The organism is Motiliproteus sp. SC1-56 (assembly GCF_017309075.1).
GTDB lineage: Bacteria > Pseudomonadota > Gammaproteobacteria > Pseudomonadales > Balneatricaceae > Motiliproteus.
The window spans coordinates 114,257-171,927 of the sequence record NZ_JAEMGS010000010.1; the positions used below are offsets into that span (position 1 = coordinate 114,257).

Below are 57,671 nucleotides of genomic sequence, written 5' to 3' on the forward strand. Positions count from 1 at the left end.
TTAAATCTCGGCCTGCTGATCCTCGCCATCTGGTTCGGCGTACTCTTTGTCGATGCGGCCGCCAGCGGCGGCGGCCTCGGCTGGCTGCTGTTGATGACCCTGCTGGCGCTGGCCTTCGGCGTCCACATGGTGGTGGCCATCGGCGGCGCCGACATGCCGGTGGTGGTCTCCATGCTCAACAGCTACTCGGGCTGGGCCGCCGCCGCCATGGGCTTTATGCTCGGCAACGACCTGCTGATCGTGGTCGGTGCCCTGGTGGGCAGCAGCGGTGCGATCCTCAGCTATATCATGTGCAAGGCGATGAACCGCAAATTCGTCAACGTGATACTGGGCGGTTTTGGCAGCAAGAGTGCTGCCGGCGACAGCGCGGGGCCGGCGGGGGATGCCGGCGACATCAAGCCGATCGAAGCCGAGGAGGCGGCTCACCTGCTGGCCGGCGCCAAAGAGGTGATGATCCTCCCCGGCTACGGCATGGCCGTCGCCCAGGCCCAGCACACGGTGTTTGAAATCTCCAAAAAACTGCGCGATCAAGGGGTCAATGTCCGCTTCGGCATCCACCCGGTGGCGGGACGCATGCCCGGCCACATGAACGTACTGCTGGCCGAGGCCAAGGTGCCCTACGACATCGTTTTCGAGATGGATGAAATCAACGAAGATTTTCCCAATGTCGACGTATCCATCGTCATCGGCGCCAACGACATCGTCAACCCTGCCGCCCAGGAGGTCCCCGACAGCCCCATCGCCGGCATGCCGGTACTCGAGCCCTGGCACGGTAAAACCACCATCGTCCTCAAGCGAGGCATGAGCACGGGCTATGCCGGCGTGGACAATCCGCTGTTCTACAAGGAGAACACCCGAATGCTGTTTGGTGACGCCAAAGACAGCGTCGACGCCCTGCTCAAGCATCTCAACGAGTAACTGACGAACGCAATTGTGATGTTGGCTTGGTGCTGCCTTCGTGTTGGCTTACTGTTCGCTTGAAAGCGCAGCCACAAGGGGCAACGCCCCACCCCAGTGAATGGCCAGGATGCGCCGGCTGACACCCGGCGCAGGCGCCAACAGGGTGTTGACATAAAGCAACACCCCCGCCCATCCTTGGATCACACTCACTACAGGAACAGCTAATGGATCAGGATACCCAAACTCGGCTGGAGGCGGCGGCGTTCCGCGGCCTCGTCGAGCACCTGCAAAAACGCACCGACGTGCAGAATATCGACCTGATGAACCTGGCCGGGTTCTGTCGCAACTGCCTTTCCAAGTGGTACCTTGCCGCAGCCAAGGACGCCGGAGTGGAGATGGATTACGAGCAGGCGCTGAGCTACGTCTACGGGATGAGTTACGCCGACTGGAAGGCGACTCATCAGGCCAAAGCCACGCCCGAACAGCTGCAACAGTTTGAAGCCACCAAACCGCTGCACGCGAAGATCAGTGGTCATAACTGATCCACTGATCTTCACCGGGCTGGTTCAAAGTGCGCCGGACAAGGCGCGCTTGCGCAACCGATGGGGGTTGCCCGTCGCGGCTGCTTTTCAGCCGCGACTCGCCAGGTAAACACCGGCGCCCGCCATGATGCTCCCCGCCCCGCGGTTGAGGGCCTGCATGGCGCGCTCGGAGCGAAACCAGCGCCGCGCGCTGGCGGCCAGCAGGGCAATCAACATCAGCCCCGCCATCAATGCGAACAGGGTCAGGCTCGAGGCCAGTGCGATATCCGCGGGCGCCAGCACAGATACGTCCATGAAGGTCGGCAAAAATGCGATATAGAACAGGATCACTTTCGGGTTCGACGCCGAGATCAGAAAACCCTGCACAAAGCTGAGCGCCATGCCGCTGCGGTCGGATGCCTGGGGCTGGCTAGCCACATCGATGGGCGTTTGCCACAGTTTCCAGCCCAGATAGATCAGGTAGCTCGCCCCAAGCCAGCGGATCAAAGTGAACAGCTCACCCCAATTGCCGGCGATAGCCGCAAGGCCCAGGCAGGCCATGATCAGGTAGATGATATCGCTGACGACCATGCCCAGGGCCAGCAGGGTGCAAGACGCGGCCCCCTGGGTCAGGGCGCGGGCGAGCACGGCGAAGACGCCGGGGCCGGGCGTAATGCCGAAGACAAAAATGGCGATAAAAAACGTCAGTGCGCTTTCAACGGTCATGGCGGCGACTCCCCGGACAAAGCAGCGATACTAGCAGTGGACGATTGTCGTTGAACAGCGGGGGCCATAATGCCCCCACCCTGCCGACCAAAGCCTCACCCGACCAGAACCCCAGCTGGCTATATCCCTAGCTGGCTATAGCCCCAACTGACCGTGGGTCCAGCGGACGATGTCGGCCGCTCCCATGGCCCCGGCGCTGCGGGCCAGTTCCTTGCCGCCCTGAAACAGGATCAGGGTGGGAATGCTGCGGATACCGTACTGCTGTGCCAGCGCCGGCACGGCCTCGGTGTCCACCTTGGCCAGGCGCACCCGGGGCTCGAGCTGGGCAGCCGCCTGCGCAAAAGCCGGGGCCATCGCTTTGCAGGGGCCGCACCAGGGGGCCCAAAAGTCCACCAGTACCGGTATATCCGACCCCTGGACCTGGGCCGCGAAGTTGGCGCTGTCAAGCGCCAGGGGACTGCCCCGGAACAGGGGCTGCTTGCAGCGCCCGCAGCGGGGTCCGTCGCTCAGGCGTGCGACCGGCACCCGGTTGCGGCCATTACACCCGGGACAGCCAATGTGAAGCGGATCGTTCATTGCCTTCCCCCCGCTTTACGTTTACCAGGTGCCGGTGTTGGGCAGGCTCTTCCAGGGCTCCTGTGGCGCCAGCGCCTCACCCTTTTGCAGCAGCTCGATGGAGATGCCGTCGGGGGAGCGGATAAAGGCCATGTGGCCATCCCGGGGGGGGCGGTTGATTGTGACCCCGGCGTCCATCAGCGACTGACAGAGGGCGTAGATATCGTCGACCCGGTAGGCCAGGTGGCCGAAGTTGCGCCCGCCGTCATAAGCCTCGGTGTTACCGTTTTCATCCGGCCAGTTATAAGTCAGCTCCACCGTCGGCGCGCGGTGTTCCCGGGCACGCTGCTCGTCACCGGGGGCGGCGAGAAAAATCAGGGTAAAGCGCCCCTGCTCGCTCTCCATGCGGTTGACCTCCTTGAGGCCCAGCTTGTTGCAATAAAAATCCAGCGACGCGTCGAGGTCTCGCACGCGAACCATGGTGTGGAGGTATTCCATCCGGGTTTCCTTCTGCATCAGGTTGAATTGGGTGCTACAGATTGTAGGCCAGCGGTCGCACGCTTCAACAGCCTCAGCTTTCACGCCCGGGGGCGGCGTTGGCACACCTCAGGCCAACGGCGATCCCGGGCGCCGGATGTCAGCTACTATTGCGGCGCCGCCTTGGGGTAGTCGGTGAGCCCCTTGGCGCCGCCCCCGAACAGGGTTTCTGGATCATGCTCGGCCCAGGCGAGGCCCTCACGAATTCGCGCCGGCAGGTCCGGGTTGGCGATAAACGGCCGCCCGAAGCCGATCATATCGGCCAGGTTCGCCTCGATCGCCTGGCTGGCCTTGGCGGCATCGTAGCGCCCTGCGTAGATCAGCACGCCCTCGAACGCTGCCCGGATCCCCTGCTTGAAGCTCAGGGGCGTGTCTGGGGCATCATCCCAGTCCACTTCGGCGATATGCAGGTAGGCGATCCCATGACCATTGAGCAACCGGGCCGCCGCGGTGTAGGTCTCGATGGGATCGGCGTCTTCGGTGCCGTTGAGGCTGGTGAAGGGGGCCAGTCGAACGCCTACCCGATCCGCGCCGATCTCATTTACTACCGCGGTGACGACTTCATCCAGAAAGCGCAGGCGGTTCTCCAGGGTTCCCCCGTAGGCGTCGGTGCGCCGGTTGGACTCCGAATCGATGAACTGGTTGATCAGGTAGCCGTTGGCCGCGTGCAGCTCGATGCCATCGAATCCGGCCCGGATCGCATTCCTCGCCGCCTGCCGGTACTCGCCGAGCACCTGCTTGATCTCTGCGACGGACATTTCCCGGGGCTCCACCACCTCGACAAAGCCCGGCGCCGCGGTGCCGTTGTCCACGAACACCTTCACGCCATCCGCCTTCATCGGTGAAGCCGAAATCGGCTGTTGCCCGCCGATATTATCGGGATGGGTCACCCGGCCGACGTGCCAGAGCTGGGCAAAAATCACCCCGCCTTGGGCGTGCACGGCGTCGGTGACCCGCTTCCAGCCCTCGACCTGGGCATCGCTGTAGATCCCCGGTGTCCAGGCGTAGCCCTTGCCCGTGGGGGATATCTGGGTGCCCTCGGCGATGATCAGGCCGGCCCCTGCCCGCTGGGCGTAATACTCCGCCATCAGCGCGTTGGCGACATCACCCGGCTGGGACGCGCGGGAGCGAGTCATGGGCGGCATTACGATGCGGTTATCGAGTTGCTTGCTACCCAGTTGAATGGATTCAAAAAGTACGTGATTCATCGTTAACCTGCTGAGCAATGTGGAGCCCTGTTGGACAGGAGAGAGTCGGACGACAACCCTAACCGACCCTCGAACGGCCTTTAAGCGCCGTCATCACAAAAGACTTTTGCGGGAAACGTAACAATCAACTGGCACTGGCACTGACCCAACCTCGTCGTTCGCTTCTTCACAGTAATCAAGCTCCCCAAGCCACCCGTGTCACCAGCACGCCAGAGAGGGGGCGTGGTGAAGCCCGGCTGGCGCAGGTGTCGCCGGTAGCGAATGGAGGGGGGCGGGAGTCCGGGCCGATTACCCGGCGCTCGGCGGCAGATTCAGGTGCGGTCTAAGGCGCCCCTGTCAGGCCGGCACAATCTGCGATCTCACGGGGTGAGCTCAGGCGGCTAGCGTAACGACTCCCAGACCGCATCCGCTTGGCGCTGCAACGCGCGCCAATCACCGTTGAGCCAACGCTGACGACCGCGCTCGGCGTAAAAAAGGTGCAGCCGGTCACCGAAAATCTCCCACACGCGGCCGTCGGTATCGATCAGCCCCTCGCCCAGGGTCAGCGCGTTGGAGCAGAAGCCGTTGTAGGCGGGTCGGTAGCGCTCGGGGTCGGCGGCAAAGCGCTCGGCACTGGCAGCGCTGGCGAACCACCAGTCGGCACCGTTCCAGTCCACTTTAAAGCGCTCCTCACCGACCAGGGCTCGGTGATCCCCCCGCGACCGGGCCTCGAAGTAGGCCACGCTGTCGTGACCACCGATAGCGCGGCTACCCAGCCAGCCGGTGCTGACCGGTTCGGCCGCCGCCAGGGGTGCGATCAGAACAAGCCACCCGGCCAGCATCATCCCGATGCGCTGCCGCCCTGTACCAGCGCGGGTCAGCACCTTCGTCTCCGTCGATCGTGATTTCATCGCTTGATTGCCTCCCCTGGCGGAGCCGGTGGCTCAGAAGGATCGTCATTTGCAGCATGCCCTCGCCTGATAGCCGCTGCAACCCGGTTAACAAGCACCAATCAGGATCTTGGCGGTGGGCATGAGCTATTCATCGGATGATCTTGGGGGCTATTCTGAGTAGATGAACGCCACCGGAACACCGCAGCGATAACCATTTACTGATACAGAAACCGTCATGATAAGCCGATCCGATGACCTGGAGCTGCTGCTGACCGTGGTGGACTGCGGCGGCTTTTCGGCGGCTGCGCAGCAACTGGACGTGCCGGCGGCCAAGGTATCACGGGCCATTCAACGCCTGGAACAGCAGCTCGCCACCACCCTACTGCAGCGAACCACGCGGCGCGTCTCCCTGACCGAAGAGGGACGGGTCTTCGTCGAGCGGGTCCGCAACGGACTGCAGCAACTGGAAGCGGCGGAAGAACAGGTACGGCTGATGAAAGAGCAGCCGGTGGGCCGCCTGCGGGTGGATGCCGCAACGCCCTTTATGCTGCACCAGCTGGTGCCCCTCATCGGCGAATTTCAACAGCGCCACCCTGGCATAAAACTGGAGCTGACCACCAGCGAGGGCATCATCGACCTGCTGGAAAAACGCACTGACGTGGCGATCCGCATCGGCAAGCTCGAAGACTCAAGCCTTCACGCCACGATGCTGGGGCGTTCGCGCCTGCACCTGGTGGCCAGCCCGGACTACCTCGCCGAAAACGGTACACCCGAAACCGCCTACGCCCTCCGCCAACACCGCCTGCTGGGGTTCATCTCACCGTCCACCTTGAATAGCTGGCCGGTTGGCGAGGGGCTTGAGATCACCCCTGACCTGGCTGCAACCAGCGGCGAGGTGTTAAGGCAGGCCTGCCTAGCCGGTGAGGGTATCTGCTGCCTGTCGAGCTTCATGGTGCGCCAGGACCTCGCGCAAGGACGCCTGAGGAGCCTTCTTAACAGCGACATGCAGTCACCCCACCCCCGCGAACAGGTGCAGGCGGTTTACTACCGCAATACGGCCCTCTCATCCCGCATCCATGCTTTTATCGGTTTCATCAAGCCGAGACTGACACTCGCCTAACGCCTGAATGCCCGCAACCGGATCCGCTATAAACCGCCCGTCCCCGGGGACCGGACCGGCGCAGGAATCACTCTGGCATTAAAAACAAATCTGTTGCATCATCAGCAACTTAGAAGACACACCCCCGATGGGAAAACGTTCCGCTCTGCGATTCACGCCGGCGCATTTTAGGCCGTGGAGAAAAAAGAGGGCGGAGGCTCCGAAGCTGCAAAACCACGCCTGCTTCCATCCGTATTTTCTAACAGCTCCACCAAAACCTCACCATGCCCCTTAAGGAAGAAAATGAATATCAAGGACATACTCAAGCCTACCAATGCGTTCAACGCGCTAAAACTGCTGCCCTTAATATTGCTGGTCATTGCCATCATCAATTCCTACTTCATTGTAATTGAGGGCCATGTCGGGGTGGTTAAACGCTTTGGCGAGGCCAAGCACCAGGAAAGCCCCGGGCTGCACTTCAAAATTCCTTTCATCGAAACCGTTGAAATGATCGAAGTTCGCACCCGCAAGAATGCTGAAAAAATGGCGTCCAGCACCAAAGAACAGATGCCGGTGACGGTAGAAGTTTCCGTCAACTGGACGGTCAACAAGGAGGCGGCGCTCGATTTGTTTAAGAAATACGGCGGCCTCAACCAGTTTGAGCAGCGGATTCTCGACCCCCGTTTTCGCTCGGCCACTAAAGACACGATCCCGCAGTTTGAGGCTGAGCAGCTGATTCAGGACAGGGCTTCTGCGATTCAAGGCATCGAGAGGCGATTATCTGATGAAATGGCAGGTTTTCCCGTCATTGTTGACAACATACAGATTGAAAACATCGTACTCCCCAAAAAATACATCAACTCCATTGAAATAAAGCAGACAGAAAAAAACCTCGCCGCAGCGGAGGAACATAAGTTGGAGAGACAGCGCCTCGAAGCGTTGCGCGCGGTGAACACTGCGGACGCCAAGGCAAAAGGCATATTGAAAGTCGCCGAGGCCGAGGCCCAGTCAATCTTACTAAAGGGTAAAGCCGAGGCCGAAGCAATCCAGGCAAAAGCAAAAGCACTCAAGGACAATCCCTTGATTGTAAAACTTACTGAAGCTCAGTCATGGAATGGACAATTGCCGTCCACCATCCTTGGACAAGGCACCATGCCGATTATGGATATTCGTTCCCTAGGCAAATAGGTTTCAACTCAGGCGGGCGCGTGCACCCGACGCCCCCCTTAATAACCAAAAAACAAGGAATCCGTAAAGATGATAAAAAATGTTGTGCTCCTAGTTGCGGCCCTGACCCTCGTTGGCTGTGCCGGCACCCAGAACATCGCGATGCAGCCCGATTCGTTTGCGGCGAACAAGCCAAAAACCATCACCACCGCGACGCGGGAAAAGCCCAGCTTCTCGGCGATGACCGCCAGTAAAGGTGCGTTTGCGCTCGTCGGGGCAATCGCATCGATCAGCGCCGGCAACGACCTGATCGAGCAAAACCAGGTCGAAGACCCGGCGGTTTATATCGGCGATGCCCTGGCGAGCATCCTCGAAAAGCACTTTGCCTTGCAGAGGGTCGACAACAACAGCGCGGTGCTTGAGGACGCTACGCCCGCCGCTATCGCTGCACGTTACCCGATGTCAGACCTGGTGGTCGACGTACAGACCCTCAACTGGAGCTTTATCTACTTTCCCACCGACTGGGACAATTACCGCGTGATCTATACCGCCAAATTGCGACTGGTCGATACCCGCGCGAATGAAATGGTGGCTGAGGGGTTCTGCAAACGGATTCCGGAGCAGGATGAAAACTCGCCGAGCTACGACGAGCTGGTAGCAAACGACGCCCAGAGGCTGAAAGACGAGCTCAAACTCGCCGCCGAGCACTGTATCCGCGAGTTCCAGACCAAGGTGCTGAAGATTTAATCTGCGCCCCGCGCCCTGCCCCTCCCGGTTGGGCAAACCCGGCCGGCACCGCCTCGCGCTGCCGGCCACATCTCAAAGCCCATTAAACACGGAATGTTATGAAGCTTTTTACCATCCCCATTTACATCAAGGTCTTCTCGAACCGATTTGTCCTTAACGCGCTGGACGAGACGGACAGAGAGCTCGTGAGCACGCCAGATTCGCCGTTTACAACCATGCGCCTGTTGGTCGGCAATTTTTGCGAAGCGGAGAAAACGCTGTCCCAGGGCATTAAACAACTGGTCGGCAAGCGCTTTATAAAAAAGTCCCCCGTAGCGTTGATTCATCCGCTTGAAAAAACCGAAGGCGGCCTGTCCGAGGTTGAGATCAGAATCTTCAACGAGTTGGCGCAGGGAGCCGGTGCTGTAAAGGCCGTTGTCTACGAGGGGCAGGAGCTCAGCAAAAGGGAAGCACTGGCGAAGTTGAACGACGCATAACCGGTGCAAGTGGTCTGGCGCCTGTCGCTCAAGCGGTCGCTTCAAGCGAATCACCCTCTCCGCTCGCATGGTTCATCGCCCGTATGCCGATCTCCGAGCTGGCAAGCAGAACTTCCCGCTGCTCCGCCACCTCGATACGGATATCGAAATCCCGCGGCCAGCCCTTGTTGCAATAATCAAACAGCTCCCGGGCCCGCCGCCCGCTTTCCATCGGTTTGTTAGTCATCGATTTGCTCCCCCTTCTCGTTGAATGGCTGCCCAACCCGAACAAGCCTCTTGGTACTGATGGCGCCGACAACGCCGGCCTAATCACCTTCAGTTGACATCTCCAGCTCCCCCCACACTCGCCACCTCCACTCGCCGGGCAGCGCTGGGGGGAATGGACTTGGCCCCGAGATACAGGGCCACCCGCTGGCACGCGACAGCGCCGGGGTCAGGCGTTGACCAGCACCGTCTGGTTGAGATCGACACAGAGGGAGACGTCCGCCCCCTCGCCCACGTGCTCAAGCCCGATGCGGTGCATCTCATCGACGGCCAGCAGGTGCCCCGCCACTTCAACGCCATAACGGATCAGACTGCCGAGAAACTCCCGGTAAACCACTTTGCCGGCAAACTCGAGGCAGTTGTCCGTGCTTGAATCCGAGCGGCGGATAAAAGTGTTCTGGGGACGGAACACCAGGCTGCCCGGCCCTTCCGCGTGGGGGCGAAAATCCAGCACCAGCCCCTTGTCACTGACGAACGCGGGGCCCTTGGCGTCCACCCGCACCTCGCCATCGATGATGTTGGCCGAGCCCAGGAAACCGGCCACGAAGCGGTTCTTGGGGTTATCGTAGAGTTCCATCGGCCTGCCGATCTGCTGGATAACACCGTCGCTGAGCACCGCCATTCGATCGGAAGTGGTGTTGGCCTCCTCCTGGTCATGGGTCACGAAGATGGTGGTCAAACCCAACTTGCGCTGGAGCTGCAGAATGTCGCGTCGCATCTGCACCCGCAGGTTGGCGTCCAGGTTCGACAGGGGCTCATCCAGCAGCAGCACCTGGGGCTCCACCACCACGGTGCGGGCCAGGGCGATCCGCTGCTGCTGGCCACCGGAGAGCTCCGATGGCCGCCGCTCGGCCAGATGAGACAAGCCCACTAGGTCCAGGGCCTCTTCCACCCGCCGCTCAACCTCTTTCTTGGGGACCTTGCGCTCCTCAAGACCGAAGGCAACGTTCTTGCGCACCGTCATATGGGGCCAGAGGGCATAGCTCTGAAACACCATGCCCACATTGCGCTGCCAGGGCGGCAGCCCGGTCACGTCCCGGTCACCGATCAGAATCCGCCCGGACGGGTTCGGGCCGAAGCCGGCGATGGCCCGCAGCAGGGTCGATTTGCCGGAGCCCGAGGGGCCGAGGAAGGCGAAGAACTCGCCCGGTTCGATATTGAGATTGACCCCTTTCAGGACCTCCGTTTCGCCAAAACGCAGACCGACATTCTCGATTTTGATTCCCTTGGAGTCACTGTGAATCGTCATTGTTATTGTTCTCCGGTTCAGGATTGTTGATCGACCGCGCGGTCACGCTTGGTTCGTTCGATGATTTTGTGAGAAGCGTAGGTGCCCAGCCCGACGATCAGCACCGCGATGATGCCCAGGGCCGCGCCCGGCCCGCGCCCGGCGGCGGACTGCATAAACAGGTAGATGCCATAGGCAAGCGGCGCATCGGACTCCGTCGACACCAGCATGATGGTGGCAGAGAGTTCCACCGCGGCGGTGGCGAAGCTGGTGACAAAGCCCGCCAGGATGCCGCCTGTCATCAGGGGTACCACGATCTTGCGGATGGTCCGGCTCTTATTCGCCCCCAGGCTTTCGGCCGCCTCCTCCAGCGATATCGACACCTGCGCCAGGGCCGCCACGCAGGCCCGCAGGGCATAGGGCAGGCGGCGCACGGCCAGAGCGATCACAATCACCCCCCAAACCGACGCCAGGGGCACTTCGCTGAAGGGCACCTCCACCTCGTAAAAGCTGCGCAGGTAGCCGATCCCCAGCACCACGCCGGGAATGGCCACCGCCCCCATGGCGAGGAAGTCCAGCGCCTTGCGGCCCCAGATTCCGGTCCGCCAGACGATATAGGCAATGGCGGTACCCAGGACGATGTCGATCAGCCCCGCCAGCCCCGCGTACAGCAAGGTATTGCTGATGTAGCCGCCGGCGCTCTGGAACACCTCGGCGTAGTGGTCGAGGGTGTAGCCGTCGGGCAGCGGGCTGAAGGACCAGACCGAAGCGATGGAGAGGATGAACAGCGCCAGGTGCGGGGCCATGACAAAACCGAGAATCAGCAGGATCACCCCGTAGCAGCCTATTCTCTCCCACTTCTTGAGGTCGCGCTTGAGCAGACCGCCGCCGCCCTTCTGGGTGGTCGCGTAATCTTTCCCCTTCAACGCCAGGAAAGAAACCCACAGGGAGAACAGCGAGAAGACCACCAGAATCACCGAGATCACGTAGCCGATCGGGTCGGAGATGCCCACCGAGCTGATACGCAGGTAAGCCTGGGGGGCCAGCATGTTGTTGATGTTGAGCAGCAGCGGTGTGCCCAGATCATCAAACACCTTGAGAAACACCAGGGAGGCGCCGGCCACGTAGCCCGGCATGCCCAGCGGGAAGACGATGCGCCGGAACAGGCGCATGCCGCTGGAGCCCAGGTTCAGCGCCGCCTCTTCCATGGAGCGGTCGATATTCTGGAGGCTGGCGGCGAGGTTGATCAGGATGAACGGAAAGAAGTGCACACTCTGCACCAGGATCACGCCGTTGAGCCCTTCCATGAAGGGAATGGTAAAACCGAACCAGTCGTAAAGCAGCAGGTTGATGCTGCCGTTCTCGCCGAAGAAGAGCTGCATCGCCACCGCCCCGACGAACGGCGGCATGATCAGCGGAATCACCCCCAGGGTCTGGATAATGGCGGCGCCGCCGAAGTTGAACCGGGTGGTGAAATAGGCCAACGGCAGGGCAATCAGAGTGGCGAACACCACCGACATGGCCGACACGTAAAACGAGTTGATAAACGACTCTCTGAACAGAGAGGCGTTGAAAAAGTCGACGAAATTCATGATCGTCAGGTCGCCCGTGGACGGGTCCTGAAACGCCACGTACACCACCTTGGCTACCGGCAGCACCAACACCACCAGCAGGAACATCCCGACCAGCGCGGCCACTAGGCCCGGCCCCCACTGGGTGGCCGAGAATGTGGGGAGCCGCAGCAAGCCTTTACGAGTCACCGTTGCACTCGTCATAAATCACCTCAAATACACGCAAAACAGGGAAATACCGGGCACAGCCCACGGGCCGGCCGTGCCCGGGTGGCCGGGAAAGGCGAACGCCCCTCCCGCCACGATGGCTTGCTTAGAGCAGTGCTTGCGCCTGTTCTGCTAGCGACTGGGCCTTGCGGTAATTGGCGACCACGAAGGCGTCCCAGCTGCTCTCGACCTCAGCCTGACGGCCGGTGACTTTGTCGGTGGCCTTCTTGCGCTTCTTGGTGAAGACCCCGGCAAACTCGGGATCGGCGGCCTCCGCCTCGGTGATGGGCAGCGCCGCGATCAGACCCTTGGCCTCCTGGATCAACTCTTCCGCCTTGACGTTGGACTTGCCTTCCAGCGCGGACTCGGCTTCGTAGATCGCCTCGGTGGCCGCGCGCAGGTCATCCATGCGGTAGGTCACCATCACGTCAAACAGCGAGTTGACCAGGTTGTAGCGATTCTTGGAGAGCTGTAGGTCAAACAGCAGCGTGTTGCTGAGCCGCTCGTCGGTGAAGGGGTTGGGGAACCCCGCCGGGGCCTGGGCGTAGGTCTTGGGGTTGACCGGCAGGCGACGGATCTTGGGGTCCAGCAGCAGCTGCTGACCCTTTTCGGAGAGGACGAACTCGATAAACTCGCCGGCCATTTCCGCGTTCGGCGCGTTGTTGACGATCGCGATGTTGGCGGGCACCAAGGTGGTGGCCGAGGGATAGCGGAAGTCCACCGGGAAGCCCGCGCCTTGGGACGAGAGGCCGAAGAAGTCGATCACCACCCCGATACCGAAGTTACCGCTGTTGACCCCGTCCGGCACCCCGAAGCTGCGCTCGGTGACCGACTTGAAGTTGCCCGCCATCCGCTTGAGGGTGGCCCAGCCGTCGTCCCAACCCTCGTTCTGGAGGATGGTTTCGACCGTCAGGTGCGTGGTCCCGGAGCGCGACGGGGCGGACATGCCCACGTGCTTGAAGTACACCGGCTTCTCCAGGTCCGCCCACTCGGCGGGCGCCGGCAGTTTCTTGGCCTTGAGGTAGCGCTCGTTCCACATGATGCCGTAACCGGCCGCGGCGAAGCCCTTGTAATAGCCCTCGGGGTCGTGGATCGGGAAGGAGCCGATTTTGGCGGGAATGCCGTTGACCTTGACCTCGTACTTCTGCAGCAGGCCATCGTCCTTGAGCACCTCGAACGCATCGGGTGCGGACGCCCAGAACAGGTCAGTCTTGTTGTTGCCGGCGGTTTCCTGGATGTACTTGATGCCGGCCGTGGTTTTCTTCGACAGGACCTCCAGCTCAAGGCCGGGGTGCTCTTTCTCGAACGCCTCCTTATAGACCTTGGTCAGGTCGGAAGGAAAGGAGGTCACCACCACCAGTTTGTCACCGGCGGCCAGGGCGACGCCGCTGACCGAACTGATGGCGACCGCCAGGGCGGAATAGCCGAGGGTTTTGCGGGCGTTACTGATCAGTTTTTTCATCAAACTTGCTCCTTATTATTATCGTTCATCAAACCTCTCGGCTTGACTGCACTTCTGTGGAGCAAGCGCCGTTCCAATTTGGAGCAAGGATGTTTTTTACCCGATTATCAGGTGAATAGGGTGTTTGCGAAGGCTGATGCAGGCACAAGCGAGTCACATGTGACTCATCGACGCCCCGGTTCACGGGTCACAACAGACTCACCCCGTCCGCATTGGCAAAAGAGACAACCATAATCGCCTGATATTGATGATGATTTTTAGTTATCGCCCGCTGGTTCGGTAATTGCTATGCCAGCGTAAAGGCCAGACCGCCGCTTCACCTGACCATCACAGGGAGCCGTACCATGACCACTATCCACCTTGTGCGCCACGGAGAAACCGAATGGAACCTGCAGGAGCGGCTGCAGGGCCACCGGGACTCGCCCCTCACCGGGCGGGGCATCGCGCAGGCACACCATCTAGCCGAGCGCCTGCGGGATTACCGATTCGATGCCGTGCTGTGCAGCAGCAGCGGCCGCGCCGGCCAGACAGCGGAGATCATCGTCAGCGGGCGGGACCTGCCCCCGGAGCCTCAGGACCGGCTGCGCGAACTCAACCTGGGCGTGTGGGAAGGCTGCAGCAAGCGGCAAATCCAAACCCGAGACCCGGATAACCTGTGGAATTTCTGGAACCGGCCGGATCGCTACCAGCCGCCTGCCAACGCCGAGAGCTTCGAGGCCTTTGGCCGGCGGGTCCGGCACGCGTTCAATGACATCGCCCGGCAGTACCGGGGCAGACAGGTACTGGTCGTGACCCACATGGTCTTTATCAAGACACTCTTGAGCCAGCTGGATCAGCGCCCCCTCAGTCAGCTGTGGGCGCCGCCCCAGCTGGAAAACTGCGCCCACCGAATCCTTCAGCCGCTGCCTTCAGGGGGGTGGCAAGTGACAGCCACCGACAACGAGCCCAATACCTTGATAAGGCAGACCTGCTGAGCCGGGCGATTTCTGGAAAGGAACGCGTTCTTTGATAGATACCGCTGGCACCTGAAGGTTGATAAGCGGTGGCGCTGGGTGGGGCCAGCGCGCTGCTGGTTCTGGCCCTATTTCGGGCTGCCAGCGATCACTGATTCGTAGCCAGGGGTTCGAGATAGAAAGCCAAACGCGGCCCCTTCAGCACTTTGAATCTCGTGACTCCTGCGGGCACTTAGTGATCATTACTGCCGGCACCGTCGACAGAGGGGGCAGCCGCTTAACAAGCGCCAGAGTCAGTGATGTCTGGTCAGTTAGGGGAGGCCCAGCGAGTTGCTGATGACTTTATCGCTTACTTACTCTAGCTTACTTACTGTCACTCTCGGAGTTAAACACCTCATCCCGCCAATCAGGCCCAAGTTTTTCTTCAATGTATTCGCGAATAAACCGACGAACCGTCTGAGAGGGCGTCGAGTCATCTGCTTGGCAAAGCTGCTCAAAGACCGCTTTCTTTTTGGGGTCGATTAGCAGAGTAAGTCTGGCCGTACGTTTCTCCATCATCTGCACCTCGGCATTCTATATGTTAATCATATTAACATTGAATCATATGTATGTGTGCATGTAATGTGATCTCTTTCTGTGCCAGCCTATCAGACTGATGGCTGCTTATCCGCCAGGTGCATTTCATGCCACATCGTGCTCGACTGAATAAAATGCGGCCATTCAGTGCGCTGATCGAGGTTTTGCGCGAAGGGTATCGCTTCAGCCACTTCAGTCGAGACCTGCTGGCTGGAATAACGGTGGGTATCATCGCTATTCCCCTGGCTATGGCGCTAGCCATTGCTAGTGGCGTGCCCCCTCAGTATGGGCTGTACACCGCAATCATCGCAGGCATCCTGGTCCCCCTCACTGGTGGCTCCCGATACAGCGTTTCAGGCCCGACTGCTGCGTTCGTCGTTATTTTGTACCCCGTCGCTCAGCAATATGGCCTCAGCGGCCTGCTCGTCGCATCAGTCATGGCTGGTGCCATGCTGATCCTCATGTCAATCGGGCGTTTTGGGCGCATAATCGAGTACATACCGGAATCTGTAACGCTGGGTTTTACTGCCGGCATCGCCGTGGTCATTGCTACGCTTCAGATAAACGATTTCTTCGGCCTCTCCATTGAGTCGTTTCCGGAAAGCTATTTCTCGAAACTAGATACCCTGTTTCAGCACCTGCCCGACTTCGCAGCGGGTGAGTTAACCGTTGCATGCGTAACCCTGGTAACGCTACTTGTCTGGCCCCGTTTCAAAACGCCTATACCTGCTTATCTACCCGCTGTGATCGCAGGTGTGGTGTGTTCGCTGCTGTTGGGAGCCGAACACATTGAAACCATCGGCTCTCGGTTTAGTTATGTACTTCTCTATGGCACCGAAGGCGCAGGGATACCCCCAGCATTACCGAGTTTTACTCTGCCGTGGTTGCAACCGGGCCCTGACGGACAGCCGTTGGCCTGGAGTCTTGAACTGGTTATCGACTTGCTGCCAGCGGCGTTCTCGATTGCCATGCTTGGCGCTATAGAGTCGCTGCTGTGCGCGGTGGTTCTAGATGGTATGAGCGGGAAACGGCATAACTCCAACGGCGAGCTTCTCGGTCAGGGTATTGGTAACCTTATCGCGCCGTGGTTTGGCGGCATTACCGCAACAGCCGCACTAGCCCGTTCGGCCGCCAATTTTCGCGCAGGTGCAGCATCGCCCGTCGCGGCAGTAATTCATGGTCTGGTTGTTTTGATCAGCATCCTGGTGCTTGCGCCCTGGCTGGCCTACATCCCGATGGCAACGATGGCGGCGATGCTGCTCATCGTTGCTTGGAACATGAGTGAAGCGCACAAGGGATTAGCGCTGATTCGCCAAGCCCCTCTGGGCGATATTATCGTATTCCTGACCTGCTTTAGCCTGACCGTCGTCGTCGACATGGTCGTAGCGATCAGCTTTGGTATTGTGCTGGCGGCGTTACTATTCATGCGCGACATTGCCAACATGACGCGCGTCAGTGACATCAGCGCTAACCGCAAACATGTGCCCCAGGCGCTGCCTGACGACTGGGGCGTTTACAAGATTAGTGGCCCTTTGTTCTTCGCAGCCGCTGACCGAATCTTTGATGAACTGCTGGTCGTTTCGAAAAACAAACAGCGACTCATACTCTACATGGATGCGGTACCCATCTTGGACGCAGGTGGCGTATCAGCACTGGGACGCTTTGTTGAAAAGAAACTGGCTGATGGTTGCCAGTTGTTTGTTGCAGACCTTCAGTTCCAACCTCTAAAAACGCTGGCACGGTCAGGACTCAAACCCGTCGCGGGTAAACTGATGTTCACCTCAACCTTAGCCGATGCCGTTTGGTCAGCGGGTTCTCTCACCGTGATAGAGGGCCATAGCAATATCGCGGGTCAATCGTACTGAGCGCTGGAGGCCTGCACAGGCAGGCCCAGCTCAACCGCCGACAAACCGCTCCTTGTCGATGCCAAACTTCTGCAGGCGCAAGTAGAGCTTCTTGCGGGGGATGCCCAGACGTTCGGCCGCTTCGGTCACCCGTCCCCGGGTCCGGGTCAGGGCCTCGGTGAGCAGGCGTTTTTCAAAAGATTCCATCTGCTCGGGCAGACTGCCGGGTTCCCTCTCCGGGGACTGCGTGGAGGCGTTTGGAGCGCCTGCGAGAAGCTGGGAGATGCCCAGCACGAAACGCTCCGCCTCGTGTTGCAGTTCACGCACGTTGCCCGGCCAGCGGTGGGCCAGCAACGCGGAGAGCTGCTCCGGCGCCAGGGCGGGCGCCTCCCGCTCGAGCCGTTGCGCCGACTGGCTGACGAACCAGGTAAACAGGAGGGGCACGTCGTCTAGCCTTTCCCGCAAGGACGGGACCTGGAGCAGGGCGACATTCAGCCGGTAGTAGAGGTCTTCGCGGAATTCGCCGCGGGCGGCGGCCTCGAACAGGTCGCTCTTGGTGGCGGCCACCACCCGCACGTTGACCGGAATGCTTTGATTGCCCCCCAGCCGCTCCAGGCTGCGCTCCTGCAGCACACGCAACAGTTTGATCTGCAGGTGCATGGGCATGCTTTCGAGCTCATCCAGGAACAGGGTGCCGCCGTCGGCGTATTCAATTTTGCCGATCCGCCGCTTGCTGGCGCCGGTGAAGGCGCCCGCCTCGTGGCCGAACAGCTCGCTCTCGATCACCGTTTCCGGCAGCGCACCGCAGTTCAGGGCGACAAAATGACCCTCCCGGCGTTTGCTGAAATCGTGCAGGGCCCGGGCGACCAGCTCCTTGCCGGTGCCCGTTTCGCCGTGGATCAGCACGTCGATATCGGCATCGGCGACGTTGCGGATCATCTCGCGCAGGCGGATGATGCCGGCGCTGTTGCCGATTACCCGGCTCTCCAGCGAGCTGCGCCCGGCCAGTTGGCGCTTCAGCCCCCGGTTTTCCAGCACCAGCCGTCGCGTGTTGAGGGCCCGTTTCACCTCCTCCACCAGCCGCTCGGGGGCGACCGGCTTCTCGATAAAATCGTAGGCGCCCTTGCGCACCGCCTGAATCGCCATGCTGATGTCGCCGTGGCCGGTGACCAGGATCACCGGCAATTCCCGGTCTTTCACGCACACCCGCTGCAGCAGCTCCAGGCCGTCCATGCCGGGCATCTTCACGTCGCTGATAACAACCCCGGGAAAGTCCGCGTCGATGGTCTCCAACGCGGGCTCTGCGCGGGAGAACGCTGCTACCCGAAACCCCTCCAGCTCCAGTGTCAGACGGGCGGCTTCGCGCACGTCGACCTCATCCTCGATCAATATCACTCGGTCAAAGGCCGGTGTCGTCATTCTCTGTCACTCGCTTCAAATTCAGATAGATCCGGGTACCCAGTCCCGGCTCGCTCTCCACCCTCAGCTCCCCGCCCAGGTCACGCACGATTTTGGCGGAGATGGAAAGCCCCAGCCCCAGCCCCTGACCGATCTCCTTGGTGGTGAAAAACGGATCGAACATCTTCTCCACCACCTCCGCCGGCATGCCGGTACCGCAATCGGCGATCACCAGGGATACCGTCTCTTCAGCGGGGGCCGCCTCCACCGACAGGGACGGTGAATCGCTGTTTTCCATGGCATCCAGCGCGTTGCCCACCAGGTTCACCACCACCTGCTCCAGGCGGATGGGGTCGCCCAGCACCGGGGGAATGGCTTCGCGCCCGCGCCAGCGCACCTCACACTCCATGCGCTTGAGGCGCTGCGCGAACAGGGAGAGCGCGTTGTCGACCACCTCGGCCAGAGCCACCGCCTCCAGCGCGTCCGGCGCGCGGCGGGAAAACACCTTCAGGTGGTTGATGGTGCCCGCCATTCTGTTGGCCAGGGTCTCGATTTTTCCGAGACACGCCTGCGCATCACCAATACGCTCCCGTGTGACCAGCTGGGCCGCGTTGTGGGCGCTGTAGCGAATCGCGCTCAGGGGCTGGTTCAGCTCGTGGGCGATGCCCGCGGAGAGCTCGCCGAGGGTTGCCAGCTTGTTGGTCTGGATCAGCTCCTGGTGGGCGGCCCGCAACTCGGCCTCGGTGCGCTTGCGCTCGCGCACCTCGGCCATCAGGTCCCGGGTGCGGTCGGCGATGCGCTGCTCCAGCAACTGCTGTGCCTGCTGACGCTCCGTGGCATCGACCAGGGTGAACAGGTACTTGCGCTTGCTACGCTGGTAGTAACACCGGGCCGACAGGTCCATCGGGAACAGGCTGCCGTCCTGGCGACAGCCGATGGTTTCCACGGTGGCAGCCGCTTCCGACTCGGCCAGCCGCACCGGGTCAAACGCGTTGCGGATGGCCGGTGCCAGGATCTGCCGAACGTGCCCGCTGATCAGGGCCGTCTCCTCGCTGTGCAGCAGTGAGCAGGCATTGGGGTTGATAAACTCAATCCGCCCCTCGGCATCGGCGCTGATCAGGCCGACCAGAGCGTTGTCGATAATCGCCTCCGCGTTGGCCTCCTCCACCTCCACCGCCGTGTTGCGGAATACCACCAGGGCTTCGGCCATCTGGGTGATTTCGTCGCTGCCTTTGGTGTCAATGGGGGTTTCCAGGTTGCCGGCGGCGATGGCGGCCATGCTATTGCGCAGGCTGTTGAGACGCCCTAACAGGCTGCGCCCGACGTAGAACCAGCCGACCCCGAGGGCGACGATGATCCCGAACACGACCATCATCACCAGCAGCGCCCGCCCCTGCCTGACCGATTGGTGGGCCTTGGCGGCGGCCTCCAGGGTGGCGCTCTCTGCCCGGGTGACCTGATCCGAGATGAGCGCCTTCAAACGTTGCAGCAGCGCCTTGTTCTCCTCCAGCAGTTGCTGGTTACGGTTGAGCAGCGCCAGCTCCTGCTCGCGCAGCCCCGGCAGGTTGCGGCCCGGCAGGGCGAAGGAGAGTATGTCCACCACCGCCTGGCGCAGCGACACGGTGCTGCTGATCGTCTCCAGGGCCTCCAGCCGTTGCCGGAGACGGTCCTCGACCTCGCCGAGAAACAGCAGGGTTTCCTCGATCTCGTCTTTGGACTGCTGGCTGGCCGCCCGCAGAATCAGCCCCACCGCCAGGTTGCTGTCCGCATTGAGCCCCATGAGGGTTTCCCGGGTCTTCATTTCCAGCTGAATTTCGTTGAGCGACTGCATCGGCCCGTTGAGCGAGCGGTCCACCAAATGATCAAGGGCAATACGGGTGTTGAAACGGCTGTCCTCCAGGATCGGTTCAATCTCGTCCAGAAAGGTCGCGTGGGACCAGCGCAGGGAAGCGGACAGGCGGCGGTTGCGCGCCTTGAGATCAAACCCCTCGCTGACGTTGTCGTTCAACGCCTCGAGGTTTGCCTTGATGCGCGGCAGCAGCAGTTCGACCGGCCGCCGCAACGCCGCCGGCATCTGGTTTGCGATCTGGTCCTGTTCGAACAGCGCCTGCAAGGCCAGCAGTTGCTCGTCGAGCTGGCTCCACACCTCCTCCTGCTCCCAGGGCGAACGGGCCGAGCGCAGGCGGGGGGCGGTAGAGGTAATCTGCCCGCCCACCTCCGCCAGCCTGGCCGAGGTGGTGAACAGTGGCACCTGCCGCTCACTGATGGTATCGATGCGCTCGCTGATCTCGACAAACGCCAGCCAGGCCGCGAGGGCGATAGCCAGGGTCGCCAGCAGAATGACGCCGATCACCCCGATCAGCTTCAGGCCAATCCGGCTCACCCCCCAGCCCGGGCCGCGGCCGACTGTCTGCTGCAACGGCATCAGCCCTGCTCCCGGATGGCTTTCAGCTCGGAGCGGATCCGCCCCAGGGTGCGGTTGACGTCGGCTTGCTGGATGGATGCCCAGCGCTGCCAGTGGCTCTGCTGATTGCGCTGTGCGGTCGATGTCCCGCCGCCGGGCAATGGCCGGTTGAACTTAGCCAGCAGGGCCGCGTTACTAAGCAACGACTCGTCAAAAGGCACCTCCGACAAGCGCTGTTTGACCGCCGCCAGCAGCGCTTGCAGCCGGGGCTGCCCGGCCAGCGCGGGGTCTGCCTCAAGCGCCGCCACCTCCCCCCAGGCCTGCTTGATAAACGGCAGGCGCAGAGTGATCAACTGATCGAAGAGAGCGTTGACCAGGTGGTAACGCCGCCGCGCTTCCTGCCGGTCGTACTGGAGCGTTTCCTCAAGCTGGCGCTGGTAGCTGTTCAACGGGTGTTCGGGTTGGGCTTCCAGCACGGCGGCGCGGATTGGAAAGCGGCTGATCTCAGGCTCCAGCAGCAGCGCCTGGCCCCGGTCAGAGCGCAGAAAGTCGATGTACTGACGGGCGACCCCAGGCTGCGCGCCCCCTTTCACAATCCCCGCGCTCACCGGCAGAAAGCTGGTGCCGACGGGGTAGGTCAGCTCAATTTCGGCATGTGCGGGCTGGGCTGAAAACGCGAAGAAATCGATCACTAGGCCGATACCGAAGCGCTGCTGAATAACCCCCTGCCGGACCCCGAAGCTGCGCGCCGTCACGGTCGCCAGGTTGCCCGCCAGCCGGTTCAGGTATCCCCAGCCCTGCTCCCAGCCGCGCTGCTGAAGGATGGTTTCCACCAGGACATGCGTCGTGCCTGAGCGGGTCGGGGAGCTCATGCCGATATGGTTGCGATAAACGGGATCCAGGAGCCCGTCCCAGTCAGCGGGAGCCGGCAGGTCCCGTTGCTCGAGGTAACGGCGGTTCCACATCAGGCCGTAACCCGAATAGCCGAAACTGCTGTAGGGCTGGGCCTCCCCGTTTGAAGCCGTGTAAGGCTGCAGCAACTGCTTCTCGCTGAGCAGGTCGAAGGCGTCGATGGCGCTGGCCATCACCAGGTCCGGGCGCGGCTTCAGCTGCTGCTCCAGGTGGGTCAGCACGGCGGCGGTTTTCTTGTTGATAAACCGAACCCGCACATCCGGGTGGGCCGCTTCAAAGGCCTCACCGAAGCGCTGTGAGACCGCTTCCGAAAAAGAGGTGAGGATAACCAGCGACTGGGGGGCGGCGTGGGAATGCAAGGAAACCATCAGGGTGCCGGCCAAGCCCAACCACCCTAACCATTTCGGTACTGCAGCATTAATCATTCATGTTTCCGTAAAGCTAACGCCGGTCACCCAAGGCCTTCGAAGAACGGTTCTCGAAGGCGCCTGGCGGAACCGGGCGCACGGTTTTTATTATGTAATGACCCACCCAGTCAAAGCCGGTCAACACGCCCGGTCCATACCTCGGCCACGGCTCGCAAACCCCTCGCTTTTTACAGGGTTAGGGTCCTGTGTGGGTCTAAGCCCACAATACAATCTAACGGCTGACCGTACCAAGCTTTGCGGGATTTTCCAGTGTTTTGCCGAAATCCCGCGCCCCATCAAGGCCCGAACCGTTTTCCGCACCGGCAACACTTCGAGGGCTCGGCTCCTGGCTCCTGGCTCCTGGCTCCTGGCACCTGACCAGCGCGGTGCCCGGCCATTCGAGACCCACGCATTCCACAGAGTGGAACGCCCTGCCCCGACGCACTGGCCCTGAGCGCTTGAGTCACGGCACAATGCGAGGCATGACGCCGCATCCAGGCGGCGCCAGCAAAACAATAAAAACAAGAAATTGCCATGAAAAACGAGCCTAAGGACAGTGCCCATATCCTGGTCGTCGAAGACGACTTCGCCTCCCGTTCCCTTCTGGTCGGCTACCTGGAAAACGCGGGTTACCAGGTCAGCGAAACCGACCAGGCCGACAACTTGCCGCAGCTGGTTGCGCAGCAGCAGATCGACCTGGTGTTGCTGGACATCAGTCTGCCGGGCAAGGACGGCCTCACCCTGACCCGGGAGCTGCGCGCCGGTGCCGACGTCGGCATTATCCTGGTGACCAGCAAGGGCGACGAGATCGACCGCATCGTCGGCCTGGAAATGGGCGCCGACGACTACGTCACCAAACCCTTCAATCCGCGCGAGCTGATGGTGCGCGCCAAAAACCTGCTGTGGCGCCTGCGCCGGCAGCCCGCCGCCAGCCAGCCCGCCAAGCGCACCCATGTGTGCCGCTTCGAGGGCTGGGAGCTGGATCCGCACAAGCGGCTGCTCACGTCGCCGGAACGGGTCAGCGAACGCCTGCGCGAGGGTGAGTTCAAATTGCTGCACGCCCTGATCAGCAAACCCGGCCAGGTGCTGAGCCGGGACCAGCTGATGGACGCGATCCGCGACCGCGAGTGGACCCCCACGGACCGGTCCGTGGATGTGCTGGTGGGGCGGCTCCGCCGCAAGTTACGGGACGATCCCGCGGACCCGCAGTTTATCCTTACCGCCCACGGCGCCGGCTACCTCTTTGCCGGCGAGCTGGTCCATTGATGGCGTGGCGGGCAGGCAGCCGTCCCGGGCCGGCCCCCTGACCCGCCCGGCCCATCCAGCCCGCTCAGGAGGCAACGCCGTGTTCGACCTCCCCGGCTACCGCTTTCTCAGCCAGCTGCACGCCGGGCGCAGCTTCATTATCGACCGGGGGTTGCGACTGATCGACGATCAGCCGGTCATCATCAAGCGACTTGCCCCGCACGCGCGCAGCGAAGAGAACCTCAACCGACTCCAGCACGAATACAACCTGCTGCGCGAGCTGGAAATCCCCGGGGTGGTTCAGCCCCTGGAGTATCGGGCCGAGGCGCTCGAGCCGGCGGTCGTTTTCGCCGACCCCGGCGGCGTACCCGCCAGCGAGCTGCTGCTGGCGCGACGCTGCAGCTGGCACCAGTGGTTGCCGATCGTTATCCACCTCAGCGAAACCCTCGGCCGCCTGCACCGAGCCGGTGTCATTCACCGGCAGCTCAACCCCTCCAACCTGCTCATCAACCCGGACACCCAGACCGCCACGCTGGTGAATTTCTGCCTTGCCACCGGCGCCGGCGATGAGCCCGTTACCGGCGACCTGGCCCCGTTGTCATCCAAGGGCCTGCCCTACATCGCGCCGGAACAGACCGGGCGCATCAACCGCAGTGTCGATTACCGAACCGACTTTTACAGCTTCGGCGCCACCCTCTACCAGATGCTGAGCCACGCCCCCCCCTTCAGCGCCGACGACGACCTGACCCTGCTGCACAGCCATATCGCCCGGCACCCGCTCCCCCCCCACCGGCTCAACCCGGCCCTGCCGGAGGTGCTGTCACGGATTACCCTGAAACTGCTGGCCAAGGACAACGCCCAGCGCTACCTCTCCAGTTTCGGCCTGACCCAGGACCTGCGCCACTGTTACCGCTGCTGGATGGAGACCGCCTCGATTCCGCTGTTTTCCATCGCCGCACAGGATATCTCCGAGCGCTTTGAGATTCCGCAGACCCTCTACGGGCGGGAGTCGACGATTGAACGGCTGCAGCAGCTCCTGCAACGCCGCGCACTCAGCGGACAGGGTGCCACAACCGGGCAAAGCCGGATTCTGACGGCCCAGGAGCTGGTGCTGATCAGCGGTTACGCCGGGGTCGGCAAAACCAGCCTGGTGCAGGAGATCCAGCAGAGCATTCAGCTGCACAACGGGCGCTTTGTCCGGGGCAAGTTCGACCCCTTCCCCAGCCCCTACTCCGGATTTCTGAAAGCCCTGCGCAGCCTGATTCGCCAGTTGCTCGCCGAGCCCGAAGCCCGGGTAGCCCAGTGGCGGCAAAAGCTGGACAGCACCCTGGGCACCCAGGCTCCGCTCATGGTGCAGATGCTTCCGGAGCTTGGCCTGTTGATGGGCGATGGGCAGGTGGGCGCAGGACCCAACCGCCCCGAAGACCGCCACCTGCCCGCACGCCTGTTCCGCACCCTTCTGCAGACCTTCGCCACGGCGGAGCAGCCGCTGGTCTTGCTGCTGGACGACCTGCACTGGGCCGACCAGGCTTCCCTGAACCTGATCCAGGCCCTGACCCAGGGGGGGCAACGCCCCTCGCTGCTGCTGATCGCCAGCTACCGGGACAACGAGGTGCCCGCCGACCACCCCCTGCGTTCGCTGCTGAACGCCCTGCAACGCGCCCCCGTGCAAATCACCGAGATCGAATTGCAGCCGCTGCCGCTGCCCCAGGTTACCCGCCTGGTGGCCGACACCCTATGCTGTGCGCCCTCGGCCTGCGCGGGCCTGGCGAAGATCTGCCTGGACAAGACCCAGGGTAACCCCTTTTTCCTGCGCCAGTTCCTGATTTCGCTGCATGACAGCGGCCTGATCCGCTTTACCGGCGAGCGCTGGCATTGGGACGAAGCCCAGATCCGGGAGCAGGCCATCACCGACAACGTCGTCGACCTGCTGCTGCAGAAGATGCAGCGCCTCACCCGGCAGACCCGGGACGCGCTGCAGCTGGCAGCGGGTATCGGCAGCCAGTTTGACCTGCATACCCTCGCGGTGGTCTCCGAACGCAGTCTTCAGCAGGCCGCCAAGGACCTGCTCCCGGCCCTGAAGGAAGGACTGGTGGCCCCCCTGGAAGAGCCACTTCACCTGGCTCGCGAACCGGGCTCCGGCCGCCAGGGCTATCGCTTCGCTCACGACCGGGTGCACCAGGCCGCCTACGCCCTGGTCGCCGCGGACCAGCGCCAGACCCTGCACCTGCAGATCGCCCGCATGATGCAACAGAACCTCAACCGGGCGGAAAGCGACAACCGTACCTTCGAAATCACCAACCACTTCAACCTGGCCCGGTCACTGCTCAGCACCCACGGCGAACGGCTGCAGCTGGCTCACCTCAACCTCAAGGCCGGACGCCGCGCCCGCGACGCGGCCGCTTTCGACGCGGCCTCCGATTACCTGCAACGGGGCCTCGACCAGCTTCCCCAGGGGGGCTGGCGCAGCCACTACGCTCTCACCCTCGAACTTCACCACGCGGCGATAGAAGTGGCCTACATTCGGGGAGACTATGCGGCCTTGGAGCCCCTCGCCGCCGAGGTGCTGAGCCAGGCCGTGGACCTGCTCGATCAGGTGCCGGTCTACGAAGTCCGCATTCAGTCCCAGGTGGCCCGCAACCAGTTCAGTGCCGCACTGGAGACGGCCCTCACCGTGCTGCGGCTGCTGGGAGTCGATCTTCCGGAGTCTCCCTCCAGACAGCGCACCGGGGCGGGCGTTATGAAAATCCGCTGGCTGCTCCGGCGTCACCCGCCAACGGCGATCCTGGGCGCGGCACGGATGAAAGACAGGCGCATGCTCGCCGCCACCTCCATCCTGGTGAGCATGTTCGGGGCCATCAAGTTCTCCAGCTCGGCCCTCAGAACCCTGGTCATGGCCAAACAGGTGGAGTTATGCCTGCGTCATGGCCTCACCCCGGTCTCGGCCCAGGTCTTCGCGGGTTACGCCGGCGTACTCTGCGGCCGGGTCAAGACCGTCGAGCAGGGTTACGCCCTGGGACAGCTGGCGTTGCAGCTCGACCAGCGCGAGCCGTCGCCCTCCCGCCACCAACGCACCCTGTACCTGTTCGACACCTACGTCCGCCACTGGAAGGAGCCGCTGCGTGCCAGCTGCGAGTCGCTCCTGCGTGGATACCGGCTCGCGGCAGACAACGGAGACATGGAGTGGGGCGCCTACTGCCTGGCCGCCCACATCCAGTTTGCCTTCCTGCAGGGGGGGGACCTGTCCGGGCTCCAGCAGCGCTTCGACGAACACGTAAAGTGGCTGCGACGCTCGGGACAGAAGCAATCGGTCCAGTACTCCCTGTTTACCCTGCAGGTGATCGATAACCTGCGTTACCCACGCCCTCACCCCACCTGGCTGGACGGCAAGTACTACCAGGAAGACTTCATGATGGCCGAGCACCGGGCAGGAAACCACAGGACCGCCATCTGCCTGCACCACTTCTACAAGGCACTGCTGGGCTACCTATTCGGGGAAATTGACGCGGCGGTCGCCCACTGTGACGCGGCGCGCCCCTACCTGCCCTACATTGGCGGCACCTACACCTTCGCCTTTCACCCGTTTCTCGACGGCCTGTGCCGCCTCGCGCAGCTGCCCGGGTTGCCTCCCCGGCAGCGCGGACCCGCCCTGCGCCGAGTACGCAAAGGCATTCGCCAACTGAACAACTGGGCGCGCCACTGCCCCCACAACCACCGCCACCACCTGGTGCTGCTGCAGGCCGAGCTTGACGCCGCCCGCGGACGGGGAGCGGCCGCCATCGACCGCTATGACGAGGCCATCGCCCTGGCAAGAGACAACGGGTTTCCCCTCGTTGAAGCACTGGCCAACGAACGCGCCGGGGTGTATCACCTGCACAAAGACCGCACCGCCGTTGCTGCCGCTTACCTGAACGAAGCCCGGCGCTGTTACCGGCAGCTCGGCGCCGAAGCCAAACGCGAACAGCTCGAAGACGCCCACCCCGCGGTCTTTGTCCCGGATCCCATGGGGGCTGCCCACGCGCGAGCCGCCCACTCGGAACGACAGCCCCCTCACAGCGCCCCCTTGGGCTTTACCAACCAGACCATCGACATCGCCTCGGTGGTCAAGGCGTCACAGGCCATCTCCGATGAAATCGTGCTCGAACGCCTGCTGGCTCGGCTGATGAAACTGGTGATTGAGAACGTGGGCGCCCAACGCGCGCTGCTGGTGCTCAAGCGAGACCAGCGCCTGTGGCTTGAAGCCGAAGCCGAGGTGGACGGCGAGGTGAGGTTTTTCTCCGGCCAGTCACTGCACACCAGTGACCGGCTGCCGGTCAGCCTCGTCCAGTACGTGGCCCGTACCCAGGAAACCCTGCTGCTGGATGATTCGCGTCACCAGGATATGTTGATGCAGGACAGCTACATCAAGCAGCAACGCCCCTGCTCCCTGCTTTGCGCGCCGGTTGTCTACCAGGGCAACCTCAGCGCCGTGCTCTACCTGGAAAACAACGACAACCGCGACGTGTTTCAGGCCCAGCGAGTGCAGATCCTGCATGTGCTGCTCGCCCAGGCCGCGATCTCCATTGAAAACGCCACCCTCTACCAGAGCCTGACGCAGTCAGAGCAGGAGTTCCGCTCCCTGTTTGAAAACGCCATTGAGGGCATTTTCCGCTCCAGCCTTGAGGGCCGTTTCATCTCCGTCAACCCGGCCCTGGCTGCACTTCTGGGTTACGACTCGGCGCCGCAGTTTCTCACCGCCATCAAGGATATCGGCCAACAGTGCTTTGCCGACCAGAACGACCTGCGCCAGCTGCGGGCGGCCCTGACCCGGGACCGGCGGGTACGCAATTTCGAAACCCGCTGGTCCCGCATCGACGGATCGCCCGTTTATGTTTCGCTGTCGATTCGAAGCGTCCTGGACGACGGCGGCGCCCTGCGTTACTACGAGGGCTCGGTGACCGATATCAGCGAGCGGCGGGCCAGGGACGAGGCCGAGCTGGCCCAGAAGGCCGCGCACCTGGCGCGGGAAAAGGCCGAGGCGGCCAACCAGGCCAAATCCCAGTTTCTGGCCACCATGAGCCACGAGATCCGCACCCCCATGAACGGCATCCTGGGGATGGCCCAGCTGCTCAAGCGGGGCGCCTTATCCGAAGAACAGCGGGCCCAGGTTGACACCCTGCAGCAGTCGGGTCAGGCCCTGCTGGGCATTCTCAACGACGTGCTGGATCTCGCCAAAATTGAATCCGGCCAGCTGGAGCTGGAGAACGCCCCCTTCCACCTGGACGACTGGCTGGACGAAGTCGACACCATCCTCAGCCCCCTGGCAGCGGCCAAAGGGCTGGCGTTCAGCCTCGACAGGCCAACCGAGCCCATTCCCCCGGTCACCGGGGACCGGCGCAGCCTGAACCAGATCCTGATGAACCTGGGCACGAACGCGATCAAGTTCACCGAGCAGGGCGGCATTCACCTGCGGGTGCGATTCCAGCAGATACACGCGGGGCGGCTCGGGTTGCAGGTCACGGTGGCGGACAGCGGTATCGGCATTCCAGAAAGCGTCCGGGGCCGGATCTTTCAGGACTTCTCCCAGGCCGACTCCTCCATCACCCGCCGTTACGGGGGCACAGGGCTCGGACTTTCGATCTGCAGGCAACTGGTCGAGCTGCACCAGGGACGCATCGGCTATGAAAGCCAGGTCGGCAAAGGCAGCCGCTTCTGGTTTGAGATCGATTACCCGACCTGCGACCCCGCCCTGTGTAACCAACCAACGCCCCCTGCTCAAGATTACGCTCAGGAGCCGGTGCGACCCCTGCGGGTGCTGCTGGTGGAGGATACCCAGATCAACCAGCAAGTCGCCAAGGCGCTGCTGGCCGTGGATGGCCACCGGGTATGGACTGCCGCCGACGGCCACCAGGCCCTGGCCCTGCATCGCAACCAGACGTTCGACCTGGTGCTGATGGATATTCACCTGCCGGGTATGGACGGCATGGAGACCACCCGCGCCCTGCGCCAGCACCCGGATCCACACAAGGCCGCCATACCGGTGATCGCCCTCACCGCCAGCATGACCACTGACGAGGTCAAGGCATACCGGGCGGCCGGTATCGACCGGGTGCTGGGAAAGCCGCTGCTTCTGGACGCGCTGCGCCAGGTTCTTAACGCTGCGCTGCCGCCGCAACCGGCCTCCGGCGTCCCGCCAGAGCCCCCGGTGACAGCGCCGCTGTTATCGCAAACATCACAGCCCTCACAGCCAGCACAGTTGCCGCGGCGCCGGGCGTCAGCCGGGGAACCGGAGCAGTCCCTGATCGACCAGGCGCTGCTGGCCCAGCATCGCAATACCCTGGGTGCGGAAAAATTCGAGGCGCTGCTCGCCACCCTGGACCGCCAGTGCCAGGAACTCTTTAGCGGGCTGGATAGCGCCCTGGCGGCCAACGATCGCGCTGGGCTCTGCGGCCTGGCCCACAAACTGGCCGGTGCCGGCGCCAACTTCGGACTGCGGGCCCTGGCAGAACGTTGCAAGGAGATCGAAGCGAGCGCTTCAAATGCAAAAACCTCCCGGCTGGCCGAAAAAATCAGCCAGGCCCGGGAGGTGTACCGGACAAGCCGGGCGCAGCTGGAGCGGGCAGGCGCGCTTACCGCCGAGGCTTAGGCCGCCTGCCCCTTCCTGCAGGGAGATCAGAACGGAACGATGGCGATTACCTGGGCGTAGGTATTGGTGTCGTCGTTGCCGATCTGGGTGCCGCCCTCGGCGGCACTGTTGTCGGGGCTGTAGAAGCCCACCAGCGGGCTGATGATCAGGTGGTCAGCGGCCACCCACTCGGCATAGAAGTTGATCTCCTGGCCGTCGAGGGCCCCGCTGCCGCCTGCCGTCTCATCGAACTGGAAGAACAGAGCCCCCAGGGTCAGGGTTTCACTGGGCGCGAGTTTCAGCCCCAGGTGGTGGACCTGGGCATCACTGTTGAACGGACCGGCATAGTTGGCCGCCACCTCGCCCTGGAACCAGGTTCCATAACCCCGGTTGAAGCCGAAGAAGAGCGGATCAAAATCCTCGTCGAAGTCGCTGTAACGGTAAGTGATGCCGGGCGACCAGGGCAGGTCGGCGAAGGTCCAGCCGGCCTCCAGGTAATAGGCGTTGGCATCGCGACGGCTGTTATCACCCTGACTCTGGTCCACGAACTGAGCGGAGAGAAACAGGTTCTCGATCCCGGCACTGCCCTGGGCGCGCACACTCCAGGTCTCCTGCCCGTCCCGGTGCTCCAGCCCCAGGATGGCCGCGCTGTCGGCATCCACGTCCAGCCCTTCGATATAGGTCAGCGCCAGGGTGGCAGCAGGCCCGACATACTCCAGGTTGATCCCGGCCAGCTCCATCTGGGCCTGGGCCAGGTTATCCGATTCGAGCCAGAAGAGGTCCGAGCGCAATCCCTCGGCGCCGCCCACGCGCACCACCGCAGTCTTGTCAAATGCCTTGCGCGCCGCCAGCCAGTAGGCGCCGCCGCGGTCAAAATCCGGCGAAACGCCAAGGTCCTTGAACCCTTCGCCCAGATTCAGCGCATCGCCGTTGATCAGGAAACCATCCCCGAGGGTCACGTTCTGGCGTCCCACGGAAACCTCGAAGCCGTTCTCCCCCAGCCCCGGGATGAGATTGCCCGAGCGCCATCCGACATAGAGGTCCTCAACGTCGGTCTCATCCTCGTCACCGCTGGTGAATCCGGCCGCGTCGCCGTCGCCCCGGGTGAGGCTGGTCAGCAGGCTGGCGGCACCGAACAGCTCGCCGCCGGTCGACCCGAGTGATGCAGAACCGCTCAACCCGTACTTGGCGTACCCCTCCTGCCAACTGACGCTGCCTTCACTGCTCCTCAGCAGGGCATAGCTCTCGTCGCTGTGGAACGCACCGACGATGGCCTCAAAGTCAAAGTTCAGCTGGCTGCCACCCTCGTCGTACAGGGGCAGCGCCTGGGCCGATGAGGCCCCCAGCCCCGTCGTAGCCGCCACTGCGGCGCCAAAAAGGAGACTTGAGCCTCGATTCACTCGTTTCTTGTTCATTGCTAGACCGTCCTGATAAGGCTGATTTTTCGGACGCCGCCAAACCGCGAGCCGGGCTCGCGCCAGAATGCGTCGGAGCGGGGTCAAGGAGTCGGCCAAGAAATTACCGGCCGCCCACGAATAGTTCCGAAGCCAGTCTAAGCAAGGGCCGTTGATAAAATTCGCGGGGGTTGTGCAAAGCTGTGGGGGATTTGTAACAGGTTGTGAGACCGCCGCCCGGCCATGAACACGGCTAGCCGGTGCGGGCGATCACCCTGGAAGCCCGTTGCCGCAGGACCTCGGGGTAGTAGCACATGTAACCACTGGCGCATTGCCGCTCGCTGGGGCGCAGGGCCTGGGCGTAATCCATCAGCCGCGCGGGATCTCGGTCAGCGGCCATCCGGTCCAGCGTCCGGCGCACCAGCTCCACGCTTTTCTCCTTGCGGGTCAGGGGGGCGTCGCGGCCGGCGATCTTCACCGCCGTCACGCCGGCTTCCCGAAGCGCCGGCAGCGCGCACAGGCCACAGGGGCCGAAGGGATAGCCAGCATCGGTCACGGAAAAGCCGCAGCCGAAGCGGTACCAGAGCCACTTGAGGTAACGCTGGTCATTGTGCGCCAGCGCCTCGGTCTCGCTCGGGCTGAGATCGGCGCGATCCATGCGCGCATAGGTGTAGCTGTAACGGTCCATGCAGATGGCCCCGCCCAGATTGCGAGGCAGATGAATGCTGTGACAGACCCCTTCCTCGAACACACAGCCATCGTTGAGAACGAAGGCCTCGTATTCAAGGTCAGGCACCGCCTTGGTCAGCCTGCCAATCTCCTTGAGGGTCATGTCCCGGGGAAAGATAACCCGGGTCGCCCCCAGCTCCTGGTAAAAACGGGCAGTTTCAGCGTTGCGACAGCTGGCGATCGAGCTCAGGTGCAGGCCGAACCCGAACCCCTCGCTGCCGATGCACCCCAACAGAACCGGGTCGCCGACGATCACCGCATCCCCGCCCAGGCGGTCAAACGCCCGGGCCAGCTCCAGCAGGCAGTCGAGCTGTTCTGCCGTGTAGTGCTGCGCGTTCATCACCAGGGAAATGCGTTTGCCCAGGGCACGGCACTGCGTCACCGCTGCCTCCAGGTCCGCCTCCTGAGAGAGGTTGCTGAACGCGCGGCGACTGACCGCCGAGGTGCCGAAGCGCTTCATCCAGGCCCCGGGCACCACGCTGCAGTAGAATTCATCGGCGCCGGCCGCCGCCAGGGGCAGGATCTCCTCGAGCTTACTGAGCGGGGCAACGATGTTCATTCCAGTCTCCTGCAAACACCAAGCGCTGAACCTGTCCCTGCTCCAGGGCTTCCCGGAGCGGGGCTTCCATTGCCGCTGAATAACGGTAGAACTGGGTATTGCCACGCTGGAACTCCACCAGCCCCGGCTCCCCGCTTCGGGGCCGCGCCAGGCGGGTCACGTAGCTTAGGCACTCTTTCTCACACCCGTGCCCGGCGACGAACTTCCCTTGATCGGGCTGGTTCAGCGAGCCGATACGGCACATCCGCCCCTTGACCACGTAGGCATACGGAAGGTGGACTGAGAGCGCAAACGCCCCTACCTGAAACTGCTCCGGTCCGATGAACGGGGGGAGGTCCATCTCGATCTGCGCCACATCAAAACCCTTCAACAGCTGCTGAAACGGGGCCGAGCGCCCGCCGTGAGGGTGCAGCCGGCTCCACTGGGCCGAGGGCATCCGCGGGTCCTTGATCATCTTGTAGAGCTGGCGCCCCAGCACCGGACGCAAGCCGGGGTAGGCAGTTCTGAGCAGGCGCAGCCCGCCCCAGTCGTTGACCACCACCTCGCAGCCCTCCTCCAGAATCGACAGCAGCGGCCGCAGGCGCTTGAGCCCGCTGTCGGTCAACAAGGGCGTGACCAGGGTGATCCCGGCGTCCAGCGCCCGCAGCGCCGCATAAGCGGAGCGCAATGCCGCAGGCGTCGGCAGCAGCCGCTCACAGAATTCATTGCCCAGGTAAACGCGCGTGACCCGCAAATTCGGATAGTCCCCGGACAACGGGGGCTCTTTCCACCCCAGCCGCTCCAGACAATCCGCCAGCCGCGGCCTGGGGCCCAAGTCATCCAGGCGCGTCAGCATTCCGAGATCGGTCAGGGAGAGGCAGGTTTGAACGGAACCCCCAGCAGTGTCTGCCCGGGCTTCGCGGCTCTGCACTTCGCCTTCCTTACGAGTTGACGACAAGGCCCGTTGCGGCCCGCTCGCGACAGGGTAAACCATCAGCTCGGCTCTCCTGCAATCTGACCTGCATCCTGCCAGACCAGACGTCGCGCGAGCGGCACCGGCTCGAAATGTCGGGCAACGCCCCGGTAGGTAGCCCTGGCCGCCAGCCAGCGATGCAGCCCCTCGGGCCCCTCGCCGGTCTTATTAGTGGTCTCGTTGAAGCTCTCGTTAAAGGCCTCGTTGAAGTAGCGGGCGACCTGGCCGGTAAGGTACGCCGTGGCGACGCTGGCCCCCACCACCGCGCGCTCCCCGGCGCGGACACAGGCGCCGTAATCGGCCCGGGATGCGTCCAGCTGCGAGAACTCCCCAGCGGCGCAGCGCACATCGCCGGTCACGGCGATCACCCCAGGATAGGCGGCCGGAAAGACGCTTGGCCCCACCGCCGGTGCGGCACTCACCAGGACCACGCCGGCCGCGAGCGCCCGTTGGCAGGCCTCGGCCAGCGGCGCCCGGTCGGCGTGCAGGCCAAAGCTCATGTTGACCACCCGCGCCCCCTGCGCCACCAGCCAGTCAAGGCCGGCCGCCGCCTGCATCGGTGACGTCGCCAGCTTATCGACAAACACCTGGGCGACCAGAAAGCGCGCCTCGGGAATTTGGCAGGCGATAACCCGGGCCAGGGCCGATCCGTGTCCAAGGCGATCGGGGCCGGCGGCCACCGCCCGCACCTCCCCCGCATCGGTTTTGACAAACGCCCGGGCCGCAACCACCTGCGCTGCCAGGGCCGGATTCACACCCGAGTCCAGGATGCCGATCAGAGGAGAAGCTTTCATCCGTGTTTGCATCCGTTCACCCCCCGCTCCGGTTAACATTTTTTCTTCGATCTTTCCCCAGGACCAGCGCAAGAATCAAGCAGGGTTACAACTTATTACAACTGCGCACAACTGATTACACGGCCCCCTGAGGTTGTTTACATCCTCTCCGCTAACCTGCACTCACCCTCGCCGCCAGGAGGCCCTCGGGTCGTCGGCAAAGGATCGAACTCGGGCCGGATCGGGGGTCGGGACGAGGCCCGAAAGGCCCACTTCCATTCGCCAGTTATCAAAGGAATTCACATGAGCCGACAGTACAACTTAATCATCGGCGGGCAGGCCATCGCCGGCGCCCGCGGCCACTTTGACGTGCTTAACCCGGCCACCGAACAGGTCGTCGCCCAGTGTCCCCAGGCGTCCATGGACCAGCTTGACCAGGCCGTCGAGGCGGCGCAGGCCGCCTTCGAGCAATGGAAGCTCAGCTCCCACGCCGAGCGCCAGCGGGTGATTGCCGCCATCGCCGATCGGCTGGAAGAACGTGCCGGCGAACTGGCCGACATCATCGTCCAGGAGCAGGGCAAACCGCGCTTTCTGGCCGAGGCCGAGGTCGGTGGAGCCGTCGCCTGGACCCGGGCCACCGCCGAGCTGGAGCTTCCGGTGGAGGTTCTCGAAGACAGCTATGCCAAGCGGATCGAAATGCACCGCAAGCCCCTGGGTGTGGTGGGTTCAATTACCCCCTGGAACTGGCCGCTGATGATCGCCGTCTGGCATATCATTCCCGCGCTGCGCGCCGGCAATGCCGTGGTCTGCAAGCCTTCTGGACTGACCCCGCTGAACACCCTGATGCTGGGAGAGATCATCAACGAAGTGGCACCGCCCGGCCTGGTCAATGTCATTTGTGCCGAATCACGGATCGGTGCCGCCATGAGCGAGCACCCGGGTATTAACAAAATCGTGTTCACCGGCTCCACCCCCACCGGCCAGTCGATCATGAGCGCCGCCGCCGGCAACCTGAAACGCCTGACCCTGGAGCTGGGGGGCAATGACGCCGCCATCGTTCTGCCGGACGCGGACATCGACGCCAGCGCCATGGCGATCTTCCAGACGGCTTTCCTCAACATGGGACAGACCTGCGCCGCCCTTAAGCGACTCTATGTGCACGACTCCCAGTACGATGCGCTGTGTCAGAAACTCGCGGACATCGCCCGGGAGCAGACTCTGGGCAACGGCGCCGATGCCGGGGTGACCTTCGGTCCGGTGCAGAACCGGGCGCAACTGGAACTGGTCACGGAGCTGGTTGAGGACGCCCGCAAACAGGGTGCCCAGGTACTGAGCGGCGGCTCGCCCCTGGACGGTCCCGGCTACTTCTACCCCCCCACCATTGTCCGGGATATCGAGGACGGCACCCGGCTGGTGGACGAAGAGCAGTTCGGCCCGGTACTACCGGTCATCCGCTACCAGGACGTGGAGGACGCCGTACGCCGGGCCAACGCCAACAGCAACGGCCTGGGCGGTTCGGTCTGGTCCACGGATATCGAACAAGCCCAACGCATCGCCGCGCGCCTGGAGTGCGGCTCGGTCTGGATCAACAACCACGCCGACATCGTGCCCCATGCGCCTTTTGGCGGCTGCAAGATGTCGGGTTTTGGCACCGAGTTCGGCCAGGAGGGGTTGCTGGAGTACACCTATCCCCAGGTGATCCATATCAACAAGGAGTAGTCGGGCGGTTTCCCGCCGACACTCACCCTTTTGATCGTTTCTCATGAGCTTCGGAGCCCCTCGGGGCTCCTTTTTTTTAGGGGCCGCGAAGAGTGGAAAACACCACGCCAAGGCGCTGAGTCTGCAGGCAGTTGGGGATAACAGAGGAGCTCGGTAATTTGCGATCACCCGGCATCCTCCCCATCAACCCGGCGATTGTCAAAGAACTGGGCCGTCTAGACTAGGGGCTGGACAGGCTTCGTCAAAACGACTCAGCGACAGGAGTCGCCCCAAACTGGACACTGCGGACGCCTGTCCCTTAAATCGGCTTTCAATGGACCATCACTGCGGGACGTACCAGATCGGCGAGGACCACGCACGCTCCTGGATCGAGGTGGGCAGCCCCTCCGGCACTTCGACGCCGAGTTTCGCTGCGTCGTAGGTGGACCAACGCGGCGTCGGAATCTGCAGGACGCGCGCGTAGTACATCGCCGGCTCGGAGGGGTCGAAATCGGGGTCTGTCCAGACCGCCATCAGCTGGACCGCACCGATCTCATTTGTGTAGGTCGCCGCCGACACGTCGACGGTGTTACCGACCGGCTTGCTGCCGTCGGTCCTGTCGTCCGACAGCGCGACGTCAAAAATTTCCTCCATCTGCTCGCCGTTCTCGACCCAGCCCTTCACGATCTGGATGCGGTCAAGGTTTGCGCCATCGGCCTCCTTCATCGCCGCGACGAGGAACGTCGGCGCACCACCCTCGGGCGCGGCAGGCAAATCGCCGCCCATCGGCACGCCACGATCATAGGCGACCTGCAGCCAGTCGGCACCGTCCATCACGCCGTCAGCGTAGTCAAAACCGCCAAACATCCGCACCTTCAGGCGCGGGCCGGACGTGGCGAAGGTCTCCTTGCGCATCATCGCATCGAAGATTGCCTCGCGCGTGTTCGATTCCGCCCAGACGCCGGCAACCCCGCCGCTGCTGAACTCGCGGACTTGCCGGGCCCCGGCCTCGCTGACGCCCTGCGGGCCTTCGAGGCGATGTTCAGGGTTGTTCTCGAAGCCGAACTTCCCGGTGTAATTATCCTCCTCGATCGCCGCGGCAGAGTTGTGCGTATCGCTGTCGCCAATAAAGCCGTATTTAAAAGGGTTACCGTTGCCCTTAACCTCCAGCGCCATGCCCCGGATCAGCGCCTCGCGCATGTACCCGCCGACCTTGTTCTCCGGAGGCGTCGCGGTTGAGGCCAGCGTATAATCCCAGATTTCGAAATTGGCGAACTCGTCGTTGGGCGACAGCACCGGCAACGTCTCGGACGTGCCTTTGATCTGCGTCAGTTCGTAAAGCGGCTCGTTTCGCATCCGCGTCTCGGCATAAGCGCTGTCTATGTCGCTACCGCCGTAGGAGGTTCCGATTGGAAACATGAGCCCGTCACTGGCATTGCCGTTATGGGGAACGGCGAGAAGCTCGGCTCCTTTCTCGCGCTGCAGGTCCATCCAGGCCCAGAGATCCTCCTCCCGGTCAGACTCGATTGCCGAGAACGCTCGATCGGAAATGTTCTCGGTGTCGCGAAAGATCACCACCCGGTGGAGGTTGCGCCACCCGGGGTTCGAGGTCCATTCAAACCCCGCGAACGTGGTGAACGCACCCGGATCATAGTGCTGATCGGCAATGTCGATGATCTGTTCCCAGGCATCCTTCAGGAGTTCAGGATCGCCGAGGATCGGATCGTTCCTGCGGTTTGAAATTCCGTCGAGAATCTCGGTGTAGGCCGCGAAGGAGGCCTCCGGATCGTCGCCACTGATCGCGCCTGCCAGCGGATGCTCACTGACCGGACTCTCCGGGTCGGCCATGAGTCGCACCGCCCCAAGGTATTCTGCGTGATCCCCCACGGCATACCAGTCGAGCGGACGAAGGATCTGCAGATCCGGGCCGCTGTCGCCCCCGGGTATGGCCTCACCCTTCGCCCATCGGTAGGCTTCGTCGGGTCCGGCGACGGCACCGTTGATGTTTGCATCAAACGACCATGCGGTGTGGACGTGCAGGTTCCCGAAATAGGCCTGGCGCAGCGGATTAGGTTGGACGTCCTGTGCGGCCTGTGCGGCCGCGACCCCGCCTGCGAAGAGCGCAAAGATCGATGCGGCTAGTATGCGAAACATAGCAGAGCTCCCGATGATTCTGTGGGCAGGTTCAGTTCTACTGCGCAAGAACCAGCAGGCCATGCTTTTTTGCTGTTCGAACGGTCGGCGACCCCCGCGTTCGCGACTGGCACCCGCTCAGCGGTGCATGCCTAATCAAAGGCTAGGCTTGTTCTCTGTGAAATTCCATTCCTAGCTCGCGCTGCAAGTTTGCTTCGGCGGGACGCGGTGAGACCGTGTACCAGACCGGGGCGCCATACGACGGCCTGTTCTGGGTCGTTTCGGACGGCTTCGCATTCGAGATCGCGACCTACGAGCGCGGGCCGAACCTCGCGCATTTCTTCCGGCCGGGGTTCTGGTCCGGGGATTACGAGAGCGCATCACCCGGCTCCTCGTGCGTCTCGCCGACGCGCGCAAAACCAAAAATCCAGAAGACCCGCGCCCAGAGATCGACGTCACCCAGAACGATCTGGGCCAGCCCTCTAATCTGTCTCGTGCGTCCGTCGTGAGCAAGCTGCAGGCGTTGGAACGTGAGGGACAAATTACCCGCAGCTATGACTACAAATAGCCGCCATTTACTCGCTGGTGGTCATGAACAGCAAAACATCGCTTTAGCTAACGGAAGGGGTCCAGCTATACCACCGCGTTACCATCAGCCCGTAGCGAAAGGCGATTGGCAGAGCCAGTGAGGGACCAGGGAGCGTTTTTATAAAACGTCGTCAGCTCAACGCCGGTGCATACTTCGAAGCAGAACTGCCCTGCACGCAGGACTCGACCGACATTTCCATCAGGCTGCCGTCTTCCAGACAAAAATGCTGATCAACTCCGGCCAGGGTCGACGCCCGGTGGCTGATCAGGATGCGGGTGCGACCGGCAAAGAGCCGGTCCACGGCGGCAATCACCTGCGCTTCGGTCACCTCGTCCACCGCCGAGGTGGCCTCGTCCAGGATCAGCACGGCCGGGTCCTGCAACAGTGCCCGGGCGATCGCCAGGCGCTGCTTCTGACCGCCCGAGAGCTGCCCGCCCCGCTCGCCCAGCGGCGTCTCCATCCCCTGGGGCAGGCTTGCCACCAGCGTCTCCAGCTGGGCCTGCCTGATCACCGCCGCCACGGCCGCGTCCGTGGCCTCCGGCCGGGCGTAGCGGATATTCTCCGCCAGGGTGCCCCTGAACAGGGTGATGTCCTGGCTGACCAGCGCCACCCGCCGGCGCAGGTCCGCCGGATTGAGGCGCCGCAGGTCGATGCCGTCAAGGAATACGGCGCCAGCGTCGGGATCGTAATAACGCATGAACAGATCGATCAGGGTGGTCTTGCCGGCACCGGAGGGGCCGCTCAGGGCGATCTTGCTGCCCGCTTTAAAACAGGCCTCGGCACCCTCGAGAATCGGCCGGCTCGTGCCGGGGTAGGCAAAGCTCACCCCTTGCAGGCGCAACTCGCCGTGGAGCCGGTCGGGCAGCGCCGCCGCCTCGGCACTCGCTTTTACCGTCGCCTCGGCCCGTTGCAACTCCATGACCCGGTCCAGGCTGACGGACATTTTCTGCACCGCCACGTACAGCCCCAGCAAACTCTGCACCGGCCCCGTGGCCATCCCCAGGTAGGTGGAGAACGCGATCAGCGATCCCAGCTGCCACTGCCCCTGCACCACCCAGTAACCGCCGATCAGAAAGGCGGCTACCCGGGTCAGGGACGTCAGGGTGCCGGGCACCGCGTGGGTGAAGAACTCCACCACCTGGAGTTTGAGCAGATCGCCCAGGTAGCGGTCACCCAGACGGTTCAAGCGGCGCGCCTCCCGCTCCTCCTGGGCCACCGACTGGATAAACTTCATCGCCGGCAGGGTCTCCACCAGAAACGAGCTCAGGTCCGCGGAGCGCTCACGTAAGGTTCGGGTACCCTGCTCCACCTTGCGCCGCATCCAGCGCAGCCAAAACACCTCCAGGGGAATCAGCAGCAACAGCAGCGCGGAGAGCTGCCAGGAGAGCATCACCATCAGCACCCCGGCCCCGACCAGGCCGATCAGGCTGCTGACCGCGGTGAACAGGCTGTCCACGGCAAAACGCTGGATCTGGGCCAGATCCCCGTCAAGACGCGAGAGAATGTCGCCGGTGCGGCGCCCGCCGAAAAAAACCGGTGACAGGGTCTGCAGGTGACGGTAGAGGTGTTCGCGCAGATCGAAAAGAATGCGCCCGGACAGGCGCGTATGCAGGTAGCGGTTGACCCCCGCCAGGGCGGTCGCCAGCACCCCCGCCACCGCCATCACCAGGGCGACTTGCAGCAAGGTGCCGTAGTCACGGGCAAGCAGCCCCTCGTCGATCAGCAGCTTGGTCAGCCAGGGCTGCAGCAACACCAGGGCCGAGGCCAGCAGCGACAGGGCCAGCAAGCCGCCGATCGCCCGCCGGTGCGGACGCACGAAGGTATAGAGCCAGGCAAAGGCCTCGGCCATCTGGCGACGGTCGAGACGCCCCTGCCCGGCGCCGGGCGGCGGCGCAGCGACGGTTGCGCCGAGCCACCTCAACAACACGGAAACCGCCCCAGCCTCAGTGGCTGAGCCTAGCGACCCGAAGATCGCTGGTGGACATGTCGCCGCTCAGCTGGATACCGCCGATCTTGTCCAGGGTTTCAGGATCGTGAATGGAGATATCGCTGGCGGTGCCGCCCAGGTAGAGCCGCTCGCCATCGCCCGAGATATTGATGTTGTAGTAGGTGTGGTCCAACTCCTTCACGCCCAGCACCTCACGCTTGGCCACGTCGTGCTTGGAGAGGGTGTTGAAGGCCCCGTACAGGGTGTTCTTGTCGGTCGGGTCGGCCACCACGTTGAAAATGATAAATTCAAACGGGGCAAACTCCATCCGCTCGGCCTTGCCGGTCGCCAGATCGACCCGGTTCATTCCCCACCACCAGGCGGCGGTCTCAAAATTCATGGTGTCGTCGGTGAACTCGGCGGTCACGTAGGGCAGGATGTATTCATTGGCCTGCTCCCCGAGGTTGAACATGGCGAAGGCATCCGGAGTCAGCCAGCCGGGGCGCTCCTCGCTCTGCAGGGCTTCAACCAGCCGGGTTTTACCGGTTTTGGGGTCGATCGCCTTCAGGTCTCCGCCGCCCAGGAAGACCTCGCCGGTGGCAGCCGCGGCGATGGTAGTGATGCGCCGGTCCACCGGGAAGGTGCGTACCGGTTTGGCGTTAAGCCCGTCGCCGGTGTTGAACACCGCCAGTACCGGCGACATCACCTGGAATTCGTCCTTGAGCAGGCGCACCGGGTTCTGAATGGTGTAGAGTTCCTCGCCGTCGGTGCTGACCGCCAGGGAGACGAAGGTCTTGACCTGCACCTCGTTGCTCGACTGGTAGGCGGAAAAGACCTGCTCACAGGATTCGATGTTGAATCCGTACAGGTTTTCCATCCCGTTGCTCAGAATGTAGGCGATGCGGTTATCGGGAGAGAGCGCGATCTGCCCGCCGAAACTGCCCGGAATCTCGCAGCGCCGGGCCACCTCGTTGGTCGCCATGTCGATCACCTGCAGGTGGTTGGGCCGGGTGACCGTCAGCAGGTACTCTTTCGGGGATTCTGCGTGGGATTCGGCAGCCGCCTGCTGCACCTGCTGGTTGCCGCAGCCGACCAGCAGAGCGGCGCCCGTCAGGATCGCGGCGCCCAGGCCCAGATGGCGATTCATTGTTCGATTAGTCAGTTTCACGGGGCAGCTCCTCACTTCTCATCCACGGGATAAACGCCGTCCAGCTTGCGCCAGTCCTGGTCGGCCTTGCTTACACTCGAGCTCCAGTCGGGGTGCGTATTCATGGTGTCGGGCACCTGGGCCGGCCACCAGCAGGCGTCGGCGCAGCCATAGAGATCCGCCTCCATGGGCTGACACAAGGAGCCCAGGCCACCGAAGGGGTCGACCTCCCAACCCGGGTCGGTGACCCCGGTGCAACCCACCACGGTCTGCATGGCCACGACTTCGTCCACGGCTGCGGGGTCCGCCGCCTGATCCAGCATCTTCGCTTTCTTGTTAATGGATTTAAGGTGTTTCATGGGGATGGACTCCTCCTGGGAGTAACGTGAGCATCGAAAAAACCGGGGTTCTCGATCGCCACTCGGCTATAAACGTCCACGCCGAAGTCGACCCAGTCCCGCAGCAGATCACAGTAGTGATAAGCGGGCACGCTCGGGTCGCCGTACTTGGCGTAACTTTCGTGGTAGCAGCCGCCGGAGCAGAGATTGCGGATACGGCAGGCTTCACAGCCCGTACCGCTGCGGTCCAGGCGCGCTTCAATAAACTGGGACAGGGCCGGCTTATCCACCCCGGTTTCAACGTCGCCGAACCGGGGCAGGTCCGAGCCGGTAAAGCGGTGGCAGAGATTGATCTCACCGGCGGTATCCACCGCCAGCAGGGCGACCCCGGCGCCGCAGGGAAGGGCTTTTTTGCTGCCCTCGTGAATGTCGCTCAACAACCGGTGCATGTTGCCAAAGCCGATGTTGCGCCCTTGCAGCGCTCCTTCAAGGTAGCGACGCCCCAGGCGCTTCATGCCGGCGAACACCTCGGCCAGCTCCTGCGGCGTCAGGTTGAACTCGGCGATATCGCCCGAGGTCACCGGCGCAAACCCCACTTCGTGAAACCCCAGCTCCCGGTGCAGGTGCTGGTAGATGGTTTCCACGTCGGTGACTCCCCGGGTCAGGGTCACCCGTGCGCCTATCGGCCTTGACCGATAGCGTGAGAAGAGCATCTCCACCTTCTGGCGCACCACGTCATAGGTGCCCTTCCCGCCCACGGTAATGCGGTTCTTATCGTGCATCGCCTTGGGTCCGTCGAGGCTGATGGTGAGCCCGATACGGTGCGCATCAAAGTAGTCCACCAGCGCCTCGGTCAGCAGGGTGGCGTTGGTGGTGAGGGAGAAATCGACACTGCCCCGAACCTTTTGAAAGCGCGCCTCGCAGTAGGCGACGACATTACGGATCAGGGGCATGTGGGTCAGGGGCTCGCCCCCGAAGAAGACCACGTTGTAACGGTCCTGGTCCGGGGATTCGCGCAGCAGCATTTCAATGGCGTTGATCGCCGTTTCCAGGGGCATCTTCTCCCCCTTGGAGGGAGCCGCCAGGTCCTCTTTGTAACAGTAGGTACAGCTGAGATTGCACCCCGTGTTAACGTTGAGCACCACGGTATTGAGGGGGAACTCGGTGACTTTGGCCGGCTCGGCGTTCAGCTGCGCGCTGCCGTCAACGCTCAACACCTTCAGCGTTTTCAGTTCGTCGATGGCCGCGTTCACCGGTTCCGAACCGTAACGGGGGGCCAGTGCCTGTGCAAGGTCGTCGGCCGTCCGGTCGCCCGCGCGCAGCCGCGCGATCAGCGCCTCACTCAGCCCGTCCAGCTCGAACAGGGCACTGGTCGGCACATGAAACAGCAGCTTCCGGCGATCCACGTCCACCAGGTGCAGGTTAGGTTCGACCAGGGAGAGTACAGAGCCCATTGTTCACCTCCTGTGCTGTTGAATGCCCGCGGCCGTGCCGGCCGCGGACGCCTGTCCGGAGCGGACTACTGGATCACCGGGAACATGAAGGTCTGCACCGCCACCAGCAGGTGGTTCTCGCCGCTCACCGGGCCATCACCGTCATCCACCGTGGCCACCACCGCCAGCTGGCCGACGTTGTTGGTGGACATGCGACGCTCCGGGTTGGGGCCGGCATCGCCGGGGATGAACAGGCCGGTTTCGGCGTCGATGGTGCCGGCGTACTTGAGGTCGTTGTCGGCCTGGGCCACCTCGTCAAACGCCTTGAGTGACCACTGGGCCGGCACATAGCCGAGGCGCAGATCGTCTTCGGTGCCGGGCGTGCCGTCCTTTCCGGCGGCGTAACCGACGGCCCTGAAGGCCACCTTCTGCTTGGCCAGCTGGCCGCCGTTGCCGCCGACCCGGGCGATAGACTGACCGGGGGTGACATCGACCCGGGCCAGCTTGTCGTAGACCACCAGATCCGCCCCCTGGGCGCCTCCGACCCGCAGCGCCCGCGACCCGATACCGGCGCTTTCGCTGGCCTTGGCGACGACCTCAATACGGTCGGCATCACGGGCGAGCACCTTGACCAGGGTGATCCCCTCGCCCAGGTCGATCTCCCCGGAGAGCTGCGCCCCGTGCAGGGTCAGGGTCTGGGTCTGACCACGCTTGAGGTAGCCGGGGGAGACCGATAGCAGGCGGGAAAGCCCCTTCTTGGCCTTAACCGCCCGAATCTCGCCGCCCAGCTCCTTGGCGTCGCGCAGGAACATCCGCCCCTGCAGGGTTTCGCCGTTTTCGTCGGCCGCCAGCACCTGGCGCATCGGCACGCCGTCAAGGGTCAGGTTGGCGCGCCATTCGTAACCCGTGTAAACCTGGGCCAGGCCGTTCCCTTCCAGCGCCGAGCCGTCCGCGTACTGGCCGGTAATCTTCAGCTGATAACGGTCATCCCCCTGGGGCTGGGCGCTGAGCGTGGCGTCAAATTCGCCCTTCTCCGGCAACCAGCCCACCAGGCGCCAGCTCCCCTCCAGTGACGCCTTGGGCGCCGCCTGCCACTGCGACCATTCCGGGGTCGACAGGGGGTAGGCGCTGCTCAAGGCCGGTGCCACTTCGTTCAAGGTGCGATCAAACCAGGCGTGGTCCCGCGCCCCGGCGATCAGCTCGATGGTAGGGAACTGGCCCATGTGGAAATGGACCAGTTTTTTCCACTCCTCCGCCGAGCGCCGCTGCAACGCCACCCGCGCCCCCGAGTGACAGCCCGCACAGGTGCCGGCGACCGCCTCGTTCTCGAGGTTCTCCACATGGTTGCGATCCTGCTCAAGCACGTAACGCAAGCCCCGGGTTTCGGCCGGGGCCAGCCCCTGGGTATCGGCCAGGTACTTGATCAGCTCGCGCTTCTCCTCCGCAGAAATTTTCAAGCCACGCAGGGCCTGCATACGGTTGAGCGTCATCTCCCAGCCTTCGGGGGTTTTACGCAACTGGCTGATGCGACTGAACGGAGCCGCGGCATCCCCCGTCTCCGTGTGGCAGTCAAGGCAGCGCTCGCGAATAAGCTGCTGGCCGTCCGCCGCCGCCGGGGTGGACCAGACCATCAGCCCGGACAACGCCAATGCAGCCCCCCCGGACAGCGACAGCCCGGTGTTCCATCTGGATTTGGTAGTTTTCAAGCTGATCACCCTCATCGTCTTCATCTCGTTGGGCCCGTTGAGCAAAGCTTCCCCTGTTCAGATTCAACGACCTGAGGCAGCGGAAACCCAGGATAGAAAGCGATGCTACCGCCGGGCTGTAAACCAAACTCCGGCGTTTTGTGCGCAGTTGTGGCTTTATGTAACGAGATGTAAAGCGTGGTGAGAGAGGTACAAGAGAACGGTCAGCCTGAAGGTGATCACCCCCACACCAGCGGGTAGCAGGTGACAGGCCTGTCAAAGCCCTTGAGCCGGGTCTGGCATTGAGCGCCGAAGCGACCGGAGGATCCCGCCAGCTCACGAAGCCGTTCGCTAACCAGGATCCGTCCCCGCTCGGCCTGCTGGCACAGGCGGGCGGCGAGGTTGACCACCGAGCCGAACAGGTCGTTGTCGGCCGCGATCGGTTTGCCGGCGCTGATACCGATCCGCACCGCCAGCGGCTGCGCCACCCGGCGAAAGCGCTGCATGGCAAGTTGGAGGGCCACGGCGAAGGCAAGCGCGGCTTCCACCCGCTCAAAGGCGAGATGAAAGCCGTCACCGGTGAACTTGATCTCCTCGCCGCCGTGGCGGGCCAGCAAACGTCGGACCACCCGGTTGTGGGCCAGCACCAGCCGCGCGCTGACCTCGTCCCCGAGGGACTCGTAGAGCGCGGTGGAGTCGACGATGTCGGTAAACAGGATCACCCGGAAGCGCGGCTGACCGGTCCTGTTCGCAGCGGTCTGATGATCGTGTTGCATGGTGCGTTCCTGCCTACCAACCCGATTATGCCGACCGCTCAGGCGGCCTTGCGGATGACGTAGAAGCTGTTCTGGAAATCGTGGTCCAGCTGGTGGACGTCGATATCGCTGAACCCTGCAACGCCGAGCATCTTGCGCGCCAGCTCCTCGCCCCACATGGTGCCGAGCCCTGCGCCGCCCTGGGCCAGGGAGACGGTCATGCAGTGCAGGGTGGAGATGGTGTACAGCAGCGGCCCGATGGGATGCGCGATGTTGTTCTCCAGCCGCGAGGAGGCGTTAATGTCCTGCATCAGGAAGGTGCCGCCCGGTTTGAGGGTGCGGTGGATGCCATCCAACACGTTCTGCGGCGCCGCCTGGTCATGGATCGCGTCAAAGGCGGTCACCCAGTCGTAGCCCTGGGGTTCGGCGTCGCGGTTGAAGTGGGTCAGGTCCTGCTGTTGGAACCGAATGTTGCTAAGGCCCTGGCGCGCGGCCTCTTCACGGGCGCTGGCCAGCGCCTCGTCGGACAGGTCCAGCCCGACAAATTCGGAACGGGGGAAACGGGCGGCCAGGCGTGTGATCACCCGGGCGCGGCCGCAGCCCACGTCCAGCACCCGGATCCCCTGCTCCAGGCGCGGAATCAGGTGTTGAACCAGCGGCAGGACGTGCTCGTCCAGCGCGGACAGCACGGTCTGGCCGCTGTCTTCGGCCATTACGGCGTGAAAGCGCGGGTAGTGCTCGTAGCCGACCCCGCCGCCGTTGCGAAAACAGTCGATCACCCGATCCTCGACGCTGCCGAGCAGGCCGATGTACTGGGCGAACACGGCGATATTGTCAGGGGACGCGGCACGGGTCAGCACCGCGGCGTGGGAGGCGGGCAGCTGGTAGCGGCCGTCATCAGGCCGGTACTGGACGATGCCGCCGGTGACCAGAGCCCCCAGCCATTCACGCACGTAGCGCTCATCAAGGCCGCTGTGGTCGGCGATCTCGGTGCTGGTGCTGGGCGGCAACTCGGCCAAGGTGTCGAACAGGCCGGTGCGGTGTCCGATGGAGACCATCAGCGAGAGGGCTCCCTGGTTAAGCATGTCCACCAGGCGGTCGGCAAAGGCGTCGGTGGTCTGGGCGGTATTCAGCGTGGGGATGCAGGCGTTACACATGACGAAATCTCCGTGGGCGTTGTTGTTTTTCGATGCCCTACCAGCTTACGTCTGCGGTTTTTAATCTCTCAATACGGGTACGGGATTAAAATTGATTTTTTTAATTTACTGATACCAATAAACTTTTCTCCATCCGGACAAAAACGTCCGCGTCGCTCGGAGTCCCCGAAGGGCCGGTTTCTGACCTGCGGTACAACAAAAACCGGGGAAAAGCTGACCTACACTAAGGCCAGCACGACACAAACAGGTGATCACGATGCCCCGGGACGGAACCGCCACCCGCACCAAGATCATGGATGCCGCCCAGCAGATGATCCTGCAGGTGGGGCTGATGGGCACCTCCATCGAGCGGGTGATCGAGGAAGCCGGGGTCACCAAGAGCACCTTCTTCTACCACTTCAGAACCAAGCACGACCTGGCGGCGGCGCTGATCGAGCGCTTCGCCGACGAGGACCTGCACCACCTCACCGACGCCCTCACCAAGGCCGAGCAGCTGTCGCGGGACCCGCTGCAGCAGCTGCTGCTGTTCGTGGGCCTGTTCATCGAGTTTGCCGAACAGCTCGAAGAACCCTTCCCCGGCTGCCTCTATGCCTCCTACTGCTACCAGAGCGGGGCGGTCTCCAAGGAGATGATGGACGAGGTGGAGAAGATGATGCGTTTCTGGCGGGCCCAGGTGAGCCGCAAGATTGAAGAGGTGCAGGCGCTCTACCCCACCCGCATTCCCATCGACCGCGAGGAGGTGGCCGACCACGTGCTGACCACCTTCGAGGGCGCCTTTATCCTCTCCAAGGTGATGAACGAACCCAAGCTCGCCGCCCAGCAGCTGGTCCAGTGCCGTAACTACCTGGAGCTGCTGTTCAAGGCTGACTGAGGTGACGCAAGCGGTATTGAGCGCGGGCGGTGCTTATCTCTGTGAGGAGTGACTGCTGCCCACCGCCCGAAGCGTTGGTTCGGGCGGCTTCAGATTCCGATTGATTGGCCGAGGCCAGGTCCTTCAGCCCGTTTACCGCCGCATCACCCGGGAAGCGAGATAGATACCTCCCAGCATGCAGGCCACAAACCAGGCGACGGTGAGTGAACCCGTTGGGAGATTGACGATGCCGGGGCCGGGGCAGATACCGCTTATCCCCCAGCCCAACCCGAAGGCGGCCGCCCCCAGCAACAGGGGCCGGTCGATGCGCTGCGCTTTGGGTAGGTGGTACTGCTCGGCATAAACCGGCGCCTTGTTGTCGCTGATGCGTTTTTTCACCACGAAGTGATAGAGCGGCAGGTACACGCCCAAAGCGCCCGCCATCACGAACATGAGCGACGGATCCCATTGCCCGGAGGCCATGTTTGAAACGTTGAGAAACCCGATCACCACGCTGGGATCGGTCATTCCGGAGATCAACAAACCTGCCCCAAACAAGAGGCCGCAGACGAAAGAGACGAAACTGTTCATAGCGATTAAACGTTTATCCGTGGAAGCTGATCGCGGCTAACACACCGGTGGTCATAAACACGGCCGTTGCCGCAATCGATCGGGTCGAGAGCCGGCCAATACCGCAGATTCCATGACCGCTGGTGCAGCCACAGCCAAAGTAAGTCCCGGCACCGACCAGAAGCCCTGCCAGCGCGATCAACGGCAGGGGTAACGCCGGAACACTCGGCGTTGAGTCAAAAAACAGCTTGGCGATCAGGCCACTTGCGACGAGCCCGGCCAAGAACAGGAGTCGCCAGTTGCCAGCGCCTCGCGTAAAGAGGGCCCCGTGAAGGATGCCGCTGATACCTGCGATTCTACCGTTGAGGAGCATGAGCAAGATGGCGGCAAGGCCAATCAAGCCACCACCGAGCAACGGAGTGATTATCTCTGTCGACGCCATAGAAGTTATCCGGGAAGTGTGGGAGGTGAGGCTGTTTTTGCGACATTAGATTTTACTAAATCTGCCGGAATTTGGCATCTCTGGGCTCCCAAGTTGCCAGCGGTTTCGCGGAAGCGGTCAACGGACGCAAGATTCATTCGGGCTTGCCAGCCAAGCCTTAGAGATGTTGACTGCCCTATCCTGCTCGCGCTCCCCGCACAACCAGGAGCGTTATCGCAACTGTCTGAGACAGAGAGGACGCCAACGGAGTGCCCCCCACAAAATCCAGACAAGCCAGACAAGCCAGACAGTGTTGCTGCGGTTTCCAGAGGAGCCTGCCGACATGGCATCCTGTCTTATGTCCCATCCAGGGCCATGCCAACACTCAGGATTTCATGTGCACATCTCGCTGGGGATAAGGGATCGATATTCCAGCTTCGTCAAATGCTTCCTTCATCTGATGGGTGAGATCCCAGTAGACATCCCAGTAGTCCGCGGTCTTCACCCAAGGGCGGCAAATGAAGTTAACCGAACTGTCTGCAAGCTGATGAACACGCAGGGTAGGCTCCGGCTTATTCAGAATTGCAGGGTGGCTTTTCACGATCCGCTCCATGACTTCCAGAGCTGCCGGTATCGAGTCTTCATAGGAAATACCAAACACCAGATCAACCCGACGTACCTTGCTGGCCGTTACGTTGGTAATCACATTGCCCCAGACATTTTTGTTCGGAATCACAATAATCTGGTTGTCCGGGGTCGCAACCTTCGTTGCGACGATACTGACGGACTTCACGGTGCCACCGACACCCCCGACCTCGACATAGTCGTCTTCATCGAAGGGCTGATTAATCATGATCATCAGCCCGCTGGCCAGATTGCCCAACGTGTCCTGAAAGGCAAAGGCGAGAATAAAGGAGGCCCCGCCAATCATGGCGAAGATGGGTGCGACATTGACGCCAAGGCCGGCCAGAACCAGCAACAGGCCAAGGGTGAGCACCAACCAGAAAACCACGCCAACCAAAAACGTTTCCAACAGTTTGGAAATAGTAGGAACCCGACCAATCCACTTGCGGGCCGCGGCGCTGAACGTACGTGCAACGGCCAGCAGCCCTAGCGCCGCCAGAATCACGATGCCGATGTTCTTCAGAACCGCCAGGCCACCGTCTTTGCGGGTGACCCATTCAAGAGTGGCCAGGAAAATGGCTTTGGGACTGGCCAGGCTGGTTTCATCCAGCAGGATCGCATCCCGGTAGGTCCGCAGGTCAGCCACCAGTTCAGGATCGCCAGCTTTGCGCTCGTAGGCATCCACCACCATGGTGTAGCGTTCAAACACCGGGATTCTGGCTTCAGTCATCGCCGCTATTTCCCGGTAAGTTTCTTTGCGCTGGCCTTCCGGAGATTGAATCGCACTTACCTTTTTATTCGAAATTGCTCGGGTTTCCGCCTGAACAATATCCAGCCAGGCAAGCGCCAGCGGCTTGAGCTCGTCTTTTGTCATGGGCACAAGCCGATGGGAAAGCACGTCGATCGGTATCGCCGGGTTGGTCAAATCTTGGGAGACCGCCTGCTCAGGCTCCTCACCAGAGGGCTTCTCACCAGAGGGCTCCTGAGCAGAAGCCAGTTGGGCGAGTGCAACAAGCCCAACGATCGAAAACAGGAGATAACGTGACAGGAGATGGATCTGTTTAATGGATAACATCGTTTTAGCCACCAGTTTTACCCACGCGGGCTCGAGTTACTCGTTTTTACCGGACAGAAACTCCGCCAATGCCTGATAGGCTGGCAGCGAGGTGGGGTCAATAAGGCCATTTTTGGCTTGGGGGAAAGAGGCCAGGCGGACCAGAACCATGTTCGCTGTGGGATCGATATAAATGGTTTGCCCATGAACACCTCTCGCTGCAAACGCGCCATGGTCGTTATGAAAAACCCACCACTGACTGGTGTAGCTGCCTTCGGGAATCGTAGGAAAGCCGGAAAACTTGCTTTGGTCTCCACCGGCACGGATGCTTTCGACCACCTTGGCCGGGAAGAGCTGCTTGCCATTGAACTGACCGTTCTGCAACACCAGCAGCCCGAGACGCCCGAGATCCCGCAGGCCTGCTGAAATCCCGCCGCCGGCAAAGGGCACCCCTTTTCCGTCCACCGTTTGATAAGCCGCCTGTTCGGCGCCCATAGGGCGCCACAATCGCTGCGATGCAAGCTCAGTAACCGCCTTGCCTGTCACCCGACTGATGACCCAGCCCAGCATGTCTGAATTGATCGTCTTGTAATGAAAGGATTCGCCATGCTCGCCCTCGGGCTCAACCTGCTGCAGATACTCCCAATAGCCATTCGGCCCCTCGTAGTCTCCCGCCTTGGGCAGTGGGCTGGCAGCCGCCGAGTACAGCCAGATGTCGGCACTCGGGTCTGAGTAATCCTCCGAATATTTCAAACCGGTGGTCATATCCATCACCTGCCGGACCGTCGCGTTGGCAAAGGCGCTGTCGCCAATCTCCGGAATGATGTCTTTAACCTGCAGGGTGTCATCAAGTACACCTTCCTGAACCAGTATCTCGCCCAGCAGGCCGGTGACGGACTTGGTCATGGACATGATGGCGTGCTTTCCGTCCGGCTCGAGACAGCCGAAATACCGCTCGTAAACCACCTTGCCGTCATGAAGGATAAGCATTCCGTCGGTGTAGTTGGCATAAAGCGACTCTTCCCAGCTCATGTCCGCACTTGAGTTAGTGGGCGTGAACCTCAGCGCATCGATGGTGCGCGCCATTTCAGCAAATCTGGCCGGCGGCAGATATTCCAGCGGAACAGGTTTGCCAACACCGCGGCTGATTTCTTCTGTCGGCAGAAACTCGCGCAAGTGGCAGACAGACCAGCGCAACTTGGGAAAGCTGAAGTAGTTGGAATCCGGCTGGGTGATAAGCAATTCGGGAGGCGACGGAAATCCCTGCATCCAGCCCAAAACACGAGGGTCGGACTCCTGGGCGGATAAAGTGTCTGAGTGAACAGAGGGCGCAGCGAGCAAAGCCCACAGGGAGCCAACGGCCGCGCCGGTCTTCATCAAAGTGCCAAGCATCGGCATTAAAAGCTCCCTTTACACTACTCCATAGGCTGACGCCTGGTTAGTCTAGTTCATGGCTTGGCCACTGGACTTCCCCCGGCCTCGTTACCTGAACTCGCGCAGCGGGTTCTGGTCGTACCCTGTCAAGGTATTGCAAAATCGTCGAGGTATTGCAAAATCATGCTACGAGATCCCAGTTATCCGGTGGACACTAGAGAGGGCGCTAGAGAGGGCGAAGAAGCCTCCTCAACTGTCTCGACGTTAGACGGCCTCGCCAAGCGCGCCAGCTACTCACTGATGGATACGCTAACCCGTGATCCTGAGGCGACAGAGGACGGTGCCGATCACGCACCCCGACAAGTCTTTAGCGGGCACTATGTGCCCGTTCAACCCACACCGATCGACGACCCCGAATACGTTGCCCACAGCACAGCGTTCTTCCGGGAACTTGGCCTTGCCGACGGTTTGGCGGAATCCGTGGAGTTCGTACGGATGTTCAGCGGAGACCTTTCGCAGGTCCCGGCGCCACTGCGCAAGGTGGGCTGGGCGACGGGCTACGCGCTCTCCATCTTTGGCACCGAATACACTCAGCAATGCCCGTTTCAGACGGGTAACGGCTATGGCGATGGTCGTGCCATTTCCGTACTTGAGGCCGTCATCAATGACCGCCGCTGGGAAATGCAGCTCAAAGGCGGCGGTCGCACACCGTATTGTCGGGGCGCGGATGGCCGGGCGGTCTTGCGTTCGAGCGCCCGGGAGTTCCTGGCGCAGGAGCACATGCACGCCCTTGGCGTGCCGACCTCTCGATCCTTGAGTTTATACGTATCGAAAACAGAGAAGGTCCGGCGCCCCTGGTACGCTGAGGGTTCGACATCACTGGATCCCGACCGGCTCATCGAGGAGCCCGTGGCGATCTCGACGCGAGTGGCGCCCTCTTTCCTTCGGGTTGGCCAGATCGAGCTCTTCGGTCGCCGTGGCCGTCATAGGGAACACGCCACGGCGCTGGAGGAACTCGAACAGATCGTTTTGCATTTGATCGATCGCGAGTACGCCGAAGTCATCGACAGTCAACTCGGCATCGCCGAGAAAGCGGTTTTGCTCGCCCGTGAGTTTCGCGGTCGCCTGACTTCGCTGGTGGCGAACTGGATCCGTGTCGGCTACTGCCAGGGCAATTTCAACAGCGACAATTGTGCTGCCGGCGGCTTCACGCTGGATTACGGCCCGTTCGGGTTCTGTGAAATATTCGACCCCTTTTTTCAGCCTTGGACCGGCGGTGGGCAGCACTTCGCCTTTTTGAACCAGCCGGCGGCAGCGGAACGTAATTTCGCCATGTTTTGCTCGGCGTTGCAGCCGCTTCTGGCTTCAAATAAGGAGGCATCACAACAGCTGGATGACATTCGCGGTGGCTTCATGGCAGTCATGCAAGAGGAACTGGAAGCCATGTGGTCGGCCAAACTTGGACTTGAACGGTTTGACGCAGCCTTGTTCGGTGAACTCGTAAAACTCATGGTGCAAACCCCCGTTGACTACACGATCTTCTTCCGCGAACTCTCATCGATTCCCGACGACATAACACCACTTACAAAAAGCTTCTACAGACAGCCGGATGGAACGATGGAGACGGACTGGTCCGAGTGGCTGGTGAAATGGAAATCCCTCGTCACCGACCGAAACGGTGCAAATAACGGCCAGGGCCGATCGATCGACGATATATCAAGGCGAATGAAATCGGTTAACCCTAAATACAGTTTGCGGGAGTGGCTGCTGGTACCGGCCTATCAACGTGCGGCCAGGGGAGATTACGATTCACTCAGAGAACTACAGGCGGTGATGACCCAGCCTTACGCTGAGCAATCAAAAGCGGTGGAGGATAAATACTACCGCCTGAAGCCGCAGGAGTATCGCTCCCTCGGTGGCGTGTCGCACATGAGCTGTTCTTCATAATTCTGGCGCCAAGCTTTAAGCCAGCGCCTTATCGTCAAGCTAGCCGGGTTCGAACGGCCCGCACCCAGGCGCCTAATGAGAAAAGCCGGGACAGAGAACTGCAGTGATCAAGTAAACCTGGCCACTACAACCGAAGCCACCGCATTAACTGCCCAGTCGTGAATTAAAGATCACTATTTCTAATCAATGCACCGTGCACACCATGCAGGGATCAAACGAGCGCACCACGTGCTGCACCGCCACCGGATCCTGTTCGCCTTCGCGCACCGGGGTGCCGGCCAGCGCCTGTTCCAGGGCGCCGGGCTGGCCCGCCTGGTCACGGGGTGAGAAGTTCCAGGTGGTGGGGGCGATGATCTGGTAGTTGGCGATCCGCCCCTGCTCGACCCGTATCCAGTGCCCGAGACTGCCGCGGGCCGCTTCGATCATGCCCACTCCGGTACCGTCCGGAACCTGGCCGGGGTCCCGGTAGCAGGGCTGTTCCGGCTTGAGGGCCGCGGCCCAGCCCTCCATCCGCATCAACGTGCGGGCCACCTCCACCAGACGCATAACCACCCGGTTACGCACATTGCTCCCGGATTCAGCCACCAGTGCCCGGGCCAGGGGCTGGCCATCCACCACCTGCCGGGCCAGGGCCCCCACTTCCACCACGGTTCCATCCAAGCGCGGCGCCTTGCACCAGCTGTAACCGTCTGGCTTGTCCAGATCGGGCCGGGTTTCCCCGCGCCCGGGGGGCAGGCAGACCTCGTTCTGAGCCATCCAGCTGTGGCTGACGTCCTCGCTGATTCGGCTCCGATCAAGGGCCTGTAGCCCCCCCTCCCAGACGCCCGGGGCCAGGGTAGGTTGCCCATCCAGCGGATAGTTACCGAAACTCATAAAGCGATCGCCCCCGCGGCCGAGGGAGGCAAGGTTAAGCGCCTCGGCCAAGCGCACAAACAACGCCAGGTCCGAGTCGCGACTCTCTGCCCACCGCTCCAGGTCCGTGATGCTGCTGAGCCCGGCGATCGCTTCGAGGCTGTCACCGAAAGTCACCCGCTCCAGAAAGCGGCGAAAGCCCTTGAGGATCGCCAGCAACCGCAGCCGTTCCTGGGGCTGGATGCCCTTGCTGAGCCCGCCGGGCTGAATGGCCAGGGAGTGTGGCCACTTCCCGGCCAGAATCCCCATCAGGTGCAGAAACTCGGCCCGCGCCGGGATCACCTGGGCGGCGGCGCTGCCCTTGACCGCCTGGAAGCGCTTGGCGACCCGGGCATACCAGAACTCGCCGGCATAGACCGCGCGGGCGAAATCGGGCATGAAAAAGAGGTAGAAGTGGCTGATGTGGTCGGCGAGGTTTTCGTTGGCCAGGATCAGGTTGGCGGCCAGTTCTCCGTTCTCCGGAACCTCGGCCTGTTGCAGGTCGGCCAGGGCGCGGGCGGCGGCAACGGATTGGGAGACCGAGCAGATGCCGCAAATACGCGGCGTATAGACCAGCGCATCACGGGGACTCTTGCCCACCAGCATCTGCTCGAAGCCGCGGTAGAGGGTGCAGTTGATCCAGGCCTGGTTGACCCGGCCCTGGTCGATATCCAACTTCACTTCCAGATCCCCTTCCACGCGATTGAAGGGACCGACAACGATTCTGCTCAATGCTTCTCCCGTGCTTAGCGCTTCTTTCGGGTGTGGATTTTGGGCGCCACCTTGATGTGATCGCTCACCGCGTTCTCCTTCAGCCGCTCCGGCGTGGCGGCCTTGGACAGGGAAGATAACGCAACAAACCAGGCCTTGGGCATGTCCGTGGGCAGGCCAACCGGAATTCCCGCCAGCTTCGGCGTTTCCACGAAGGGGTGACCGGGTTCCTCAAATTCCGGGGCGGTGCAGTTGATGCAGGCGAAACCGCCCCGGGTGCAGGAGCCCTGACCGTTCCAGAGCCGGATATTGCAGTCGCCGTGGGCCTGGGTGCCGATGCAGCCCATGTGCTCCATCAAACAACCGTTGTCCGACGCCTGACGGGCGCTGGCCTTGTATTCGTAGAATTCGTTACGGGGGCAGCCGTGGTGCACCAGGTGGTCGGCGTAGAAACGGGGGCGCCCCAGCGGATCCAGCTGGCGATTATCCAGCTCCTCAAGAGAGAGGCCCATCAGGGTTTCGGTGATCCAGTTGGGATGGGGCGGACAACCGGCAACATTGATCACCTCCGCCCCGGCCCCGCTCCTATAGTCGCCGCCCAGCAGACCGCCGCGCTGTTCGCCGTCATACTGCAGGCCCCGGACCTCGGCGGGGTTGGTGCCGGCCGACGAGACGCCGCCGTAGCTGGCGCAGGAACCTACCGCCACCACGTAACGGGCCCGCGCCGCCAGGCGCTCCACCCAGGCCATCATCGGCACGCCGGTACCGGCCAGCACGTGGAAGCGCCCGCTGCCGTTGGGGCCGCAGACCACCGCCCCCTCAAGGCAAAGCACGTCCAGGCGCTGCTCGCCATCGACCAGTTCCTGCAAGAGCGCGCGCACTTCGCTGCCGGATTGCTCGCTCAGGGAGGGGTGCCAGAGCAGGTTCACCCCCGCCGCCTCAAGGCTCGCCAACAGGTCAGGGGACTCGGCATTGAGCAGCGACATGGTGCAGCCGCCACAACCGCTGGACTGCAACCACAACAGGTTGATCATGGGCGCTCCTCGACCGGCCCGCGGGGGAGTTCGACAACAAAGCAGGCCCCGCCCCCGGGGTGATTGAAGGCACTGAGCGTGCCACCGTGTTCCTTGATCAGACCGTAACTGAGGGAAAGCCCGAGTCCGGTCCCCTGCCCCACGGGCTTGGTGGTGAAGAAGGGCTCAAAGAGCTTGGAGAGATTATCCTCCGCGATACCGCGCCCATTGTCGTGAATTTCAAAGCGCACCCGCGCCTCCTCGCATCTCAGGCTCAGCGCCAGCCGCGGCACCTCGACCGCGGCCAGGGCATCGAGGGCGTTCTGCACCAGGTTGATCAGCACCTGCTGAATCTGTCCGGGGTGTCCGTAGATCTCACACGTCTGAGGTAGGTCATAGGCCAGCCGCAGCTTGATGCCAGCGTCCCGGGTCACCCAGTGAACGGCGGTGCGGATCACGTGCACCAGGTCGAACGGGCATTTGCTCTCCTTCTGCCCGGAGGAGAACTGGCGCAGGTCCATAACGATATCCCGCACCCGCTCGGCCCCCTCCATGGTGCCCTCGAGCAGCGAGGGCAGATCGTTCAGCAGCCGATCGATCCTGAGCGAGCGGCGCAGCTCATCCTGCTCGGGTTGAGGGGCGTCGCCGTGGACGGCGCCCAGGTACTGCTCCAGGCGCTGGCAGTAACGGATCAGCGAGTGAACGTTGCCGTAGACAAAGCTGATGGGGTTGTTGAGTTCATGGGCGACCCCCGCGACCAGCCGGCCCAGGGAGGCCATCTTCTCGGAGTCGATCAGTTGCTGCTGCGCACGCTGCAGTTCCTGGTGGCTGTTGTTGAGTTCAAGGTAGGCTTTTTGCAGCTCGCCCAGGGGCCGGCCGATCAGCACCAGCCCCAACACCCGTCCCCGGGCGTCGTGGCGACTGGCGCAGTTCATGGACAGGGGCGTTTCAGCCCCCCGGCCCAGGGTCAGGTGCAGTTCGCGGTCACGGAACGCCAGCTCCCCGCCCTGGCGGCGAAAGTTCTCTATCTGCCGGCGTGAATCGGCGCTGAAGAGGTCCAGGTA

46 protein-coding genes (2 of these 46 running past the window's edge) are annotated in these 57,671 nt (G+C 62.5%); 14 read left to right on the top strand and 32 right to left on the bottom strand.

The window, feature by feature from the left end; translation table 11 throughout:
• Positions 1–918, top strand: partial view of a Re/Si-specific NAD(P)(+) transhydrogenase subunit beta gene (gene pntB, locus JGZ97_RS12550; protein WP_207062976.1) — the 3' portion only. 486 nt of this gene lie to the left of the window's left edge; 918 of the gene's 1,404 nt are visible here — the last part of the coding sequence; the start codon falls outside the window, past its left edge; its stop codon occupies positions 916–918.
• 206 nt (positions 919–1,124) lie between these two features.
• Positions 1,125–1,442: a DUF1244 domain-containing protein gene (locus tag JGZ97_RS12555; RefSeq protein WP_207062977.1), complete on the top strand. Its 318-nt coding sequence runs from the start codon at positions 1,125–1,127 to the stop codon at positions 1,440–1,442.
• Between the two features lie 87 nt (positions 1,443–1,529).
• Here JGZ97_RS12555 and JGZ97_RS12560 read toward each other — a convergent pair whose 3' ends face one another.
• The 5 genes from JGZ97_RS12560 to JGZ97_RS12580 form a co-directional block, all read right to left on the bottom strand.
• A complete protein-coding gene (locus JGZ97_RS12560; RefSeq protein ID WP_207062978.1) occupies positions 1,530–2,147 on the bottom strand; it encodes a LysE family translocator in 618 nt (205 codons plus the stop codon).
• Between the two features lie 135 nt (positions 2,148–2,282).
• Entirely contained in the window at positions 2,283–2,723 is a 441-nt protein-coding gene (gene trxC / locus JGZ97_RS12565) for a thioredoxin TrxC (protein ID WP_207062979.1), read from the bottom strand.
• Positions 2,724–2,744: 21 nt separating this feature from the next.
• Positions 2,745–3,200: a lactoylglutathione lyase gene (gloA, locus tag JGZ97_RS12570; RefSeq protein WP_207062980.1), complete on the bottom strand. Its 456-nt coding sequence runs from the start codon at positions 3,198–3,200 to the stop codon at positions 2,745–2,747.
• 146 nt (positions 3,201–3,346) lie between these two features.
• Positions 3,347–4,447 carry an alkene reductase gene (locus tag JGZ97_RS12575; RefSeq protein ID WP_207062981.1) on the bottom strand — a complete coding sequence of 367 codons (1,101 nt, stop codon included), beginning with the start codon at positions 4,445–4,447 and terminating at the stop codon, positions 3,347–3,349.
• Between the two features lie 380 nt (positions 4,448–4,827).
• Positions 4,828–5,337, bottom strand: coding sequence for a YHS domain-containing (seleno)protein (locus JGZ97_RS12580; protein ID WP_242521737.1), 510 nt, complete (start codon positions 5,335–5,337; stop codon positions 4,828–4,830).
• A 217-nt stretch (positions 5,338–5,554) separates the two neighbouring features.
• Here JGZ97_RS12580 and JGZ97_RS12585 point away from each other — a divergent pair, with 217 nt between their 5' ends.
• From JGZ97_RS12585 to JGZ97_RS12600, 4 genes are all read left to right on the top strand, one after another.
• Positions 5,555–6,439 (top strand): LysR family transcriptional regulator, encoded by an 885-nt coding sequence (locus JGZ97_RS12585; protein ID WP_207062982.1) that lies wholly within the window; start codon positions 5,555–5,557, stop codon positions 6,437–6,439.
• A 282-nt stretch (positions 6,440–6,721) separates the two neighbouring features.
• Positions 6,722–7,606: a prohibitin family protein gene (locus tag JGZ97_RS12590; protein ID WP_207062983.1), complete on the top strand. Its 885-nt coding sequence runs from the start codon at positions 6,722–6,724 to the stop codon at positions 7,604–7,606.
• Positions 7,607–7,675: 69 nt separating this feature from the next.
• Positions 7,676–8,332, top strand: coding sequence for a hypothetical protein (locus tag JGZ97_RS12595; RefSeq protein WP_207062984.1), 657 nt, complete (start codon positions 7,676–7,678; stop codon positions 8,330–8,332).
• Between the two features lie 98 nt (positions 8,333–8,430).
• On the top strand, positions 8,431–8,808 hold the full coding sequence (locus tag JGZ97_RS12600; RefSeq protein ID WP_207062985.1) for a hypothetical protein: 378 nt from the start codon (positions 8,431–8,433) through the stop codon (positions 8,806–8,808).
• A 28-nt stretch (positions 8,809–8,836) separates the two neighbouring features.
• On the opposite strand, the gene JGZ97_RS12605 is transcribed toward JGZ97_RS12600, so the two are convergent.
• The 4 genes from JGZ97_RS12605 to JGZ97_RS12620 all read right to left on the bottom strand — a co-directional run bounded on the left by JGZ97_RS12605 (position 8,837) and on the right by JGZ97_RS12620 (position 13,540).
• Entirely contained in the window at positions 8,837–9,034 is a 198-nt protein-coding gene (locus JGZ97_RS12605) for a hypothetical protein (protein WP_207062986.1), read from the bottom strand.
• Positions 9,035–9,241: 207 nt separating this feature from the next.
• The gene (locus tag JGZ97_RS12610) at positions 9,242–10,321 is read right to left on the bottom strand and encodes an ABC transporter ATP-binding protein (RefSeq protein WP_207062987.1); all 1,080 of its coding nucleotides are present in this window, start codon (positions 10,319–10,321) and stop codon (positions 9,242–9,244) included.
• A gap of 17 nt (positions 10,322–10,338) precedes the next feature.
• On the bottom strand, positions 10,339–12,060 hold the full coding sequence (locus JGZ97_RS12615) for an ABC transporter permease (protein WP_370584054.1): 1,722 nt from the start codon (positions 12,058–12,060) through the stop codon (positions 10,339–10,341).
• Between the two features lie 124 nt (positions 12,061–12,184).
• Entirely contained in the window at positions 12,185–13,540 is a 1,356-nt protein-coding gene (locus tag JGZ97_RS12620; protein ID WP_207062989.1) for an ABC transporter substrate-binding protein, read from the bottom strand.
• A gap of 344 nt (positions 13,541–13,884) precedes the next feature.
• Between JGZ97_RS12620 and JGZ97_RS12625 the strand changes: the two genes are divergently transcribed.
• Positions 13,885–14,514: a histidine phosphatase family protein gene (locus tag JGZ97_RS12625; protein WP_207062990.1), complete on the top strand. Its 630-nt coding sequence runs from the start codon at positions 13,885–13,887 to the stop codon at positions 14,512–14,514.
• A 342-nt stretch (positions 14,515–14,856) separates the two neighbouring features.
• Here the strand turns inward: JGZ97_RS12625 and JGZ97_RS18220 are convergent, their stop codons facing one another.
• Positions 14,857–15,051: a CopG family transcriptional regulator gene (locus tag JGZ97_RS18220; protein WP_370584055.1), complete on the bottom strand. Its 195-nt coding sequence runs from the start codon at positions 15,049–15,051 to the stop codon at positions 14,857–14,859.
• A gap of 125 nt (positions 15,052–15,176) precedes the next feature.
• Here JGZ97_RS18220 and dauA point away from each other — a divergent pair, with 125 nt between their 5' ends.
• Positions 15,177–16,934: a C4-dicarboxylic acid transporter DauA gene (dauA, locus tag JGZ97_RS12630; protein WP_207062991.1), complete on the top strand. Its 1,758-nt coding sequence runs from the start codon at positions 15,177–15,179 to the stop codon at positions 16,932–16,934.
• Positions 16,935–16,964: 30 nt separating this feature from the next.
• Here the strand turns inward: dauA and JGZ97_RS12635 are convergent, their stop codons facing one another.
• From JGZ97_RS12635 to JGZ97_RS12645, 3 genes are read right to left on the bottom strand one after another with little or no spacing between them, the layout of a single operon-like run.
• Positions 16,965–18,332 (bottom strand): sigma-54 dependent transcriptional regulator, encoded by a 1,368-nt coding sequence (locus JGZ97_RS12635; protein ID WP_207062992.1) that lies wholly within the window; start codon positions 18,330–18,332, stop codon positions 16,965–16,967.
• A complete protein-coding gene (locus JGZ97_RS12640) occupies positions 18,313–20,736 on the bottom strand; it encodes an ATP-binding protein (RefSeq protein ID WP_207062993.1) in 2,424 nt (807 codons plus the stop codon). Before JGZ97_RS12640 ends, JGZ97_RS12635 begins: the two co-directional genes overlap by 20 nt.
• A complete protein-coding gene (locus JGZ97_RS12645) occupies positions 20,736–22,052 on the bottom strand; it encodes an ABC transporter substrate-binding protein (RefSeq protein WP_207062994.1) in 1,317 nt (438 codons plus the stop codon). The genes JGZ97_RS12640 and JGZ97_RS12645 overlap by 1 nt, the downstream gene beginning before the upstream one ends.
• A 516-nt stretch (positions 22,053–22,568) precedes the next feature.
• On the opposite strand from JGZ97_RS12645, the gene JGZ97_RS12650 reads away from it, so the two are divergent.
• Positions 22,569–23,300 carry a response regulator gene (locus JGZ97_RS12650; RefSeq protein ID WP_207062995.1) on the top strand — a complete coding sequence of 244 codons (732 nt, stop codon included), beginning with the start codon at positions 22,569–22,571 and terminating at the stop codon, positions 23,298–23,300.
• 79 nt (positions 23,301–23,379) lie between these two features.
• Positions 23,380–29,904, top strand: a complete 6,525-nt coding sequence (locus JGZ97_RS12655; RefSeq protein WP_207062996.1) for an AAA family ATPase — start codon at positions 23,380–23,382, stop codon at positions 29,902–29,904.
• Positions 29,905–29,930: 26 nt separating this feature from the next.
• Here JGZ97_RS12655 and JGZ97_RS12660 read toward each other — a convergent pair whose 3' ends face one another.
• The 4 genes from JGZ97_RS12660 to JGZ97_RS12675 all read right to left on the bottom strand — a co-directional run bounded on the left by JGZ97_RS12660 (position 29,931) and on the right by JGZ97_RS12675 (position 34,311).
• A complete protein-coding gene (locus JGZ97_RS12660; RefSeq protein ID WP_207062997.1) occupies positions 29,931–31,298 on the bottom strand; it encodes a hypothetical protein in 1,368 nt (455 codons plus the stop codon).
• A 232-nt stretch (positions 31,299–31,530) separates the two neighbouring features.
• Positions 31,531–32,565, bottom strand: a complete 1,035-nt coding sequence (locus JGZ97_RS12665) for a U32 family peptidase (protein WP_207062998.1) — start codon at positions 32,563–32,565, stop codon at positions 31,531–31,533.
• Positions 32,540–33,538, bottom strand: coding sequence for a hypothetical protein (locus JGZ97_RS12670; protein ID WP_207062999.1), 999 nt, complete (start codon positions 33,536–33,538; stop codon positions 32,540–32,542). Before JGZ97_RS12670 ends, JGZ97_RS12665 begins: the two co-directional genes overlap by 26 nt.
• Positions 33,538–34,311 carry a S8 family serine peptidase gene (locus JGZ97_RS12675; protein ID WP_207063000.1) on the bottom strand — a complete coding sequence of 258 codons (774 nt, stop codon included), beginning with the start codon at positions 34,309–34,311 and terminating at the stop codon, positions 33,538–33,540. The genes JGZ97_RS12670 and JGZ97_RS12675 overlap by 1 nt, the downstream gene beginning before the upstream one ends.
• A gap of 282 nt (positions 34,312–34,593) precedes the next feature.
• On the opposite strand from JGZ97_RS12675, the gene JGZ97_RS12680 reads away from it, so the two are divergent.
• On the top strand, positions 34,594–36,009 hold the full coding sequence (locus tag JGZ97_RS12680; protein WP_207063001.1) for an aldehyde dehydrogenase family protein: 1,416 nt from the start codon (positions 34,594–34,596) through the stop codon (positions 36,007–36,009).
• Positions 36,010–36,330: 321 nt separating this feature from the next.
• Here the strand turns inward: JGZ97_RS12680 and JGZ97_RS12685 are convergent, their stop codons facing one another.
• A complete protein-coding gene (locus tag JGZ97_RS12685; protein WP_207063002.1) occupies positions 36,331–38,142 on the bottom strand; it encodes a DUF3604 domain-containing protein in 1,812 nt (603 codons plus the stop codon).
• Between the two features lie 358 nt (positions 38,143–38,500).
• Between JGZ97_RS12685 and JGZ97_RS18520 the strand changes: the two genes are divergently transcribed.
• Positions 38,501–38,689: a hypothetical protein gene (locus JGZ97_RS18520; protein WP_370584059.1), complete on the top strand. Its 189-nt coding sequence runs from the start codon at positions 38,501–38,503 to the stop codon at positions 38,687–38,689.
• Positions 38,690–38,840: 151 nt separating this feature from the next.
• Here JGZ97_RS18520 and JGZ97_RS12695 read toward each other — a convergent pair whose 3' ends face one another.
• The 7 genes from JGZ97_RS12695 to JGZ97_RS12725 form a co-directional block, all read right to left on the bottom strand.
• Positions 38,841–40,637: an ABC transporter ATP-binding protein gene (locus tag JGZ97_RS12695; protein ID WP_370584056.1), complete on the bottom strand. Its 1,797-nt coding sequence runs from the start codon at positions 40,635–40,637 to the stop codon at positions 38,841–38,843.
• A 16-nt stretch (positions 40,638–40,653) separates the two neighbouring features.
• The gene (gene peaD, locus JGZ97_RS12700; protein WP_207063004.1) at positions 40,654–41,805 is read right to left on the bottom strand and encodes a quinohemoprotein amine dehydrogenase subunit beta; all 1,152 of its coding nucleotides are present in this window, start codon (positions 41,803–41,805) and stop codon (positions 40,654–40,656) included.
• An 11-nt stretch (positions 41,806–41,816) separates the two neighbouring features.
• Complete coding sequence (qhpC, locus tag JGZ97_RS12705) at positions 41,817–42,143, bottom strand: quinohemoprotein amine dehydrogenase subunit gamma (protein WP_207063005.1); 327 nt, start codon at positions 42,141–42,143, stop codon at positions 41,817–41,819.
• On the bottom strand, positions 42,140–43,576 hold the full coding sequence (gene peaB, locus JGZ97_RS12710) for a quinohemoprotein amine dehydrogenase maturation protein (protein ID WP_207063006.1): 1,437 nt from the start codon (positions 43,574–43,576) through the stop codon (positions 42,140–42,142). The genes qhpC and peaB overlap by 4 nt, the downstream gene beginning before the upstream one ends.
• Before the next feature lie 65 nt (positions 43,577–43,641).
• Positions 43,642–45,261: a quinohemoprotein amine dehydrogenase subunit alpha gene (gene peaA, locus JGZ97_RS12715; protein ID WP_242521740.1), complete on the bottom strand. Its 1,620-nt coding sequence runs from the start codon at positions 45,259–45,261 to the stop codon at positions 43,642–43,644.
• A gap of 218 nt (positions 45,262–45,479) precedes the next feature.
• Positions 45,480–46,016 carry an adenylate/guanylate cyclase domain-containing protein gene (locus JGZ97_RS12720; RefSeq protein WP_207063008.1) on the bottom strand — a complete coding sequence of 179 codons (537 nt, stop codon included), beginning with the start codon at positions 46,014–46,016 and terminating at the stop codon, positions 45,480–45,482.
• A gap of 38 nt (positions 46,017–46,054) precedes the next feature.
• The gene (locus JGZ97_RS12725) at positions 46,055–47,152 is read right to left on the bottom strand and encodes a class I SAM-dependent methyltransferase (RefSeq protein WP_207063009.1); all 1,098 of its coding nucleotides are present in this window, start codon (positions 47,150–47,152) and stop codon (positions 46,055–46,057) included.
• A gap of 256 nt (positions 47,153–47,408) precedes the next feature.
• Here JGZ97_RS12725 and JGZ97_RS12730 point away from each other — a divergent pair, with 256 nt between their 5' ends.
• The gene (locus JGZ97_RS12730; protein WP_207063010.1) at positions 47,409–48,023 is read left to right on the top strand and encodes a TetR/AcrR family transcriptional regulator; all 615 of its coding nucleotides are present in this window, start codon (positions 47,409–47,411) and stop codon (positions 48,021–48,023) included.
• Positions 48,024–48,155: 132 nt separating this feature from the next.
• Here JGZ97_RS12730 and JGZ97_RS12735 read toward each other — a convergent pair whose 3' ends face one another.
• The 4 genes from JGZ97_RS12735 to JGZ97_RS12750 all read right to left on the bottom strand — a co-directional run bounded on the left by JGZ97_RS12735 (position 48,156) and on the right by JGZ97_RS12750 (position 52,069).
• The gene (locus JGZ97_RS12735) at positions 48,156–48,593 is read right to left on the bottom strand and encodes a DUF6691 family protein (RefSeq protein WP_207063011.1); all 438 of its coding nucleotides are present in this window, start codon (positions 48,591–48,593) and stop codon (positions 48,156–48,158) included.
• A gap of 13 nt (positions 48,594–48,606) precedes the next feature.
• A complete protein-coding gene (locus JGZ97_RS12740) occupies positions 48,607–49,014 on the bottom strand; it encodes a YeeE/YedE family protein (RefSeq protein WP_207063012.1) in 408 nt (135 codons plus the stop codon).
• A gap of 364 nt (positions 49,015–49,378) precedes the next feature.
• Positions 49,379–50,704 (bottom strand): mechanosensitive ion channel family protein, encoded by a 1,326-nt coding sequence (locus tag JGZ97_RS12745; RefSeq protein ID WP_207063013.1) that lies wholly within the window; start codon positions 50,702–50,704, stop codon positions 49,379–49,381.
• Between the two features lie 24 nt (positions 50,705–50,728).
• Positions 50,729–52,069, bottom strand: coding sequence for a serine hydrolase (locus JGZ97_RS12750; RefSeq protein WP_242521741.1), 1,341 nt, complete (start codon positions 52,067–52,069; stop codon positions 50,729–50,731).
• Between the two features lie 276 nt (positions 52,070–52,345).
• On the opposite strand from JGZ97_RS12750, the gene JGZ97_RS12755 reads away from it, so the two are divergent.
• Positions 52,346–53,992, top strand: coding sequence for a YdiU family protein (locus tag JGZ97_RS12755; RefSeq protein ID WP_242521742.1), 1,647 nt, complete (start codon positions 52,346–52,348; stop codon positions 53,990–53,992).
• Between the two features lie 183 nt (positions 53,993–54,175).
• Here the strand turns inward: JGZ97_RS12755 and JGZ97_RS12760 are convergent, their stop codons facing one another.
• The 3 genes in view from JGZ97_RS12760 to JGZ97_RS12770 are tightly spaced (at most 14 nt apart) and all read right to left on the bottom strand, a layout consistent with a single transcriptional unit that may run on beyond the window.
• The gene (locus JGZ97_RS12760) at positions 54,176–55,615 is read right to left on the bottom strand and encodes a nickel-dependent hydrogenase large subunit (protein WP_207063015.1); all 1,440 of its coding nucleotides are present in this window, start codon (positions 55,613–55,615) and stop codon (positions 54,176–54,178) included.
• Between the two features lie 14 nt (positions 55,616–55,629).
• The gene (locus JGZ97_RS12765; RefSeq protein WP_242521743.1) at positions 55,630–56,628 is read right to left on the bottom strand and encodes a HupU protein; all 999 of its coding nucleotides are present in this window, start codon (positions 56,626–56,628) and stop codon (positions 55,630–55,632) included.
• On the bottom strand, positions 56,625–57,671 hold the 3' portion of the coding sequence (locus JGZ97_RS12770) for a sensor histidine kinase (RefSeq protein ID WP_207063016.1). It continues 327 nt past the right edge of the window; the window shows 1,047 of its 1,374 coding nt (coding positions 328–1,374); the start codon falls outside the window, past its right edge — the gene reads right to left on this strand; the stop codon is at positions 56,625–56,627. Before JGZ97_RS12770 ends, JGZ97_RS12765 begins: the two co-directional genes overlap by 4 nt.

Excerpts from the sequence above, each read along its gene's own strand:
- JGZ97_RS12595 (WP_207062984.1), top strand. The coding sequence starts at position 7,676 with ATGATAAAAAATGTTGTGCTCCTAGTTGCGGCCCTGACCCTCGTTGGC.
- gloA (WP_207062980.1), bottom strand. The coding sequence starts at position 3,200 with ATGGAATACCTCCACACCATGGTTCGCGTGCGAGACCTCGACGCGTCG.
- JGZ97_RS12620 (WP_207062989.1), bottom strand. The coding sequence starts at position 13,540 with ATGAAAAAACTGATCAGTAACGCCCGCAAAACCCTCGGCTATTCCGCC.
- JGZ97_RS12635 (WP_207062992.1), bottom strand. The coding sequence starts at position 18,332 with ATGACGACACCGGCCTTTGACCGAGTGATATTGATCGAGGATGAGGTC.
- JGZ97_RS12605 (WP_207062986.1), bottom strand. The coding sequence starts at position 9,034 with ATGACTAACAAACCGATGGAAAGCGGGCGGCGGGCCCGGGAGCTGTTT.
- JGZ97_RS12730 (WP_207063010.1), top strand. The coding sequence starts at position 47,409 with ATGCCCCGGGACGGAACCGCCACCCGCACCAAGATCATGGATGCCGCC.
- JGZ97_RS12720 (WP_207063008.1), bottom strand. The coding sequence starts at position 46,016 with ATGCAACACGATCATCAGACCGCTGCGAACAGGACCGGTCAGCCGCGC.
- JGZ97_RS12575 (WP_207062981.1), bottom strand. The coding sequence starts at position 4,447 with ATGAATCACGTACTTTTTGAATCCATTCAACTGGGTAGCAAGCAACTC.
- JGZ97_RS12750 (WP_242521741.1), bottom strand. The coding sequence starts at position 52,069 with ATGCCGATGCTTGGCACTTTGATGAAGACCGGCGCGGCCGTTGGCTCC.
- JGZ97_RS12610 (WP_207062987.1), bottom strand. The coding sequence starts at position 10,321 with ATGACGATTCACAGTGACTCCAAGGGAATCAAAATCGAGAATGTCGGT.
- dauA (WP_207062991.1), top strand. The coding sequence starts at position 15,177 with ATGCCACATCGTGCTCGACTGAATAAAATGCGGCCATTCAGTGCGCTG.
- JGZ97_RS12670 (WP_207062999.1), bottom strand. The coding sequence starts at position 33,538 with ATGGTTTACCCTGTCGCGAGCGGGCCGCAACGGGCCTTGTCGTCAACT.
- JGZ97_RS12555 (WP_207062977.1), top strand. The coding sequence starts at position 1,125 with ATGGATCAGGATACCCAAACTCGGCTGGAGGCGGCGGCGTTCCGCGGC.
- JGZ97_RS18220 (WP_370584055.1), bottom strand. The coding sequence starts at position 15,051 with ATGATGGAGAAACGTACGGCCAGACTTACTCTGCTAATCGACCCCAAA.
- peaB (WP_207063006.1), bottom strand. The coding sequence starts at position 43,576 with ATGGGCTCTGTACTCTCCCTGGTCGAACCTAACCTGCACCTGGTGGAC.
- JGZ97_RS12650 (WP_207062995.1), top strand. The coding sequence starts at position 22,569 with ATGAAAAACGAGCCTAAGGACAGTGCCCATATCCTGGTCGTCGAAGAC.
- trxC (WP_207062979.1), bottom strand. The coding sequence starts at position 2,723 with ATGAACGATCCGCTTCACATTGGCTGTCCCGGGTGTAATGGCCGCAAC.
- JGZ97_RS12675 (WP_207063000.1), bottom strand. The coding sequence starts at position 34,311 with ATGAAAGCTTCTCCTCTGATCGGCATCCTGGACTCGGGTGTGAATCCG.
- JGZ97_RS12765 (WP_242521743.1), bottom strand. The coding sequence starts at position 56,628 with ATGATCAACCTGTTGTGGTTGCAGTCCAGCGGTTGTGGCGGCTGCACC.
- JGZ97_RS12585 (WP_207062982.1), top strand. The coding sequence starts at position 5,555 with ATGATAAGCCGATCCGATGACCTGGAGCTGCTGCTGACCGTGGTGGAC.
- qhpC (WP_207063005.1), bottom strand. The coding sequence starts at position 42,143 with ATGAAACACCTTAAATCCATTAACAAGAAAGCGAAGATGCTGGATCAG.
- JGZ97_RS12590 (WP_207062983.1), top strand. The coding sequence starts at position 6,722 with ATGAATATCAAGGACATACTCAAGCCTACCAATGCGTTCAACGCGCTA.
- JGZ97_RS12725 (WP_207063009.1), bottom strand. The coding sequence starts at position 47,152 with ATGTGTAACGCCTGCATCCCCACGCTGAATACCGCCCAGACCACCGAC.
- JGZ97_RS12580 (WP_242521737.1), bottom strand. The coding sequence starts at position 5,337 with ATGAAATCACGATCGACGGAGACGAAGGTGCTGACCCGCGCTGGTACA.
- JGZ97_RS12640 (WP_207062993.1), bottom strand. The coding sequence starts at position 20,736 with ATGCCGTTGCAGCAGACAGTCGGCCGCGGCCCGGGCTGGGGGGTGAGC.
- JGZ97_RS12735 (WP_207063011.1), bottom strand. The coding sequence starts at position 48,593 with ATGAACAGTTTCGTCTCTTTCGTCTGCGGCCTCTTGTTTGGGGCAGGT.
- JGZ97_RS12685 (WP_207063002.1), bottom strand. The coding sequence starts at position 38,142 with ATGTTTCGCATACTAGCCGCATCGATCTTTGCGCTCTTCGCAGGCGGG.
- JGZ97_RS12660 (WP_207062997.1), bottom strand. The coding sequence starts at position 31,298 with ATGAACAAGAAACGAGTGAATCGAGGCTCAAGTCTCCTTTTTGGCGCC.
- JGZ97_RS12625 (WP_207062990.1), top strand. The coding sequence starts at position 13,885 with ATGACCACTATCCACCTTGTGCGCCACGGAGAAACCGAATGGAACCTG.
- JGZ97_RS12600 (WP_207062985.1), top strand. The coding sequence starts at position 8,431 with ATGAAGCTTTTTACCATCCCCATTTACATCAAGGTCTTCTCGAACCGA.
- JGZ97_RS12560 (WP_207062978.1), bottom strand. The coding sequence starts at position 2,147 with ATGACCGTTGAAAGCGCACTGACGTTTTTTATCGCCATTTTTGTCTTC.
- JGZ97_RS12680 (WP_207063001.1), top strand. The coding sequence starts at position 34,594 with ATGAGCCGACAGTACAACTTAATCATCGGCGGGCAGGCCATCGCCGGC.
- JGZ97_RS12665 (WP_207062998.1), bottom strand. The coding sequence starts at position 32,565 with ATGAACATCGTTGCCCCGCTCAGTAAGCTCGAGGAGATCCTGCCCCTG.
- JGZ97_RS12645 (WP_207062994.1), bottom strand. The coding sequence starts at position 22,052 with ATGATTAATGCTGCAGTACCGAAATGGTTAGGGTGGTTGGGCTTGGCC.
- JGZ97_RS12740 (WP_207063012.1), bottom strand. The coding sequence starts at position 49,014 with ATGGCGTCGACAGAGATAATCACTCCGTTGCTCGGTGGTGGCTTGATT.
- JGZ97_RS12755 (WP_242521742.1), top strand. The coding sequence starts at position 52,346 with ATGGATACGCTAACCCGTGATCCTGAGGCGACAGAGGACGGTGCCGAT.